General features: G+C 41.6%; 51 protein-coding genes, 17 tRNA genes, 2 rRNA genes and 1 pseudogene (1 of these 71 running past the window's edge). 12 read left to right on the top strand and 59 right to left on the bottom strand.

Annotated features, from left to right (window positions below; translation table 11 throughout):
- The 15 genes from C6344_RS00370 to C6344_RS00295 form a co-directional block, all read right to left on the bottom strand.
- Window positions 1-79 carry the start of a GNAT family N-acetyltransferase gene (locus C6344_RS00370; RefSeq protein ID WP_060595855.1) on the bottom strand. The gene continues 806 nt to the left of window position 1, outside the view, so only the first 79 of its 885 coding nucleotides appear in the window; its start codon is at window positions 77-79; its stop codon lies beyond the left edge, outside the window.
- A 251-nt stretch (window positions 80-330) separates the two neighbouring features.
- Complete coding sequence (locus C6344_RS00360; RefSeq protein WP_106031618.1) at window positions 331-981, bottom strand: response regulator; 651 nt, start codon at window positions 979-981, stop codon at window positions 331-333.
- Entirely contained in the window at window positions 978-2123 is a 1146-nt protein-coding gene (locus C6344_RS00355; protein ID WP_106071598.1) for a GAF domain-containing sensor histidine kinase, read from the bottom strand. Before C6344_RS00355 ends, C6344_RS00360 begins: the two co-directional genes overlap by 4 nt.
- 151 nt (window positions 2124-2274) lie before the next feature.
- Complete coding sequence (locus tag C6344_RS00350) at window positions 2275-4020, bottom strand: phospho-sugar mutase (protein WP_060595852.1); 1746 nt, start codon at window positions 4018-4020, stop codon at window positions 2275-2277.
- Window positions 4021-4162: 142 nt separating this feature from the next.
- Complete coding sequence (glpD, locus tag C6344_RS00345) at window positions 4163-5824, bottom strand: glycerol-3-phosphate dehydrogenase (protein ID WP_060595851.1); 1662 nt, start codon at window positions 5822-5824, stop codon at window positions 4163-4165.
- A gap of 139 nt (window positions 5825-5963) precedes the next feature.
- Window positions 5964-7460, bottom strand: coding sequence for a glycerol kinase GlpK (gene glpK / locus C6344_RS00340; RefSeq protein WP_106036599.1), 1497 nt, complete (start codon window positions 7458-7460; stop codon window positions 5964-5966).
- A 15-nt stretch (window positions 7461-7475) separates the two neighbouring features.
- Window positions 7476-8291: an MIP/aquaporin family protein gene (locus C6344_RS00335; protein WP_060595849.1), complete on the bottom strand. Its 816-nt coding sequence runs from the start codon at window positions 8289-8291 to the stop codon at window positions 7476-7478.
- Window positions 8292-8505: 214 nt separating this feature from the next.
- Window positions 8506-9063: a glycerol-3-phosphate responsive antiterminator gene (locus C6344_RS00330; protein WP_034663739.1), complete on the bottom strand. Its 558-nt coding sequence runs from the start codon at window positions 9061-9063 to the stop codon at window positions 8506-8508.
- 183 nt (window positions 9064-9246) lie between these two features.
- Window positions 9247-10587: an aspartate aminotransferase family protein gene (locus C6344_RS00325; protein WP_066031110.1), complete on the bottom strand. Its 1341-nt coding sequence runs from the start codon at window positions 10585-10587 to the stop codon at window positions 9247-9249.
- Window positions 10588-10821: 234 nt separating this feature from the next.
- Window positions 10822-12414: a PucR family transcriptional regulator gene (locus tag C6344_RS00320; protein ID WP_106072639.1), complete on the bottom strand. Its 1593-nt coding sequence runs from the start codon at window positions 12412-12414 to the stop codon at window positions 10822-10824.
- 32 nt (window positions 12415-12446) lie between these two features.
- Complete coding sequence (locus C6344_RS00315) at window positions 12447-13364, bottom strand: AEC family transporter (protein WP_034663910.1); 918 nt, start codon at window positions 13362-13364, stop codon at window positions 12447-12449.
- A gap of 88 nt (window positions 13365-13452) precedes the next feature.
- Window positions 13453-13869 carry a VOC family protein gene (locus tag C6344_RS00310; protein WP_066031112.1) on the bottom strand — a complete coding sequence of 139 codons (417 nt, stop codon included), beginning with the start codon at window positions 13867-13869 and terminating at the stop codon, window positions 13453-13455.
- A 196-nt stretch (window positions 13870-14065) separates the two neighbouring features.
- Window positions 14066-15604: a bifunctional GNAT family N-acetyltransferase/carbon-nitrogen hydrolase family protein gene (locus C6344_RS00305; RefSeq protein ID WP_012009394.1), complete on the bottom strand. Its 1539-nt coding sequence runs from the start codon at window positions 15602-15604 to the stop codon at window positions 14066-14068.
- Between the two features lie 15 nt (window positions 15605-15619).
- Entirely contained in the window at window positions 15620-16285 is a 666-nt protein-coding gene (locus C6344_RS00300; protein ID WP_106072638.1) for an HAD family hydrolase, read from the bottom strand.
- Window positions 16286-16594: 309 nt separating this feature from the next.
- Window positions 16595-16945 (bottom strand): DUF5365 family protein, encoded by a 351-nt coding sequence (locus C6344_RS00295; protein ID WP_106071602.1) that lies wholly within the window; start codon window positions 16943-16945, stop codon window positions 16595-16597.
- 109 nt (window positions 16946-17054) lie between these two features.
- Here C6344_RS00295 and C6344_RS00290 point away from each other — a divergent pair, with 109 nt between their 5' ends.
- Entirely contained in the window at window positions 17055-17963 is a 909-nt protein-coding gene (locus C6344_RS00290) for an RluA family pseudouridine synthase (protein WP_106072517.1), read from the top strand.
- A 206-nt stretch (window positions 17964-18169) separates the two neighbouring features.
- Here C6344_RS00290 and C6344_RS00285 read toward each other — a convergent pair whose 3' ends face one another.
- The 3 genes from C6344_RS00285 to C6344_RS00275 form a co-directional block, all read right to left on the bottom strand.
- Window positions 18170-18736, bottom strand: coding sequence for a class D sortase (locus tag C6344_RS00285; protein ID WP_106036595.1), 567 nt, complete (start codon window positions 18734-18736; stop codon window positions 18170-18172).
- A gap of 46 nt (window positions 18737-18782) precedes the next feature.
- Window positions 18783-21686 (bottom strand): 5'-nucleotidase C-terminal domain-containing protein, encoded by a 2904-nt coding sequence (locus C6344_RS00280; protein WP_106072637.1) that lies wholly within the window; start codon window positions 21684-21686, stop codon window positions 18783-18785.
- Window positions 21687-21771: 85 nt separating this feature from the next.
- On the bottom strand, window positions 21772-25152 hold the full coding sequence (locus C6344_RS00275; protein ID WP_106072636.1) for a CheR family methyltransferase: 3381 nt from the start codon (window positions 25150-25152) through the stop codon (window positions 21772-21774).
- Window positions 25153-25295: 143 nt separating this feature from the next.
- On the opposite strand from C6344_RS00275, the gene C6344_RS00270 reads away from it, so the two are divergent.
- Window positions 25296-25940 (top strand): spore coat protein, encoded by a 645-nt coding sequence (locus C6344_RS00270; protein WP_012009386.1) that lies wholly within the window; start codon window positions 25296-25298, stop codon window positions 25938-25940.
- A 25-nt stretch (window positions 25941-25965) separates the two neighbouring features.
- On the opposite strand, the gene C6344_RS00265 is transcribed toward C6344_RS00270, so the two are convergent.
- Together C6344_RS00265 and C6344_RS00260 are read right to left on the bottom strand one after the other, a co-directional pair.
- A complete protein-coding gene (locus C6344_RS00265) occupies window positions 25966-26841 on the bottom strand; it encodes a hypothetical protein (protein ID WP_106072902.1) in 876 nt (291 codons plus the stop codon).
- A gap of 156 nt (window positions 26842-26997) precedes the next feature.
- Window positions 26998-27504, bottom strand: coding sequence for a YhcN/YlaJ family sporulation lipoprotein (locus C6344_RS00260; RefSeq protein WP_034663773.1), 507 nt, complete (start codon window positions 27502-27504; stop codon window positions 26998-27000).
- A 152-nt stretch (window positions 27505-27656) separates the two neighbouring features.
- Between C6344_RS00260 and C6344_RS00255 the strand changes: the two genes are divergently transcribed.
- Window positions 27657-28055, top strand: a complete 399-nt coding sequence (locus C6344_RS00255) for a hypothetical protein (RefSeq protein ID WP_034663775.1) — start codon at window positions 27657-27659, stop codon at window positions 28053-28055.
- A gap of 34 nt (window positions 28056-28089) precedes the next feature.
- On the opposite strand, the gene C6344_RS00250 is transcribed toward C6344_RS00255, so the two are convergent.
- On the bottom strand, window positions 28090-28470 hold the full coding sequence (locus C6344_RS00250; protein WP_060595841.1) for a hypothetical protein: 381 nt from the start codon (window positions 28468-28470) through the stop codon (window positions 28090-28092).
- Between the two features lie 98 nt (window positions 28471-28568).
- On the opposite strand from C6344_RS00250, the gene C6344_RS00245 reads away from it, so the two are divergent.
- Together C6344_RS00245 and cspB are read left to right on the top strand one after the other, a co-directional pair.
- Complete coding sequence (locus tag C6344_RS00245) at window positions 28569-29660, top strand: diguanylate cyclase (protein ID WP_034663781.1); 1092 nt, start codon at window positions 28569-28571, stop codon at window positions 29658-29660.
- A gap of 211 nt (window positions 29661-29871) precedes the next feature.
- Complete coding sequence (cspB, locus tag C6344_RS00235; RefSeq protein ID WP_003212277.1) at window positions 29872-30072, top strand: cold shock-like protein CspB; 201 nt, start codon at window positions 29872-29874, stop codon at window positions 30070-30072.
- A gap of 311 nt (window positions 30073-30383) precedes the next feature.
- On the opposite strand, the gene C6344_RS00225 is transcribed toward cspB, so the two are convergent.
- The 10 genes and pseudogenes from C6344_RS00225 to queG all read right to left on the bottom strand — a co-directional run bounded on the left by C6344_RS00225 (window position 30384) and on the right by queG (window position 41034).
- Window positions 30384-30743, bottom strand: a complete 360-nt coding sequence (locus tag C6344_RS00225; protein ID WP_060595840.1) for a hypothetical protein — start codon at window positions 30741-30743, stop codon at window positions 30384-30386.
- Window positions 30744-30756: 13 nt separating this feature from the next.
- Entirely contained in the window at window positions 30757-31281 is a 525-nt protein-coding gene (locus tag C6344_RS00220) for a flavodoxin family protein (RefSeq protein WP_034663787.1), read from the bottom strand.
- Window positions 31282-31298: 17 nt separating this feature from the next.
- Window positions 31299-32918, bottom strand: coding sequence for a DHA2 family efflux MFS transporter permease subunit (locus tag C6344_RS00215; RefSeq protein ID WP_034663790.1), 1620 nt, complete (start codon window positions 32916-32918; stop codon window positions 31299-31301).
- 39 nt (window positions 32919-32957) lie between these two features.
- Window positions 32958-33590, bottom strand: a complete 633-nt coding sequence (locus C6344_RS00210; RefSeq protein ID WP_034663794.1) for a biotin/lipoyl-containing protein — start codon at window positions 33588-33590, stop codon at window positions 32958-32960.
- Between the two features lie 363 nt (window positions 33591-33953).
- Window positions 33954-35117 carry a sporulation protein YhbH gene (gene yhbH / locus C6344_RS00205; RefSeq protein WP_060595839.1) on the bottom strand — a complete coding sequence of 388 codons (1164 nt, stop codon included), beginning with the start codon at window positions 35115-35117 and terminating at the stop codon, window positions 33954-33956.
- Between the two features lie 139 nt (window positions 35118-35256).
- Window positions 35257-37152, bottom strand: a complete 1896-nt coding sequence (locus C6344_RS00200; protein WP_034663803.1) for a PrkA family serine protein kinase — start codon at window positions 37150-37152, stop codon at window positions 35257-35259.
- A 377-nt stretch (window positions 37153-37529) separates the two neighbouring features.
- A pseudogene (locus C6344_RS00195) lies at window positions 37530-38239 on the bottom strand (YrpD family protein).
- Between the two features lie 165 nt (window positions 38240-38404).
- A complete protein-coding gene (gene trmL / locus C6344_RS00190) occupies window positions 38405-38878 on the bottom strand; it encodes a tRNA (uridine(34)/cytosine(34)/5-carboxymethylaminomethyluridine(34)-2'-O)-methyltransferase TrmL (protein WP_034282301.1) in 474 nt (157 codons plus the stop codon).
- A gap of 43 nt (window positions 38879-38921) precedes the next feature.
- On the bottom strand, window positions 38922-39824 hold the full coding sequence (locus tag C6344_RS00185) for an amidase domain-containing protein (protein WP_106031608.1): 903 nt from the start codon (window positions 39822-39824) through the stop codon (window positions 38922-38924).
- A 61-nt stretch (window positions 39825-39885) separates the two neighbouring features.
- Complete coding sequence (gene queG / locus C6344_RS00180; protein ID WP_060596035.1) at window positions 39886-41034, bottom strand: tRNA epoxyqueuosine(34) reductase QueG; 1149 nt, start codon at window positions 41032-41034, stop codon at window positions 39886-39888.
- Window positions 41035-41117: 83 nt separating this feature from the next.
- Here queG and C6344_RS00175 point away from each other — a divergent pair, with 83 nt between their 5' ends.
- Window positions 41118-41714, top strand: a complete 597-nt coding sequence (locus tag C6344_RS00175) for a hypothetical protein (protein WP_223254306.1) — start codon at window positions 41118-41120, stop codon at window positions 41712-41714.
- Window positions 41715-41811: 97 nt separating this feature from the next.
- Here C6344_RS00175 and C6344_RS00170 read toward each other — a convergent pair.
- The 7 genes from C6344_RS00170 to C6344_RS00140 all read right to left on the bottom strand — a co-directional run bounded on the left by C6344_RS00170 (window position 41812) and on the right by C6344_RS00140 (window position 46431).
- Window positions 41812-41885, bottom strand: a tRNA-Gly gene (locus tag C6344_RS00170).
- 127 nt (window positions 41886-42012) lie between these two features.
- Window positions 42013-42669, bottom strand: coding sequence for a putative periplasmic lipoprotein (locus tag C6344_RS00165; protein ID WP_106039583.1), 657 nt, complete (start codon window positions 42667-42669; stop codon window positions 42013-42015).
- Window positions 42670-42745: 76 nt separating this feature from the next.
- Window positions 42746-43027, bottom strand: coding sequence for a hypothetical protein (locus C6344_RS00160; RefSeq protein ID WP_060595836.1), 282 nt, complete (start codon window positions 43025-43027; stop codon window positions 42746-42748).
- A complete protein-coding gene (locus C6344_RS00155) occupies window positions 43024-43929 on the bottom strand; it encodes a PqqD family protein (RefSeq protein WP_060595835.1) in 906 nt (301 codons plus the stop codon). Before C6344_RS00155 ends, C6344_RS00160 begins: the two co-directional genes overlap by 4 nt.
- The gene (locus C6344_RS00150) at window positions 43913-45379 is read right to left on the bottom strand and encodes a hypothetical protein (RefSeq protein ID WP_060595834.1); all 1467 of its coding nucleotides are present in this window, start codon (window positions 45377-45379) and stop codon (window positions 43913-43915) included. Before C6344_RS00150 ends, C6344_RS00155 begins: the two co-directional genes overlap by 17 nt.
- Window positions 45357-46103: an ABC transporter ATP-binding protein gene (locus tag C6344_RS00145; RefSeq protein ID WP_034663820.1), complete on the bottom strand. Its 747-nt coding sequence runs from the start codon at window positions 46101-46103 to the stop codon at window positions 45357-45359. Before C6344_RS00145 ends, C6344_RS00150 begins: the two co-directional genes overlap by 23 nt.
- Window positions 46104-46218: 115 nt before the next feature.
- Window positions 46219-46431: a hypothetical protein gene (locus tag C6344_RS00140; RefSeq protein WP_003211695.1), complete on the bottom strand. Its 213-nt coding sequence runs from the start codon at window positions 46429-46431 to the stop codon at window positions 46219-46221.
- Between the two features lie 858 nt (window positions 46432-47289).
- Here C6344_RS00140 and C6344_RS00135 point away from each other — a divergent pair.
- Window positions 47290-48585, top strand: a complete 1296-nt coding sequence (locus C6344_RS00135) for a homocysteine synthase (protein ID WP_060595833.1) — start codon at window positions 47290-47292, stop codon at window positions 48583-48585.
- A gap of 41 nt (window positions 48586-48626) precedes the next feature.
- Here C6344_RS00135 and lepB read toward each other — a convergent pair whose 3' ends face one another.
- Both lepB and ltaS read right to left on the bottom strand, forming a co-directional pair.
- A complete protein-coding gene (lepB, locus tag C6344_RS00130) occupies window positions 48627-49193 on the bottom strand; it encodes a signal peptidase I (protein ID WP_106071605.1) in 567 nt (188 codons plus the stop codon).
- Window positions 49194-49348: 155 nt separating this feature from the next.
- Window positions 49349-51289, bottom strand: a complete 1941-nt coding sequence (gene ltaS, locus C6344_RS00125) for a lipoteichoic acid synthase (protein WP_106031606.1) — start codon at window positions 51287-51289, stop codon at window positions 49349-49351.
- Window positions 51290-51824: 535 nt separating this feature from the next.
- Between ltaS and C6344_RS00120 the strand changes: the two genes are divergently transcribed.
- The 5 genes from C6344_RS00120 to C6344_RS00100 all read left to right on the top strand — a co-directional run bounded on the left by C6344_RS00120 (window position 51825) and on the right by C6344_RS00100 (window position 54604).
- Window positions 51825-52628 (top strand): DUF2262 domain-containing protein, encoded by an 804-nt coding sequence (locus C6344_RS00120; protein WP_060595830.1) that lies wholly within the window; start codon window positions 51825-51827, stop codon window positions 52626-52628.
- Window positions 52629-52645: 17 nt separating this feature from the next.
- A complete protein-coding gene (locus tag C6344_RS00115) occupies window positions 52646-53335 on the top strand; it encodes a DUF1963 domain-containing protein (RefSeq protein WP_060595829.1) in 690 nt (229 codons plus the stop codon).
- Between the two features lie 65 nt (window positions 53336-53400).
- Complete coding sequence (locus tag C6344_RS00110) at window positions 53401-53670, top strand: hypothetical protein (protein ID WP_034663836.1); 270 nt, start codon at window positions 53401-53403, stop codon at window positions 53668-53670.
- Window positions 53671-53798: 128 nt separating this feature from the next.
- The gene (locus C6344_RS00105; RefSeq protein ID WP_034663839.1) at window positions 53799-53990 is read left to right on the top strand and encodes a hypothetical protein; all 192 of its coding nucleotides are present in this window, start codon (window positions 53799-53801) and stop codon (window positions 53988-53990) included.
- Window positions 53991-54058: 68 nt separating this feature from the next.
- Window positions 54059-54604: a histidine phosphatase family protein gene (locus C6344_RS00100; protein WP_034663840.1), complete on the top strand. Its 546-nt coding sequence runs from the start codon at window positions 54059-54061 to the stop codon at window positions 54602-54604.
- Between the two features lie 34 nt (window positions 54605-54638).
- Here C6344_RS00100 and C6344_RS00095 read toward each other — a convergent pair whose 3' ends face one another.
- The 19 genes from C6344_RS00095 to C6344_RS00005 form a co-directional block, all read right to left on the bottom strand.
- A complete protein-coding gene (locus C6344_RS00095; protein WP_066031125.1) occupies window positions 54639-55343 on the bottom strand; it encodes a hypothetical protein in 705 nt (234 codons plus the stop codon).
- Between the two features lie 513 nt (window positions 55344-55856).
- Window positions 55857-55938, bottom strand: a tRNA-Leu gene (locus tag C6344_RS00090).
- A gap of 37 nt (window positions 55939-55975) precedes the next feature.
- Window positions 55976-56064: transfer RNA gene (locus tag C6344_RS00085), tRNA-Leu, on the bottom strand.
- Between the two features lie 14 nt (window positions 56065-56078).
- Window positions 56079-56149, bottom strand: a tRNA-Cys gene (locus tag C6344_RS00080).
- Window positions 56150-56154: 5 nt separating this feature from the next.
- Window positions 56155-56229 (bottom strand) — tRNA-Gly (locus C6344_RS00075).
- A gap of 7 nt (window positions 56230-56236) precedes the next feature.
- Window positions 56237-56308 (bottom strand) — tRNA-Gln (locus C6344_RS00070).
- Window positions 56309-56317: 9 nt separating this feature from the next.
- A tRNA-His gene (locus C6344_RS00065) sits at window positions 56318-56393 on the bottom strand.
- Between the two features lie 30 nt (window positions 56394-56423).
- Window positions 56424-56497: transfer RNA gene (locus C6344_RS00060), tRNA-Trp, on the bottom strand.
- Between the two features lie 13 nt (window positions 56498-56510).
- Window positions 56511-56595 (bottom strand) — tRNA-Tyr (locus C6344_RS00055).
- A gap of 15 nt (window positions 56596-56610) precedes the next feature.
- Window positions 56611-56683, bottom strand: a tRNA-Thr gene (locus C6344_RS00050).
- A gap of 6 nt (window positions 56684-56689) precedes the next feature.
- Window positions 56690-56765: transfer RNA gene (locus C6344_RS00045), tRNA-Phe, on the bottom strand.
- An 18-nt stretch (window positions 56766-56783) separates the two neighbouring features.
- A tRNA-Asp gene (locus C6344_RS00040) sits at window positions 56784-56860 on the bottom strand.
- A gap of 4 nt (window positions 56861-56864) precedes the next feature.
- Window positions 56865-56941, bottom strand: a tRNA-Met gene (locus C6344_RS00035).
- 15 nt (window positions 56942-56956) lie between these two features.
- Window positions 56957-57032 (bottom strand) — tRNA-Val (locus C6344_RS00030).
- Window positions 57033-57063: 31 nt separating this feature from the next.
- A tRNA-Glu gene (locus tag C6344_RS00025) sits at window positions 57064-57138 on the bottom strand.
- A 17-nt stretch (window positions 57139-57155) separates the two neighbouring features.
- Window positions 57156-57246 (bottom strand) — tRNA-Ser (locus tag C6344_RS00020).
- 4 nt (window positions 57247-57250) lie between these two features.
- Window positions 57251-57325 (bottom strand) — tRNA-Asn (locus tag C6344_RS00015).
- Between the two features lie 9 nt (window positions 57326-57334).
- A 5S ribosomal RNA gene (rrf, locus tag C6344_RS00010) occupies window positions 57335-57450 on the bottom strand.
- A gap of 109 nt (window positions 57451-57559) precedes the next feature.
- A 23S ribosomal RNA gene (locus C6344_RS00005) occupies window positions 57560-57671 on the bottom strand; the annotation flags it as partial.

The raw sequence follows: 57671 nt of genomic DNA, 5'->3' as shown, positions 1-57671 counted from the left end.
TATTGATCGCTAACGCATTAAAGCTTTCTTTCAATTTGTCATCATGGCGATAACCATTCACTAATTCATATGTCTCCACTTTGTTCCCTCCTTTTTTAAATTCACCTTTAGTCAGCCGGTTCATCACCTCCCTCAAAATAAAAAAAGACTTGATGAGCATATACTCATCAAGCCTTTTATCGTTTCATTATTAGAAATTAGACTGGACATGCTTCTCTTTTTACGCAAAAGGGCACGTCAAATAAACCAACATCTGTGCTCTTTTTTATTCAATTCATTGAATTGAATGTGCGCTTAAAAGTTTTAGCATAACGACTAAATTCCCTTCTGTCATAGCAGCTCTTTCGGCTGATTTTTTTGATAATCCACTGCATACAGAGCCGCTTGTGTACGATCTGCCAGCTCTAGTTTTGATAATACATGAGATACGTGTGTTTTGACAGTCTTTTCAGAAATAAACAGTGATGAGGCAATTTCTTTATTGCTTTTCCCCTTTGCAATTTCGAATAAGACATCTCGCTCTCTATTGGTCAGCTCTTTCATTAACTTCCATTTTTGCTCTTTTGGCTCAGTCAAATGCTGCACAAGAAAGTTGGTGATATGAGCATCTAATTGATAGGTGCCCTTTTGTACGTCAATCATTGTCGTAAGGAGCTTTTCTGGCGCTACATCCTTGAGCTGATAGGCTTTTGCCCCTGCTTGAATAGCGGGAATAACATAATCTTTATCCGCATAGCTTGTCAGAATCACAATGCGGGTATCGGGCATTTCCAGCATCATTTGTTTCGTGGCTTCAATACCATTCATCACAGGCATCGATAGATCCATTAGAACGATGTCAGGCCGCGTTTGTCTGACAACTTCTAATGCTTCTTCTCCATTAGAAGCCTCACCAACGATTTCGACGTCAGGCTGTGTCTGCAAGAAAAACACAAGCCCTTTTCTCACAATATGATGATCATCTGCAATCACGACTCTCATGACGACCCCTTCCTTTCTTGAGAAAATGGCACCTTCACTTGAATGGTGGTTCCTTCACCGAGCTCAGACTCTATACAAAATGTTCCACCAGCTCTTTTGATACGGTCAGACATGCCTTTCAGACCAAGTGAAGGGAGGCTCATTTGCTCGTCATACTGAAACCCTTTTCCGCGGTCGATAATTTTCATCTCAAACGTGTCTTTTGATTGTTCAAGCTGGACCTTGACTTCCTCTACTCCCGCATGTTTTTGACAATTATTCAGCGCTTCTTGGCATACCCGAAACAACGTTTCATGCTGCGAATGATCCATCTCCATACAGCCTGATAACGATAATGTACAGCGTAATCCTAAAAGCTTTGCATACTCTTGAATTCCTGTAGTGAATCCTTTTTCAAGTCCTCTTGGCCTTAGCTGCCAAATGAGTGACCGCATTTCAACCAGTGCATCTTGTGACAAATGCTGAATAAAATCAATCATTTCCCCTAGATTCTGATCATTAGTCATTTGACGGGCAGCTTTAGCAGTCAGACTGACTGAAAATAGCATCTGGTTGACGGAATCATGTAAGTCCTGTGCAAGCCGGTTTCTTTCTTCCAAAAGAGCATGTTGATGTTCGTTTTGCACAAGCTTCATCCGTTGAATGGCGGTACCAATTTGAAGCGCAATGCTTTCAAGCAAGTTCAATTCTTCTTGCGTAAATGTGACTTTTCCTTTTGCCGCCACATTCAATAATCCGAACGTACGCTTACATGCTTTGAGGGGAACCGTCGCATGATGCGTAATTCCTTCAGTATCCCCAAGCTGCTTTTTCATCGCCGTTTCGATGCGTTTACAATTCATAATGTTTGTGGCAGATTGAAGTGAACCTTTTGTATATCGATTGATGCAATAGCAATCGTTTTGGCACATGAGCTGTTTTTGATGCTTTGCCAGCGCTTCGGGTAAGGAGACCTCTGCCATCAATTCGTACGAACCGTCTTTTTCTATAAAATAAATCCATGCTGAATGAAAGCCTGTGACATCCATCAGCATATGGAGCACTTCATGAAGCGTATCTTTCATTTCCGTGCCTTCATTTAGCTTTTCAGCAATTTCTTTTAACGTTTTTAATGTTTCAACCTTCTCTTGATATTCTCCCATACTGTTTACCCCCGGCATTTGCTGCCTTCTCTTTTCATTACGCTCATTATATCATGAGCATTCTGCCGGTTCTTTCGCTAAAAGGATGATTTTTTCTCATCCTTTTGACTGAGAAAAAGCCATCATGCATTCACACGATGGCCTTGTTTGTTTATTTAGCTGTTTCTTCCACAATCTCATAAACGACTTTCATCACTTCTTCTGACAGATGCTTCAGCTTTTCTTCGCTATCTGTTAAAGATGTACCTTTGACTGCAATATAAAATTTCACTTTAGGCTCAGTGCCGGAAGGTCTTAAGCAGAACCACGAGCCATCCTCAAGGAAATATTTCAGCACGTTTGAAGCTGGCAGGTGAATGGTTTCTTCTTTCTTTTCGGCAACGAGGTGTCTTTGACTTGATTGGTAATCCTCGATGACAGTGATGCGCTGACCCGCGATAGCAGCTGGTGGATTTGTTCTAAAGGTATGAAGGATCGCTGAAATTTGCTCTGCTCCTTCTTTTCCTTTTAAGGTTAACGACTTTAACCCTTCCCGGTAAAATCCAAACTCCTTGAACATATCGACAAGCGCGTCGTACAAGGACTTGCCTTGTTTTTTATAGAAAGCAGCGACTTCGACAGCTAACAGCGCCGCTTGCACCGCATCTTTATCTCGGGCAAAGTCACCGATCAAATAGCCATAGCTTTCTTCGTACCCGAATTGAAACGTGTATTCTCCGCTCTCTTCGAATTGCTTGATTTTTTCTCCAATAAATTTAAAACCAGTAAGCGTGTCAATCGTATGGGCACCAAATGCTGAAGCAACAGCACGCCCAAGCTCACTTGTGACAATCGTTTTCATCACAACGGGACGAGGCGGCAGCTGACCAAGCTTTTGTTTTTCAGACAATAAATAATGGAGCAGCAGGGCTCCTGTTTGGTTGCCTGTTAAGACGGTAAACTCTCCATCATGATCTCTGACCGCAATGCCTAACCTATCCGCATCTGGGTCTGTTGCAATGAGGATATCAGCATTCTGCTTTTCGCCAAGCTTGATGGCATACTCAAATGCTGCATGCTCCTCTGGATTTGGCGATGTCACTGTTGAAAATTGCGGATCTGGTTTTTCCTGTTCAGGCACAACGGTCACATGCTGATAGCCTAAAGCCTGAAGCCCTTTTCGGACAGGCTGGTTGGCCGTACCATGAAGCGGGGTAAAAACGACTTTGACATCGACCTCACCTGCCAGCTCAGGGTGGACACTGATGGTTTTTAATTTTTCAATATACGCATGATCGATTTCTTCTCCGATCATCTTGATCAGCCCTTGTTGTTTTAACGTTTCTTCTGAATCAACTGAAATCGACAGTTCATTTTCTATTGCATCTACTTCTTGAATGACTTGATCTGCTTGAAGTGGAGGCAGCTGTCCGCCGTCTTCTCCATATACTTTATAGCCATTATATTCTGGTGGATTATGACTTGCTGTTACGACAATCCCAGCAAATGCATTCAGCTCTCGAACAGCAAAGGAGAGCTCTGGTGTTGGACGCAGTTCGTCAAATACGTATGTTTGAATGCCCTGTGAAGCAAGAGTTTTGGCTGCTTCCATCGCAAATTCAGGCGATTTATGGCGTGAATCATATGCAATGGCGACGCCTCTTCTTTTTGCATCCTCTCCATGTTTCGCAATATACGCAGCAAGGCCTGCAGATGCTTTACGAACCGTGTACACATTCATTCGGTTCGTGCCGGCACCAATCTCTCCGCGCATTCCTCCAGTGCCGAACTCAAGGTTTTTGTAGAAACAGTCTTCAAGTGCTAATTGATCATCTTGATGTGCCTCCAGCCTTTCCCTTAGCTCAGTATCCAGGTGCTTCTCATTGATCCATCGCTCATAATTCGTCTTCCAACTCATGGTCGTCCTCCCAGCTCTTATCATCAATAAAATACATCTACTGTTATTTTATATGGAATCATCCTTTATGTCATGCTATATCATTGAGAGATGAAGAAAATGCTGAACAAATAAAAAAGCCGATACATGATCGGCTTTTCTTTTATTCAGCATCAAGTGGTACAACTGCTTCATGGAATAGTTGATCTAATTCTGTTTGATGTTTCTGTTTTGCTGCTTCATCCCAGCCAAAACGCTCTGCCATATAGTCAACGACAGGCTGTGCATATTTTTTCGCCCAGTTGATATTAAATAATAGGCTTCCTGTTCTTCTTAAGAAGAAATCAACAGGGGTAACAGCTAATTCTTCTTCGATTGCATAGACAAGCTCTGCCAGTACATACGCTGGAATGTTTCGTTTGTCTGCTTCACCTTGAAGCTGCTCTACACGCTTGAAGAGACTGCTGACGTTTGAGCCATATTTTTCAGCGAGTTTTTGAGCAATCGGTTCTGTTAAACCAACAGATACTCCTTCTGCTGTTTTCGCTTGGACAAAGGATGCCATATTTTTAGACCCGCCTACATGACCGCCTGAAATTGGCATATGCTTTGTTTTACATGGCCCGAAGTCTTTGCCCGTTTCTTCTTTCAGTCCATCACGTACGAGATTCACAATGTGCTCAGCCATTTTGCGGTAGCCTGTTAATTTACCGCCAGCAATGGTAATTAAGCCTGAAGATGATGTCCATACTTCATCCTTACGAGAAATTTCTGAAGGGTCTTTGCCCTCTTCATGAATGAGTGGACGAAGACCAGCCCAGTTAGATTCAACATCTTTTTCTGTAATATTGAGATCAGGGAACATGTATTGAATCGCTTTGATGACATAATCACGATCTGCTTTTGTCATACGCGGATGTTCCAGCTGCTTTTTGTACACTGTATCTGTTGTTCCTACGTACGTTTTGCCTTCTCTTGGAATCGCAAAAACCATACGTTTATCAGGTGTGTCAAAGTAGATCGCTTGTTTTAATGGGAAGACTGATTGGTCGAATACTAAGTGAATACCTTTTGTATGCTGTAAGTGTTTCCCTTCTTTTGAGTGATCTTTGTCTCTTAGCTGATCGACCCATGGACCTGTCGCATTGACGATTTTCTTCGCATACACATCGTAGGTTTTCTGCGTCATGACATCTTCAATGACAACACCGACAACTTTGCCTTTATCATAAATAAATTCTTTTACTTTCGCATAGTTGACTGCTTCTGCCCCGAATTTCACAGCCTCTTTCATGACTTCGATTGTCAGGCGTGCATCATCTGTACGGTATTCAACATAGTAGCCGCCGCCTTTTAAGCCGTCCTTTTTCACAAGCGGTTCTTTTGCAAGTGTTTCCTTCGCACTTAGCATGCTTCTGCGTTCGCTATGCTTTACACCAGCTAAAAAGTCATACACTCTAAGCCCAATGGATGTTGAAAACTTACCGAATGTCCCGCCTTTATGCATCGGAAGAAGCATCCATTCTGGTGTTGTCACATGAGGACCGTTTTCGTATACAATGGCACGCTCTTTACCGACCTCTGCGACCATCTTCACTTCGAATTGTTTTAAATAACGAAGTCCACCGTGCACTAGTTTCGTTGAGCGGCTAGACGTACCTGCTGCGAAATCCTGCATTTCTGCAAGACCAACGCGCATCCCGCGTGAAGCCGCATCAAGTGCTGTACCAGCGCCTGTAATACCCCCGCCAATGATAAACACATCATATGGTTTTTTTGTCATTTCCTGCAGCATTTGTTCCCTTTCTAAGCTAGAAAAAGTCATCTCTTGTTCCTCCCATGTTGTACGGTAAAGAAAAAGAGACCGCAAACACCCAAAGCGTATTTCTACACTTCGGTGCCTGCGGTCTCTCCAGTTCTCCAACCGTTCTATTAACTTACTTGAAGTATACCATACTTTTGGTTTATTTGAAAGCTTGAGCTGCTTTTACAGCCTTTTTCCACCCGCTGTATAACGAGTCACGGCTGTCCTCTTCCATCTTAGGGTCAAAGCGCTTGTCAAGGTTCCATTGTTTTGCAATGTCTGAACGGTCGTTCCAGAAGCCAACTGCTATTCCCGCAAGATAGGCCGCACCGAGTGCCGTCGTTTCATTAATTTCTGGACGCTCTACAGGCACATCCAACAGATCACTTTGGAAGCCCATTAAGAAATCATTCTTCACAGCTCCGCCATCAACGCGCAATGTTTTTAATGAAATGTTTGAATCCTTTTCCATCGCATCTAACACATCTTTCGTTTGATAAGCAAGTGATTCTAACGTTGCTCGGACAAAGTGCTCTTTAGAAGTACCGCGTGTTAACCCGAAAACAGCGCCTCTGACATCACTATCCCAGTATGGTGTGCCTAGACCAACGAATGCCGGAACGACATATACGCCCTCTGTTGACTCAACGCGCTCTGCATATGTTTCGCTGTCTTTCGAGTCTTTAAACATTCTCAGTCCGTCACGCAGCCACTGAATCGCTGAGCCAGCAACGAAAATACTTCCTTCTAAAGCATATTCAACTTTGCCGTCAATGCCCCATGCAATCGTCGTTAATAAACCATGATCCGACTTAATGGCTTTTTCCCCTGTATTCATCAACATGAAACATCCTGTACCATATGTGTTCTTCGCCATTCCTTCTTCAAAGCAAGCCTGACCGAATAAAGCAGCCTGCTGATCTCCCGCCGCTCCTGCAATCGGAATATTTCTGCCGAAGAAGTGATAGTCTGTTGTTTCACCATAAATGTGTGAAGATGGTTTCACCTCCGGAAGCATAGATGCAGGTACGCCAAGGATATCAAGTAATTCTTCATCCCATTTCAGATCGTAAATGTTGAACATTAACGTTCTTGACGCATTGGAATAATCTGTGACGTGTGATTTACCGCCTGTCATCTTCCAAATAAGCCAAGTATCGATTGTGCCAAACAGTAAGTCGCCATTTTCTGCTTTCTCACGGGCACCTTCTACATTGTCTAAAATCCATTTGACCTTTGTACCTGAGAAATAAGCATCGATGAGAAGACCTGTTTTATTTCTAAACGTTTCATTGTGTCCTTGCGCTTTTAAATCTTCACAAATGCCAGACGTTTGTCTTGACTGCCAAACAATTGCATTGTAAATAGGTGCGCCTGTATGTTTATCCCAAACAACAGCTGTCTCACGCTGGTTCGTAATTCCGATACCAGCGATTTGGTCTGCTTCAATTCCTGATTCAATTAAAGCTGTTGAAATGACCGATAGAACAGAGCTCCAAATTTCATTTGCATTGTGTTCTACCCAGCCTGGGTTCGGAAAATATTGATTAAATTCCTTCTGAGCTGTATGTGCAATTTTGCCTTCTTGATCAAATAAGATTGCTCTTGAGCTTGTGGTCCCTTGATCTAATGCAAGAATATATTTTTCTTTTGTCATGATGTTTTCCTCCCCTTACATACTTTCATTTACAGCATTTGTTTGGTTTTTCGTAGAGACATAGAGTCCTAACAATACCACAACTAAAATAACGCTTACAATCCAAAAGGCTGGAGTGACGTTCGCTTTAAAGGCTGCATTGTAGAAAACACCGCCAAATGCGCCGCCTAAAATTGGACCAATAACTGGCACCCAAGCATATTTCCAATTCGATGGGCCTTTCCCTGGAATCGGCAGGATCGCATGTGCAATTCTCGGACCTAAATCACGTGCAGGGTTAATTGCATAACCAGTTGTTCCACCTAAAGAAAGACCAATTGCAACAATTAAGAAACCAACAATCAGCGGATTGACTCCGTCTGCAAATTTATTTGCACCAATCGCTAAGATTCCTAGAACCAATACAAATGTACCGATGACTTCACTAAGTACGTTTGCAAAAGTATGCGGAATCGCAGGACCAGTTGAGAATACACCTAGCTTTGCACCTGGATCATCAGTTGCTTTCCAGTGCGGTAAGTAATGTAAAAAGACGATAATAGCCCCTATTAATGCGCCAAGCATTTGACCAATAATATACATTGGAACATCAGCCCAAGGAAAACTTCCTTCTAGCGCAAGCCCAATTGTTAGTGCGGGATTTAAATGCGCTCCACTGATTCCACCCGTTGCATAAGCTGCAATGGCCACTGCAAATCCCCATCCGAAAGCGATTACAATCCATCCGGATTGATATGCGAGCGATTTCTTTAAATTAACTGCCGCACACACACCGCCTCCAAAAATGATGAGCAGCATTGTACCTACGACTTCTCCCCAAAATGGTGTCATGAAAAATTCCTCCTCTGGTTCAGTTGCCATCCCCTATGAATGTGTAGAAAAGATAAAGAAAAAGATCCACAACAAACATACTTTACATCAGGGTCATTTGTCACCTAGTAAAGCGCTGTTGTGGATCTCCGTTTCTCCATCACATGATATTAACTTAGTGCAATAGTATCAGAGGATGAAAACGTTGTCAATAAATATTCACATTTTATCTTTTTCACTTTTGGAACGCTTTCCAAAGGGTGGTATTCGAGGTCGTCACAGCTGTAGCCCCTGCTTCAAGCGCTCTTTCTACATCTTCTTTTGTACGGATAAATCCGCCTGCAAATATTGGGATCCCAGCTCGCTCGCGCACTTCTGTAATTAAATCTGGTACGACTCCCGGCAACACTTCAATAAAATCTGGACGATGTTTCCCGACGAACTCCATGCTTTTTTCCATGGCACTCGTATCAAGTAAAAACATTCGCTGAATGGCATATACCTTTTTTTGCTTAGCTTTTACTATGACAGAAGACCTAGTAGAAATAATTCCTGCAGGCTTCATTTCCTGACAAATAAATTCCGTTCCATACTCATCATGTTTAATCCCGTGAATGAGATCGACATGGACAAACATTTTTTTGTGATGAGCATTTGCCTCATTCATGATGCCCTTTAGCCGGCCTAAGTGAACATCAAGTAAGACACCATATGTAAATGGACTTTTTAAAAATTCCTCAAATTGCTTCATATTGCGAACAGCAGGTAGAATAGGTTGATCATGAAAACTCATATGCCGTCTCCTTCAAAAGTGTATTGGATCAGTCTTCTCCTAACAGTAATAGAAACTCTTCTATTTTTCAATACACCTAGTGCGTCCAATACCGATTTCACCTCACATCATCTTCATAGACCTAGCTCAAAATGCTGGAAAGCATGCTTTTATTCCATAGAAAAAAGCAGAGAAGTCTCTCTGCTATAGCTGTGCCATGCTTTCTTTTAAGGTATTGATGATAAATGAGGCGTCATCATCTGTGATATTAAGCGGCGGTGCAAGCTGGGCAACGTTATTATAGCCGGCAACTGTATCACCATTTTTCCCGATGATCAGCCCGCGTTTTTTACATTCTGCGATCAATTGACCGACAACATGTAGCTCAGCTGGTTTTTTGGACTGCTGATCCTGAACAAGCTCAATGCCAAACAGCAAGCCTTTTCCTCTGACATCTCCGACAAATGGGTGCTCTTTTAACTCTTGCAAACGTTCAAGCATATCTCGCCCCAGCGCATCTGACCGTTCCACTAATTGCTCGTTTTCCATAATCTCTAGGTTGGCAAGTGCCACCGCACAGGAAGCAGGGTGACCGCCAAATGTATTCACATGGCGCAGCCGGTCATACGTATCTTCCCCTGCATAAGCTTCATAGATTTCTCGTTTCACGCACGTTGCAGAAAGCGGTAAATAGCCGCTTGTAATCCCTTTTGCCATGGTGATAATATCCGGTTTTACTTCCTCATGCATAAAACCAAACCGCTTCCCTGTCCGGCCAAAGCCGCAGATGACTTCATCTACGATAAGAAGCGCCCCATGAGCTTCACAGATGTCTTTGACCTTCTTCAAATACCCTTTTGGCGGCATTAAGATACCTCCGCCCGTAATGATCGGCTCCATAATGACCCCAGCAATGGTCTCGCTTAGTTCCCACGTCATAGCCTGATCAATCGCCGCAGCACTCGCCAAATTCTCTTGGTCCTCAGGATGACGATACACATCAGGAGGTGCAACGTGGATAAAGCCCTGACCTAATGGTTCATATTTATATTTACGCTGCGCTTGACCGGTTGCGGCAAGAGCAGCTGCTGTATTGCCGTGATACGACCGGTACCGGGAGATGAACTTTGTCCTTGTACTCTCTCCTTTTTGCGCATGATATTGTTTGACAATTTTAAATGCGGCTTCATTGGCTTCAGAACCGCTGTTAGAAAAGAAGATGACATAGTCCCCGCCAAGCCACTCATTTAGCTTTTCAGCCAGCTGAATCGCCGGCACGTGGCTTTGTGTAAGCGGATAGTAAGGCATTGTCTTTAATTGCTTATACGCCGCTTCTGCAAGCTCTTTGCGGCCATATCCGGCATTTACACACCAAAGACCTGACATCCCGTCTAAATAGCGATTTCCATGAATATCTGTCACCCATGCGCCTTCTGCCTCGTGAATAACCATACTTTCATTTTCCTTGTTTGTCCCTTTCATATGATGCCAGATCAACTGATCATCTTTCGCCTGGAGATTTTGCGCCTGCTCATGTATTTTCATCTTCCCGCCCCCATGTATCCGTTTTCATCATTAAAGAAGCTTAGACCAGTTCAAGCAGCACATTGCCTCTCCATTCATTATATGGATGAAACGTGAGGCATATGAAACTGGAACTTGACAGTTTCTTTCATTATAAAAAAGGGGGCAGGCCGATTACATTAGACAGATCGTCAACTGATTGAACACCATCATAAGACACTTTTCTTGATGCCTTGGCAAATTGAACACACTCCGCTAACGTCGATTTCCTTGCAGGAATTCATAAACAAGAATTGCAAATTCAAGTGCCTGGCGTTTCGGCGCTTGCATCATATCCTCACCAAGTAAGGCATGCAGTTTATCCAGTCTATGATAAAGGGTTTGCCTAACAATATAGAGCTGGCTTGCGGTTTCTTTTTTAGAACCGTTTGTCTGTAAAAAGATATTCAGCGTTTGATAGAGTCTCCCGCTATTTTGATTATCGTATAAAATCACGGGCTCTAAATACTCTTTCACCATGCATTCAAGCAGACCGCTTTCCTTCATCATAGGCATGAGACGAAGCATATGTAGATCTTGGTAAAATGGACTTTCCACCCGCTGAGGCATCACTTTTTTTAAATGCAGCACTTCTTTGGCTGCTTGAAAGCTTTTTCTCATGTGCTGAAACTGTTCACAATATTGACCGATACCAAAATTGATCTCGGCCCCTCGGGGCTGCTCCCGGTCATACAATTGTTTGATGTCGTTTGCAGCCTTTTCTGCACGCTCTTTCCAGTCCTCTTTCTTTCTCGTGTTTAATAAAATAAACAAGGTTTGTCCTTGATGCTCATATGCAATCAGATAGAAACCCGCACGCTGAAAAATGGAGCGGCAAGATACAAGAAAGTAAAGATTCCCTGCGATTTCTTCGATTTGATGATGCTTTTGAAAGAGCAAAACTACGCAGCCAGTTGGCTTTTTCAACCCTTCTGTTTCTTCAAGGTGCTCTATGATCTCTCGTTCTGTATGCTCTTCTTGGAACCATTTTTGCAGCCATTCATTCTCTTTTGTTTTCTTCAGCTCTTCTGTATAAAGCTCTCTTAATGTTTGCTGGGCAAGAGCATTCGCTCCTTTATCCATCACGAGCAGTTCAAATTCAGAGAGCGTGTCCGCTTGATGAATGAGCACAAGATCTGCAAATGTTTGTTTGAGTGCAAGCACTTGTTTTTGCGTCACTTCGTATCCTTTTGGCACGGAAGCAAACTGCAAATAATTCATAACCAGTTCTTCGGTTGGTTTGGAAGAATCACATAAAATAATCGGCTCGCCCTGAACAGGGAGGAGTAAAAGAATCCCCCTTACGTGCTGATACACTTGATCCAAAATATCCATCTGCGGATGCGGGGTCAGTAAAAGCTCATTCAGCTTTGATGATAGTGCTTCTAAATCTGCCATCATTTGATACTGACGCTCGATCATCATCGTATGAAGATGCTGCGTGATGTTGACGAACTTCACTTCTTTTGTAAACAGAATAAGCGGAAAATCTCTTTCTTCTGCATAGATCAGCAATTCTTCCGGCACATCGAATCTTAACGGCACAAATTCAATACACAAGCCGGCTGCCCCTGAATCAATCAGCTGCCGTAAAAACGCTTGAAACACATCCAGTTGATCATGGAAGCCTGCGGCTGTCGTTAATATAAGCTCGCCTCCATTTAACAAATCCTCTACATCAGGCACTTCTAACACATGGATCCATTTGACCTGCCGAAACAATCCTTTTTCCCCTGCTAACACTTTTGCATGCGCAAAATGCTTCGTTTTCAACACGTCACTCACTTGGAAATGAACATCTACATTCATTCATCTGTCCCCCTTTGTTTGCCGCCTATCCCCTATCCCAGAGGGTGCATGGATAAAATCCATAATAAAACTGGTAATGTCACGATACTTAAGATTGTACTGAGAAATGTCGTGCTTGAGACAAACTCAGGCTTCGTTCGAAATTGTACAGCCATCAGCGTGGTATTTGCTGCTGTCGGCATGGCTGCCACTAAGATCATAATTTGTTTCACCATATCATCTACCGGTAAAATAACCGTAAAGCCAAATGCGATGAGTGGGGAGATAAACAGCTTCAGCAATACAGCATAAGAAATATTTCGATAATCCACTTGCTTAAAAGAGATCACGGCAAGCTGCATACCTAAAATAAGCATAATCGTCGGTATGGCAGCATTCCCTACAAGCTGAATACCCGTCATCAGCTCTTTAGGTAATGAAAGGTCAATCAGCTGAAATAATAGACCGATGAGCGCCCCGTAAGCAACCGGCATACGAAGCACTTTTTTCAGCACGACCTTTCCATCTCCCGCATCCTCTCCGCCCTTTGCTGCATAATACATACCGATTGTACTCATGACAAGCTGCTGCAGCACCATCAATACGATCGCAATATCCAAACCTGCTGCTCCGAAGACAAGCAGCACAACGGGCGTGCCGTAGTTTCCATTGTTCATAAAGGCTGACGACAGAATCATGGCACAATACGTTTCATTCGAATAACCATAAATACGAGATAATATAAAGACACATAAAATAAGTGCAAGACAAAGCCCGACAACAAAAATGGATAAATACACATAGTCCATCGACACTTTGTTTTGATAAAAGGTTTCAAACGCAAGAAATGGTGACATTAAATATAAAGACATTGATGAGAGCGTATGTATGTCAAAACCAATCGCCTTCTGCCCGATATACCCAATCAGAAATATGCCGAACACTGGCAGTAAGACAAGTAAAAACTCCATGCTGCACCTACTTTTCTCTAGTTGAATTCCAGATTCCATCTGCTTCCTCATTATCATACCACTGATAAACAATAAAAAAGAAGCACCCTTATGAAAGGCCGCTTCTTTCCTCATCCATATAAAACACTTCCCACAAATGACCATCAAGATCCTGAAAGCTCCATCCATACATGAACTCATGATCCTGCTTCTCCTTAAACGGTGAACCGCCTGCTGCCATTGCCTGCTCGACAAGCTCATCGACCTCTTCTCGTGAATTGACACGAATAGAGATAATCACCTCTGATGCCTCTTTTGCGTCCACTAATTGTTTCTCTGAGATGGATTGAAAATGCCTAAGAGATAACAGCATGACGGTGATCGTGTCATCAATGACCAAACAGGCCGCCTGATCATTCGTGAACTGCTGCTCAAAGTCAAAACCCAGCTGCTCAAAAAAAGCGATAGATTCCTTCACGTGCTTTACCGGCAAATTGATATACAGATGTTTAGATTGTCGCCCCATATTCCTCTCCTTTTTGAACACATGATCTCCTTTCAGTATATTCTGCTTTTGCTCCAGCATCCCTTTGTCAGTCGAAAAATCTTATCCAATCAGATGTCCCTTTTTTAGCAGTGAAAGCGATCGCTCATTGCGCCACATTGTCTCTTTAAAAAATGTCATCAAAAAGAAGCGCCTCAACAATAGGCGCTTCCTTTCATTATTTTTTATATTCAATATGGTACACGTCTCTTCTTCGGTCTTTCAGCTGACGTACGGTCCCGTCTTGCCTTTGTCTTCTTAAAATTTCTAAATCGACATCACCAACGACAACCATCTCAATGTTTGGATTACACTCTCCTACAATCCCATCTCTTGCAAATTCAAAGTCTGATGGGGCAAATATAGCCGATTGTGCATATTGAACATCCATATTTTCGGTTTGCGGAAGGTTGCCAACTGTTCCCGAGATGACGGTATAAATCTGGTTTTCGACCGCTCTCGCCTGTGCACAGTAACGTACTCTTAAATAGCCTTGGCGGTCTTCTGTACAGAACGGAGTGAAAATAATTTTCGCTCCTTTGTCAGCCGCGATCCGTGCAAGCTCAGGAAATTCAATATCGTAGCAAATTTGGATCGCAATTTTGCCGCAGTCTGTATCAAATACCCGGACCTGGTCACCAGCTGAAATCCCCCACCATTTTCTTTCATTCGGCGTGATGTGAAGTTTATATTGCTTTTCAATCGTTCCATCACGTCTAAATAAATAGGCGATATTGTAGATTTTCCCTTCCTCTTCTACAAAGTGGGACCCGCCGATGATATTAATGTTATATTTCACAGAAAGGTCTGTGAACAAATTAATGTAGTCCTCGGTATATTCCGTAATCCGCTGTACGGCAAGACTTGGTGAACGCTCTTCTAAATAAGACATGAGCTGCGTCGTAAAAATTTCTGGGAATACGGCAAAGTCAGCTGATGCATCTGATGCGACATCCACATAATACTCCACCTGATTCATAAATTCCTCAAAGGAATGAATTTGTTTCATCGCATATTGAATCACACAAATTCGAACGGGGAACGCCGATTTATAATATCTTTTCGATTGCGGGCGATAGTCGACATTGTTCCATTCCATTAACGTCGCATATGTGCTGGATGCTTTATCATCCGGCAGGTAATTCGGATTGATCCGCATGAGACTAAATTCATTTAACAGCTGAAAAGATAAAACGGGATCATAAATTTGGTGAAGCATCACCTGCTCCACATACTGGCGAGGCGTCATTTCCTCTTGGTATTTATGATAATTCGGAATGCGTCCGCCAATGATGATGCTTTTTAAATTTAATCTTCTCGCTAAGTCTTTTCTTGCTTCATACAAACGATGCCCAATTTTCATGCGGCGGTACTCAGGACTCACCATGACTTCGATTCCGTACATATTCATCCCATCAGGATTATGGTTTGTGATGTACCCATCATCTGTAATGTCCTGCCACGTGTGGCGATCATCGTATTCATCAAAGTTAATTAATAAACTTGAACAAGAGCCAATGATTTCTCCCTCGAATTCAGCACAAAACTGTCCTTCTGGGAAATGCTCAAGGTGGCTTTCAAGATGCTCTCGTTTCCAAGGGTCCATGCCTGGAAAGCATACCTCTTGCAAGGCAATGATTCGGTCAATATCCTCTTCCCGGATATTGCGGATCACCATTCTTTTTTCAAACCGCGTTAAGTCTAGTTTTTCTGCCATGATGTTTTTGCCCCCTTACTGTTCCTCTTTTTCAAGCTGATGGAATAGCTGGAGCAATTCGATTTCAGCCATGGATTCTAATCTGACATCATATTCTTCAAATTGCAGCGTGCTCGTCACTTTGTTTGGGACGATGACACATTTCATACCTGCCCGTTTGGCAGCTACTGATCCATTCACAGAATCCTCAAATGCCACGCAATCTTTTGGCTCTACCCCTAAGCAGCGTGCGGTTTGCAAATAGAGCTCTGGATTTGGTTTGACTTCTTCCACATCATCTGACGTGCGGATACATTCAAAGTAGTCGAAAAGACCAATCTGCTTTAGGTGATCTGACACCCATTTATAGTCTGAGCTGGAAGCAAGTCCAATCTTGATCCCGAGCTCCTTTGCTGCTTCTAAATAAGCTTCTACGCCAGGTCTTGCTGATTCGTCCTTCATTCTTTTTTGAAAACGAGAACGCCGATCTGCTGTGAGTGTCTCATGATCCAGCGTCTTCCCTAGCTGCTTTTCCAAATATTCAAATGGCTTAAAGCCTGCCTGCGTCCCAATGACATTGCCCCATACGGAAAGAGGCAGCTCTGACTCATGCTCCGCAAACATTTCTTGTAAAACCTCATATTCATGTGTTTCTGTATCTAAAATTAATCCGTCAAAATCAAATATAATCGCCTTTACCAACGAGGCCACTCCTTTTTTTACGAAAGTCTTAAACATTTACTCAATGCTATCATATCGTGAATAAAATTGACTTTCAAAGATGAATGTCTGCTAAAATGATTATGTATAAAAGGAGCCTGCACCGTTTTGTCAGGCTCCTACCCGTGTTCTGTTCATTCTGTAAGAGATCCAAGCGCTCCGATTCGTGGAGAAATAGGCAATGTTGAAAAAGAGCGGGTTTGGTATTACAGATCTTAAAGGTTTCTCCGTTCCCTTAAAAATAGTATGTGCGAGGGCCTTGTAAGTTAACAAGGAAGTTCACACCATCTTTTACGCATTTTGAAGGTGACGGCTGACAAAATCATCTAGATCAAACGGAAAAGAAAAGCCGCAGGCATTGACCTGCTCACGGTTCCGCTCGAATAGCTCACGATCACGTTTGGTGATATGACGTTTCGGTTTTACAATTATGGTATGTAATAGCTGAAGTCCCGATAAAATACGAAAAGCATCATCCATCGTCCCGTTATATACTCCATCAATAAAGGTAAGGGAGCGGTCTTTTTGACGCATATCCAGCTGCTGTCCATTGACAGCATGCGAAAGAAGATCTTCAACATCCTTTGATATTTCTTCAATTGCCTGCTCTTGCAGGTCTGTAGCAGCTTTCATTAATCTCACGTGACATCTACCTCTCTGTCGTTATTTCTCCATTCAGAATAGCACAGAAAAAAAGGCGTTCGCCAAGGTAAGTGTTTCCTATATATACCCATAGAGAGGAACGGATATCATGATCATAAAAGGACATACGCTCTCACTCAAAGTAGACGAGCAGTATCATAACACTTCACTCAGTCATTTTTTAAAAACAGCCGTATCTGCATCAAAACCGATTATCCATTTTTGGATGGAGCATCAAAAAGTTCGTTTAAATCAAAAGCCTGCCCATCACGCGGCTAAAGTCAGTAAAGGCGATCAGATCATCATTGATTTATTTGAAACAGAAGAAAGTGATGTGGCACCAGAATACGGTGAATTAGAGGTGCTCTTCGAGGACGAGCATTTATTAATTGTGCAAAAACCTGCCGGACGGCCAACTCATCCGAATGAACAAGGACAAACGGGCACACTGGCTAACCTTGTGGCCTTCCATTTTCAAGCAAATGGAGAAGAAAAGAGGGTGAGACATATCCACAGGCTGGATCAAGACACAAGCGGCACCGTCATTTTTGCAAAGCATAGATTAGCCCATGCGGCTCTTGATCAAATGCTTTCTAAAAAAACAATCAGCCGAACATACATCGCCATCGCAGAGGGGCTTTTCAAAAAAAAGAAAGGCACCATTGATGCAGCGATCGGCCGTGACAAACACCATGCAGTCAGACGAAGAATCTCCCCTACTGGACAAAAAGCTGTGACTCATTTTCAGGTCATGGACATGAATAAACGTCTGCAAATGACAGCCGTTAAACTGCAATTAGAGACGGGTAGAACGCATCAAATTCGTGTCCACCTTAGCAGTCTCGGGCATCCACTAGCTGGGGACACTTTATATGAGGGAGTTCGTGATTACATCAACAGGTGTGCTCTTCACGCCAAGCAAGTTGACATGAAACACCCCTTTACAGGTGAGCATCTGATCATCGAAGCACCTCTACCACCTGATATGGACCAGCTCATGAATAAAATCATCCATTAAAATAAAGAGCCTGCATTTGATTAGCAGGATCTCAGATTGTTGACAAAGGGCTAAAATAATCTTATTTTAGCCCTTTCTTCTTTTCAGCGTGATAGAAAACCTTTGCAGTTCTAGGAAGGACGAGCACCGGAACGTAGATCTGACAACGAATGCAAGGGTTTGTCTACACGCTGGGAGCCTGCATATAATCAGCAGGCTCTTTTTCTTTAGACAGACGCTCTTTTTGCATAAATAATGTACCGCTCTGGTGCATTGCCGACAAAATGAAAAGGATAGCATGTGGTTAACACCAGCTCTTCCTTTTCATTCTGCAACGTAATAATGGATGTATCATGCTGATCGACAATTTTCGTATGCGTGATTTCATACACAAACTCACCATACGGCACAGTGATTTTCAGCTGATCTCCAATATCCAGTTCACCTGTCCGGCGAAACACCGTGTCACGGTGGCCAGAAAGGACGATTTGTCCATTCTGATCAGGATAATAACTGCCTTTGTAGTGTCCTACTCCCTTTGCAAGGTCATCAGCATCCGTCCCTTCGACAATGGGAAGGTCTGCTTTTAATTTTGGAATCGTCAGGATGCCAGAAGCTTTCCCCACTTCTGGAGCAAACTGCTTTTTGGACATCCCTTGATCGTCCGCCACAGCCTTCTTCGCTTCGTCTAATGATTGGGCTGTTTGAAGATGAGTAGAGGCGATTTGCCAAATCCCCCAGCCGAGCAGAACAATCCCGGCTGTCATCACAGTCAGTGCAAGCCACTTTTTCATGCTTAAACTCCTTTGCCTGTTACATTTCTCTTAGATGATACGCTCTTTAGCTTGCTGCTTTTTCTTCTTGTTTTGCTATTTGAATTCGCCCCTCTTTTTGATACACAATGGAAGCTCCCTCAAAACTTTTGACAAAAGCGACAGTGGCTTCTAAGTCTTCTGGGCCTGTTTCAGGGTTTTTCCCAAGTCTGCCTATTGGTGCATATTTACTGCCAGTTGCAGTTGCCATGAAGTTATTCACAGTGAGTGTATACGTTTGATCGAAAGCTACGGCTGAACCATCTGGCAGCTTCAAGTCGACTACTTTATATGTTACCGGATCATAGGAATATGAAAAGCCTGAAATGCTATAATCTGGTCCAAATTGTGGAGAAATTTGAGCTTCTATGATCTCAACTAAGTCTTTTCCCTTGATCTCCAGTTTGACTAAAACGTTGCCGAATGGCTGAATATTAAAGAGATCTCCCCACGTTATCGGCCCTTTTTCAAGGTTTTGCCTAATGCCCCCTCCATTCATCATGGCAAAGTCACTTTTCATTGAATATCTCATACCATCTGCAATCAAATTACCGAGCGGCGTGTCTCCATCATTTGAATAGCCGCCTTCCATTTTGACCCCAGCTTCTCCAACAACCTCACTAATAATCGGCTCCACTTCTTTCCCGTAATGAGCCAAGATGTCTGCTGCTTCCTTGTCCTTTTCTATACCAGCTTGATCTACATACTGAATATTTGCACTCTTTTTGAGGATATCCTTCGTTTTGCGGTCAAGTGTCACATTGACTTCGCCAATCGCCTTCCCATATTCAAAGGCTTGCACAATTAATTTCCCATTGACCTCTCCATTGACCACTTCGTGATTATGCCCTGCAAAGATGACGTCAATTTCATCATCACCTTCTTTGGCAAGCTTTGCACTCTCTCCAGTGATCGTATCGCCATTTTGAGAGGCTGTCATATGAGCTAAAACTGCAATGGCTTTAACCCCTTTTTGTTTTAGTTCCTTCGTGGCTTCATTCACGGCTTTGACTTCATCTGTAAACTGAATGTCTTTAATCCCTTCTGGCATGACCATTCCTGCGGCTGACTTGGTCACAACACCGATAAATGCGACTGGGATTCCTTCGACATCGATGATTTCATAAGCCGGTAAAAGTGGCTTACCTGTATCCTTGTATTCACAGTTCGCACAAACGAGCGGGAAGTTCTGTCCGTCATACCCCTTTGTGCCTTTAGGATGTTCTCCGCCATTTAAGATACGCAATAGCTCGTCTACCCCTTCATCAAATTCATGGTTGCCGACCGTGCCCACATCAAAGCCAATGTTCTCCATGAGTTCAACGGTTGGTTCATCTTGCAGTAGAGAAGATATTGGAGAGCTCCCGCCAATCATATCTCCAGCATGGACCGTGATCGTATTTTTGTGCGCTGCTTGTTTTTGTTTCATATAGGCGGCGACATAATCCATCCGGCCGTACATGCCTTTATTGCCATCACCTTTGAGATCCAGCTCGTATTCTTGATCAATTTTACCGTGTAAATCATTCATACTTAAAATCGTTAATGGTACTTCGCTTGCATCCTTTGCCGGCTGATAGCCAGCCTGCTCTGCTTCTTCTTTGGAAGCAAAAAAGATCCGTTTTTCCACATCGATTTCTTTCCATTTGTCAGGGGAGACGTAGGTTTTCACAGATGAGTCGCCGACATAGCGTGCCAGTCCTTTTTTCTGCTCACGTGCTCTAAATTCAAATGGCTGTTCCAGCAGAGGGTCCGCTTCGTTCCATATGCCCTGTCCTTTTTCTTTTGCTTCTTTTACTGCTTTTTGAAACGTATGATAGTCCTTTTCATCTCCAACTGGCCAGATGAAGTAAGTAGGGGCATATCCTTTTTTTACAAGCTCTAGATTTGTATTTAGCCCTTTTTTGGTCTTCACTTGAGCTAAAAGACGTCCATAGCTGTCCTTCGCTTCAGGACCAATCTTTAATGTGACTTGGTCACCGCTTGAAAGAAGTGTTTTTAAATAGTCAGTCGCCTGCTGTCCAAAACGCAATTGGTTTTGGTCTAATTCATTTTTTGGCTTATGATACGTTTCCGGCGTGTCCATATTCACAAAACGCACCTTTGTTGTACCAAGAACAGGCTTCTTTAGATGAATCGTATCTCCATCCACCACACGGTCAACTGTTGCTTTGTATTCCTTCTTCATCTTTGGCGGCTTTGGCTGGCGTTTCAGCAGTTTGATACCATCCTTATGTCTTGGAAGCACCTGCAGCGTATCATACCTGCTTAACACCCCTGTAAACTCGTACCATTTCCCTGTCTTTACTTTATCAATAGCATTTGTATCGACCATCACTCTCAGGATGGTGCTGTGGTATTTTTTATCAATGATCACCACATTGTATCCACCGCCAGCCGGCTGCGCTGGTTTTGCCTCAACATAGCCTTTAATCTTCACTAGTCTTCCTTCATGTTTACCGGCTTGATCCGTTTCTAGTTGTTTAACGGACACTCGCTTCGCCTTTGGCAAAGTTTGATTCACAGCATCTATCTTCAGGCGGCCTTGATCTGGCACAATTTCAATCATTCCTTTATAAGACGTGATCTTACCAGTCACTGTCACCTTCATGCCTGCTTTTAGTTCCGGGAAGTGATTGGGCTGCGCTGAATAAATATTGATTCCAGCTGATTTGTCTTGAATGTATGTGGACAATTTCCCATTGCCTACAGCGGATTGATCTGCTGTCACAATTCCGCTCACCGTCACGGTCTCTCCTATTAGCTGACGGGCTTTTTTGATCTGCACGATCTTTTTTTGCTTCCACACCATTTCCTTCTTTTCAGATGCACTGACCTCGCCTCCTGTGATCATGCCAGGCAGTAAGGATTGCAAACTAAAGATCATCAAAACCAAACAACAAATCATTCGAATAGATAGCATTCGTTTCATTAGACCTCTCCCCTTTGCGCTTCATCTCTCATAGTGTACAAAGTAAATATTGATGTTGAATGGATTTCATGTAAAACTTGTCTTTTTAACTCATCGGAAAGGTAATAATCACACGTGTTCCCTCAAAGCTTTTACTTTCAAAACGAATGGTGCCGCCATGGCTTTCAATGATTTTAATGGTCATCATTAAACCAAGGCCTGTCCCCTTTTCTTTTGTAGTATAAAAAGGTTCACCGAGCTTCCCTATTTCGTCCTCTGGTATTCCCTTTCCTTGGTCTTCAAATATCAACATCATTTGATGATCTTTCATGAGAGAGGTCACCTTGATGACACCTGTCACACCATCCATCGCTTCAATTCCGTTTTTAAGGATATTCAGGAAGACTTGTTTTAATTCATTCGGAATGCCTTGAATGTTAGGGAGCGACGGAGACAGATTTTTCTGAATGGACACGCCTTTTAAGACCGCCTGGGATTCAACAACCATGATCACTTCTTCGAGCAGAAGATTGACATGTACCGGTTCAAATTTCACCGATTTGCTTCTAGAAAGAACGAGGAATTCATTAATAATTGACTCGAGCCGATTAAACTCTGACATCATCACATCTGCATAATCTTTCTGATACTTCTTACTTTGAATCATCAGCTGTAAAAATCCTTTTAACGATGTAAGCGGGTTCCGTATCTCATGAGCGATACCTGCTGCAAGCTGCCCTACTGCCGACAGCATCTCTGATTTCATCAGCATCTTCTCTGACTGCTTTTGATTGGTGATATCCTCTGAAATCCGCATCACGGTTGACTGCCTTTTGTCAGGATCATCGATTCGATGTAAAGAGACTCTCTCCCATCGTTCGCGCCCAGATAAATCTTGAAAGTACAGCTCACCTGTCCAGCTGCCCTCTTTTAAACAAACCTTCCATTGCTTCTCTAAATCATCACATTGACATAGCGAATGGTAGACAGAAAAAATATCTTTGCCGATCAGGTCATATTCATGCTGCTGGACAAACTGACAGAAACGCTGATTCACGCATTGGATGACCCCTTCCTCAGTTGCAACAACAATATGAATGTGGCTGTTATCAAGCGCCGTCACCGCTAGATGAAGCGACTGTTTGATTTTCGTTACTTCGGTCATATTAATCCAAGTCATCACCGCTCCTTCATGCTCTTGATCAAAGATAGGTGTGATGTGAACGGTGAATTGCTCTCCTTCGTTCGTTTCAATTTCACGTTCGATCGCGCGCCTATCCGAAATGACGGATTGGATATCATGATAGAGCGTTTCCTGCGTAAGCTTTTTAGCCATCGACTGAAAGGATTGCTGATGCCTGATTTTCGCTGAAGTAAATAAAGATGCAGCTGTAGGAGTGTAATAGCGAATATTCATGTCCCTGTCCACAAACAACGTCGCAAGCTCCGGCTTGACAGAGGGTCTGTACAGTTCTTTTCTTGTCACCCTTAAGTTGTTTATGATATTAATAAAATGCTCGTGTTTTTTCTCAAACTCCTCTAATTGCGTGTGTTTCGCTTTTAATTGAGCCCTTGCCTCCTGCTCCTTTTGTTTGACTTCATTGAGTTCATTTTCTAAATCGACAATACGCTGTTGATAGACTGAATTCTGATCTGACATTCCTTTGCCCCTGCCGTTATTTTGATTTTTTCCTCTCTCATTCATTCGAATGAGAATGACGTAAACTCCCTTAAAACGGCGGTCAAAACTTTTCACGGTAAAATCTGCATACTGCTTGCTGCCTTTTTCCGAAATGAGAACATGTTGAAACACAACCTCTGTCTCGTCTGTCCACACCTTTTGAAAGGTTTGACTCAACATCTCTTTCATATAATCAGGTGTTACATATTCACATGCTTGATCTGACACTTCTGTATGGTCTAAAAAAGAATACGCACCATTTGATAATGCCAGGATTTCGTCACTATCGTTGATAATCATACATGCATCATAATCCTCGCTTACTTCTTGCATATATTGTGCGGCTCGCGCTTTCAACTCGATATCACGAGCATTTAGTGCCCAAGGGACATGTGGTTTAGAAACGTTTGAATGGGTGTAAATGTTCCATTTTTCATTGAACAAATGAAACAAACGAGGGATATTGGGTACAGTTTCATTTGGCCCTAATATCAACATCCCTTGATCTTTTAAAGCATATTGGAATCGGGACAATATTCGTTTTTGCACTTCAGGCTGGAAGTACATCAGAACATTTCGGCAACTGATAAAATCGAGGTGGATAAAAGGTGAATCGATCAATAAATTGTGAGGTGCAAAGACAATATGTTTTCTAAGTGACTGCTTCACAATAAAAGCGTCACCTGTCCTTTCGAAATATCGCGCCCGCCATTTTTCCGGCATCCTTGCCATAGACTCTACTAAGTAAAGACCTTTACTAGCTGTTTGAATGGCTTTCCGGTTGATATCTGTTGCAAATACTTGAAGTTCGATGGTCACTTGTCTTCGCTTCATTTCTTCTAAAAATAAGATCGTAAAAGAATAGGCCTCCTCTCCTGTCGAACATCCCGCAATCCAAATACGGCATCGAGATTTCCCGTTTTTCACCGCATTTTCAATGATCGACGGAATGATCTGATGTTCACATACACGAAAAGCCTCCATATCCCTAAAAAAAGACGTCATACCGCTTAAAAGCTGCGCGTGCAGGCGATCAAGCTCATCTGGTTCTCTTTCTAATAAGCAGTCGTACTCTGATAATAATGAAATCCGTTTTTTTGCAATCCTCATTCGTTTTTGAATGACAGATAGCAGCCTTTTCTTTTGATAGGTTGAAAAGGCAATGCCTTTATACATTTCAAGACGTTCAATAATTCTCAGTAAAACAGGATCTGCCTCATCGACATGCGGGACGTTGATGATATTGGCGATATATGCCGCAAGGGTTGAAGGATCTTTGAATGTTTGTTGATACAAGGTGTCAAAACCGCTTTCTACCTCACTGCACGATAAAGCTGTACCGCCTTGCTCAACCAACTGAAGCAAGCCACTTCCCACACAATGACCTTTTTGAAAGAAAATCGCAAAAGCCTCTTCCTTTTGAACGCTGGCAAGAGACTGAAAAAGCAAGTCCACAGAGCAAGCCATGCACGCCGGCAGCTGCTCTGATAGGTGCAGCCGCTGATCTTCTGTTAACGTCACAACCGCATGCTGTGGACAAAAATAAATCGTCTTCTTCATGACTTTCTCACCATGTTTAATCGTTTTTGCCCGGTAGCCAATCGGTAAAACAAGTGCTTCCAAATCAGTTATACAATCGTCCGTCACATGATTTTGCACAACAATAAAAGAGGCATTTAATTCATGTGGAAATGATTGAAAAAAAGCCTCAAGATGATGCTGTTCAAACGGCGAAACACCGATGCCAATCACTGGTGCCTGCACATGTTCGTCTTCTATCAAACGATTAATGATTTTGTCCTGCATCTGGTACCCCCATGTTCATTCGTCTGATACTTTTTTTCGACAAAAAGGAAGAAAACCCTCTAATTGTAAATAATGTTTTTGCATGAAAGAAGGAAAACATCCTCACATTAAAACAGATTGTATAAACAGAAGGAGGAATCTCAATGCAAAACGATCAGCAACCAATGTTTCAAGGAAGCGCTCCCCAGCCCGAGCTCAATCATGGCGGACATGAGTTATTCGATTTACATGAAATTTTAGCCGGCACGATTAATATTTTGGATCAGTATATGATCCTGCGGCAGTTTATTCAGGATCCTGCATTATCCGACATCTTGGATCGACAATACCAATTCGTTTTATCTCAGTACAATGTCACTGTAGATTGTTTTTCTACTGGACAAAAGCCTAGTGAAGAAACCGCTACTTATATGATGAAAGAGCACACACAAGTGACGTACGGGATCAAGCCTTCTCAGCCGAAGAAGCCGAATCAGTCATTACAGGATGTAAAAGACTTGGGCATCACAGGGCATATGCTCAGCCTGGTCAAATCACATGCTGGATTACTTTCCATGTCTGCATTAGAAGTAACAAATCCAGTTGTCAGACGTGTGCTTGCTGCGCAAATCCCGAACTTTATTGAAATGGCGTATGAAATTTTCTTGTATCAAAACAAGCATGGCTACTATCAAGTTCCCCAGCTTTCCAGACAAGACATGACAGCCATGACATCAGCTTTCGCACCGCTTCAAGGGCAGGTTCAAATGCCGCCAAGCAAAGCCAATCAGCAAAAACCCCTTCATTAAAAAAACGGCTGACCCTTTTCTCTGGTCAGCCGTTTTTTCTTTGATACATCTTGTTAAACTGATCTTCAAAATCTGCTAGCCGCTGCCCTGTCGCCTGTTCAAAGCCTTTAGCAAATTGACCTGTTTTCGCCGTTTCCTGCATGATCTCATGTATGATATCTCGTCCGTAAAGCTGCACCAGCTCATAGATCATATAATAGCTTTGCAAATAAACATCTGTCTCATACGTCATCCGGGCGTCCTGCCAATCTTGATCGGAATGAAGAGATTGAAAGGGAATGACGTCGAACCGTTCAGACGTGGCATTTAACACGTCATAGGCCGTCCATTCTGCTGTTCCTTCATGGAACCAAAGCGGAAAGATCACTGGAGACACTTCATAAGAATGAACTTTTTCATAGAAAACAAAGTGAGCATATTCATGAATAAATAACGTGTTGAAAAAGTATAAAGGCAGTGTCTCTTTCTTCAATAATGCTTCCCGTTTATCTGGATATAACCCAATCATTTGATCATGATCGGAGTAAAAACCCGTAATATGCTTGATTCCGGCAAATTGCTCGACTGTCTCTTTATCATCAAAATAAATAATGTCTAAAGGTTTGTCAGTTTCAAACTGAAACACTGACGCTGTCCTCTTCTTTGCCTGATCCACAGCCTCGATTGTCAGGTCAACAAAAGCGTCCTCTTCCTCTGCATAGTATATTCTAATATGTTCATAAACTTGCTTATTGAGTCCCTCCGTTAATATGGTTTTAGGAGAAGACTGCTGCTCTAAATATTGTCCTGTCAGCTGAAACGCAACATAAATCAAGTACGCGGTGAAAGCATAAAAAATGAGACCTGCTGCAATCATTCCGCCTACAAGCTTTTTATGAATCAATGACGGCTTGGCTTTCATTTGCTCCCCACCTGAATTCATCCTGCAGCCTCTTTCTCTTTCTATGAAGAAACAAAGATCAACAAGAGGTGATATATTTTTTACTTTATGCAGTCAGGTGCGCAAGGTGCGGTTCCAAACAAAAAAGCCGCATATGACATACGGCTTTTGTCGTAGCTATTTTGATTCAGGGAAGACACGCCGAACCGTTTCAGTAAATTCATCGAAAAATCCTGAAATTGGCTCTCCGCTTCTAATACGTTTTCCGTATCCTTCCATACGATCGATAAAGTCTGGATTCGCAGATACATACACGTTGTCGATTTGTTGATCCGTTGATTTGACTTTGTCTGAAATTTTCTTTTTCAGATCGTCCGTCACATTACCGCTTTTATCGCCTTCAAGCATAACGGCAACAAATGCATTTTTTCCTGTGACAAGCACGTTCGCTGTTTTCACTTCAGACATGTTGGCTACAAGCTCTGACGCTTTATCTGCCACTTTGACCTTCTGAGGTGTTTGAACATTTGGTTCGTCCTGTCTCATATTGTCATTCTTATATGTGACATTTTCATACTGTCGTTTCATTGTTCCTCTTCGCTCATCGCCCTGGTTGTTCATGCCACATCCAGTGGTGATCAATGTTGGAACGAGTAGTAAAGATAGCATCCATTTCTTATTCATCAATTATTCCCTCCTTTTGCTCATAGGTTTTTCATCCAGCCGGCTTTTTATGCACACATTTCTATTTCATAAAATGAATTCATAATTCAGCCTGCTTTGGTCATCCTAAACATGATGAAGAAGTATCATCATGATCAAATGGAGGGATTCGTTTGTTTAAGAAAAGAAAAGGCATGAGCACTGGCGCAATGATTGCAGTATCAACAGCCATCATTGCATTATTTTCTCCGGTTTTACGAAGAAGGCTGAAAAGCATGACGCAAATGAATATGTCTTCAATGATGAAAGGAAAAAGCCATCAGCACCATGACTCATCTCGTCACGAGTCACACGCACAGAATGAATCAAAGGGAACTGCGGAAATCGGACAAATGATGAAGCAGGCATTCACTGCTGTACAGCCAAATCATACGAATCAGCACCAATCGACATCAAGAAACCATCAGCCAAGAGAGTCTTATGCACAGTCTCTCCATATTGATGAAAGTGTCATGAATGTGATGGATGATGAATCAATCCAGCAAGTAATCAATGACATCGAGCACAAATAAGAAAACAGGAGCCTTCATAAATAGAGGCTCCTGTTTATTCTCCTGAAAAATGTTCTTTCACCATCACAGAGAAGAAAGGTAAAAAGGTGATTTCAACTGTTGTGATAAAATCGTCATAAGCTTCTACTATGATTAAGAGCTCTTTCTCGTTTGGCCTGTCCTTTTTTATCTCTACATGCTGCACGGTTTTAAAATCATATATGCCTAAAACAGATGCCTCTTTTTTTCGAACAGCCTTTAACGTAAATTCTTGACTTCCAAGGTACATCGTGACAACGAAGCGCTCGTCTTGATTTTCAAATCGAAATGTCAGGTTTTGATATTCAATAGGCATACCTCTCTCGAACCTTTCATCAGGCTCCGTTTCAAAAAAAGAAAGCCAGTCCGTTTCATCTGGGAAGCGTTTTCCTCGCATGTGTTTCGATCCCCTCATAAGTGAAATTTTTATTAATTATCCTTTTTCCCCTTTTCTTTTGCAACAAATTTTAGTAATTTTAAAAAGGTGATTTTATTTTGCTAAGAGACCTCTTTATTAATTTAACAATTCTTGTCACTTTCCATTATTTATTTATGCTTGTGTTTAAAGAGAATTTTCTGAAGAAAGAAGATACCCTGCTCAGACAGCTATGCAAAGGCATTCTTTCTGGATTACTCGGTGTCCTTTTAATGTTCTTCTCTATCAAAGCAGGTCCAGCCATCATCGATTTAAGACATATCCCCCTTATTTTAACGGCCTTTTATGGAGGCATCGTCCAAACCATCATTGCAGCCTGTGTTGTGATCATTGGCCGATTATTAATTGATGCCAACGTCGGTTCTTTCATCAATATTTTTTCCATGATGATCATTGCAACAGCCTCTTTTTTAATTGCTGAGCGCCATATGAATCAAGTTGCGAAAATGCTTTTGTCCATTACGATCAGCAATGTGATTGCAACTTTTTTGTTTATTACGATTGCACATGAGACCTCTATTGAAGTCCATTCTGCCTATTGGATGTTCTCATATGTTGCAGGACTGTTTAACTTTTACGTCATTGAGCATCAAACAAAAGCATATCAGCTGTTAAATTTGTATAAATTCCAAGCTCATTATGACTTTTTAACAGGTGTTTTAAATAAACGGAAGTTCGATGAGGTCTTAAGTGATGCTTTTTCTATGAAATTTAAGCAGCCTATCCATCAAATGTCCCTTATTTACTTAGACATCGATTACTTCAAATCCATCAATGACCAATATGGACATCATGAGGGAGATATGGTTTTAAAAGAAATCGGAAAAAGGTTGATGAAAAACACAAGAAGCTCTGATTATATTGGCCGGATCGGCGGTGAGGAATTTGCTGTCCTTCTACCAAATTGTACAGTTGAAAAAACATGGCAGATTGCAGAACGCTTACGGAGAAAAATAGCAGATCAGCCGATATATTTACAAAATGGCATGTCCATTCATATCACAGTATCACTTGGGTGTGCTTATTACCCCGGAACAAGTGCAGACATCAAACAATTACCGATTATGGCTGATCAGGAGCTCTATAAAGCGAAGCAGTCTGGCCGAAATCAAGTGAGCTTCTCAGAGAGAAAAAGAGGCCAATTAATATAGGCTTTTTCCTCAATTTGTTAGCGCTAATTATTTTTAAAAAAGTTTTCGTATAACAGTTGTTTTTTCCCGCAAACACTGGTAAAGTAAAGGTAATTATTTTTGTTCGTATCATCTTTAAGAAGAAAGTTTTGAAAGAGTTTTCGTCTTTGAAGTTTGTGTAAGAGCAAGAATAGTGAATTTAAGCGTTAAGATCGCTTTAGGAGGAAATTTCATGTTAGAAGGTAAAGTAAAATGGTTCAACTCTGAAAAAGGTTTCGGATTCATCGAAGTAGAAGGTCAAGACGATGTATTCGTTCACTTCTCTGCTATCCAAGGCGAAGGCTTCAAAACTTTAGAAGAAGGTCAAGCAGTTTCTTTCGAAATCGTTGAAGGTAACCGTGGACCACAAGCTGCTAACGTTAACAAAGCGTAATTTAAGAGCATCTGCTCTTTAGCACTTTATAGAGTGAAGGAAAACCGTCCGGCTTCTGCCGGCGGTTTTTTTGTGCCATAAAAAAAGAGAACCTGACGAGAGGTTCTCTTCAAATTGTTGACAAAGGGCTAAAATGGTTTTTATTTTAGCCCTTTGTCTTCTTTTCAGCGTGATAGAAAACCTTTGCAGTCTAGGAAGGACAGCTACTTTTGCGGAGCGAATTTGACATTCGTGAGCACCAGCGCGCAGGACTGACAACGAATGCGAGGGTTTGTCTACACGCTGAGAGAACCTGCGAGAGGTTCTCTTTTTTATTTGTCCTTCTGCTTTAGCTTCTGTAAAGCAGAACGATACATATCATCATTCATTTTTGTCTCTGGTTCTTCTTCTTTGACAGGTGGTTCTGGCTGCTTAAACTTTTGAAGCGCCTGTCTATAAAAATCATCGCCAGACACTCGTTCATCCGTTTGAGAAGGCTTTGACGCTTCCTCTTCTTCTTCAGGCTCTACAGGTCTCGCCGCAACTTCTGACTCGCTGTGCGGCACGTCAGGCTGATTGGGCACATCTTCTTTGATCTCTTTCTTCTCGACCGAAGCGTGTCTGACATTGAACGCTACTAATCCGATAATGACTAGAACAGCAGCTACTAACGCTACAATAATCGTCGCCAAAAGAACCCTCTCCTTATCGCTTAAATGACGCAGTGACTGATGCTACACGTCTTCCTAATGCTTTGCCGAGTTCAATGCCTTCTGTAGAAATCACTTCATCAGAATCAATCGGACATGTCACACCTGCTCCATAGTAAGAGCCGTATAAAGCATTCTCTGGCACATTTCCAGGAAGGCCAACGACAAGCATCCCTTGATGGAACATTGGTGTAATCAAATTATGCATCGTCATTTCTAAACCGCCGTGCGTTGTAGCAGTTGTACAGAAAACGGCACCGACTTTATCGATCAGTTTTCCCTCTGCCCATAGGTAGCCAAGACGGTCAATCCATGTCTTTAACCCAGAACTAATGGTACCAAAGTGACCAGGGCAGCCCCAAATGATCGCATCCATTTGATCCAGCTTGCGAATATCCGCATCTTTCACGTGATCGACGAATACTTCAGCTTGCTCTGTTTCACCTGCGCCTGCTGCAATTGCTTCTGCCAGTGCTTTTGTATGGTCACCTTCACTATCGTATACGACATAAATTTTCATGTACGGTCCCTCCACACTTATCTTGCATCTTGGTTTGCTTCCTTAGGTGCTGGAAGCAGTGTCATTTCTTGTTTTTTATGCTGCTGATCTTTTCGCTTTTTATCCTTACGTACATCACGCAGGAACAAGCTGAGAATGACACCAGCGGCACAGAATAACGTTACCCACATGTAAGCATCATTGATGCCCATTACGTTTGAATCGACCTGTGCTTTCGTAAAGAGCTGGGTGGATACATATTTTTGAGCAGCTTCAGCTGTCATGCCCATATGATGCATCACATTCGACACAGCCGCCTGGAATGAATTCATAAAGAACGGGTCCGCTGTATTTGTTTGATCCGCCATATTGGAATAATGGAATGTTGTCCGATTCGTATAAATCGTTGTGATCAAACTCGTACCGATCGAACCGCTAATTTGTCTTAATGTATTAGACATCGCTGTACCATGGCTGTTTAAGTGCTGTGGTAATTGGTTCATCCCAGCTGTCATCACCGGCATCATAAGGAGTGACATACCGAATGCACGAACTGCATACATGAGCACAATGTGACTATACGATGTATCAATGGTCAGCCTTGTAAACTCGAATGTGGTGACAACGGTAATGAGCATCCCCACAATCGCAAGCGGACGAGGTCCAAATTTATCAAACAAAATCCCTGAAATCGGGGACATAATCAGCATCGCAAGTGCCCCTGGAAGCATTAATAGCCCGGATTGCAATGCCGTAAACCCAACGAGGTTCTGCAGATAAATCGGAAGTAAGAACATCCCAGTGTATAAGGCAACTGTAATAATAATATTAATGACACTTGATAATGAGAAGATGCTGTATTTAAACACGCGGAAATCAAGCATCGGATTATCAGCTTTCAGCTGTTGGAAAATAAAGAGAATGATCGCAATCGCACCAACAATAATCGTCGATAAGACGATCGGATCTGTCCAGCCATCACTTCCCGCTTCACTCACTCCGTATAGAAGCGAAGCAAAACCAACGATGGAAAGAATCGCACCAAGGCTGTCCAGCTTGATTTTTTTAGGCTCTACAATATTTCTAAACATAAAGAAAGCCGCGATAATGACAATCGCTCCGATTGGTACAAGTCCATAAAACATAATACGCCAAGAATAATGTTCAATAATATAACCAGATAATGTTGGTCCTACCGCAGGAGCAAACATCATCGCAAGACCGAAAATCCCCATTCCTTTCCCTCTGTTTTCCGGAGGGAAAATAAAAAGGATTGTTGTCATCACGAGCGGCTGCAGGATACCGCCGCCGATTGCCTGAATCAAACGACCGATGAGCATCGTTGAAAAGTTCGGCGCAATCCCGCAAATAAAGGTCCCTAGTGTAAACGAGATCATGGCGACTAGAAATAAGCTGCGCTGTCCAAAGCGTGTGATTAAAAACGCAGATAACGGAATCAGCACACCGTTGACAAGCATATAACCTGTTGTAAGCCACTGAATCGTCGTTGCACTCACATTAAATTCAGTCATTAAATGGGGCATGGCTACGTTCAGAAGCGTTTGGTTCAAAATCGCTACGAACAAGCCGGCCATTAAAATGATCAGTAAAGACAAGGAGCCTGCTCCCTGTTTTGTTGCTGCAGGTTGATTTGCCATCTCAGACAACCTCCTTTCATTTTTTGATATCAAACATCATTAAGATGAAATTTTGACAGAAGCATTCATACCAGGAAGTACTTTGTCTGATGGATTTTTAATTGAAATTTTCACTGCTACTTTTTGTGTGACTTTTGTATAGTTACCACTTGAATTTGTTGCTGGCAGCATATTGAATGTTGAGTTTGTCGCATAACCAATTTGTTCAACTGTTCCTTCAAATGTTGTATCAGGATCACCATCTACCACGATGTCGACTTTGTCGCCTTTTTCAATACTTTTAATATCTGTTTCTTTGATATTCGCTGTGATGTAAAGCTTGCTTAAATCAATGGTTTCACCAAGAACTGTACCAGGCTGCACTTGTTGATTGTTTTGTACTTCTTTTTTGACTAATGTGCCATCAGCCACTGATTTAATGTTTGTTTTTGTTTCTCCTTCAACTTTTGCAACTGTGCTGTCTTTTTGCACTTCGTCACCTTCATTGATATCCCAGCCTTTGATTTGTCCAGCTGCTGGTGCTGTGATTTGATACATGTCACCTGTCACTTTCGCCTCGTCAGTTTTGACAAAATTTGTGCTTTCGTAGTAGTAATAAGCACCTCCGGCAATAATGGCAAGAATCACAATAAGGCCAATAATGTTCGTTAGCAATAAACGCCCTCTGTTCATGTTTTGTTTCTCCTTTCATGTATAAAAATATAGTGTCATCTGCTTTAGCAAACTTAGAATGCCCATCATCTGACAGAATATGAAACAAGCTCATAAAGCTGTTATTTCTCCTTCATCTACTCCGCCTGAAAAATGGTGTGCAGCCCATTTATACTTATTGTTCACTCATGAGCAAAGAGTAGAAAAAGAAGAAAAGACGATCTGCATCTTTTTTGAAAAACTTATATTTAACAAGATTAAATATTAATAAATGAAAATTGAAATGTCAAAGAGAAAGTTTTACTTTTTTTCTGGTGATCCCTTCCTTCTCCATACAAAAAACCCTTCAGCCCTTATGCTGAAAGGTTTTTTCAAATGTGCTATTTACGAAAGAACTTCTTCCTGCTGAAAAAATTTTTTTAGTGCGAGAAAAACATCTGATTTTTGCTTCAAAATATAATGCTTAAATTTCTCATCCTGTATATGCTTATATGCTGACATTAATGTAGAATGCCGGTTGTATTGATTCACTTCACCATAACAGAATAAATTGGCTTTTTTCATAATTTCAGAAACAAGCTTCACGCACCGTGCATTGTCTGAGGTCAAATTGTCTCCATCAGAAAAATGAAAAGGATAAATATTATATTGCGACGGCGGGTATCGTTCGTCTATGAGCTCTAGTGCCTTTCGATAGACAGAAGAGCAAATGGTCCCTCCGCTCTCGCCCCGCGAGAAGAAATGCTCTTCATCTACAACCTTCGCCTCCGTATGGTGGGCAATAAATTCAATATCGACCGTCTCATACTTTGTCCGTAAGAAACGTGTCATCCAAAAGAAAAAACTTCTCGCCATATATTTTTCCCAAAGCCCCATACTTCCGCTCGTATCCATCATCGCCAAAACGACGGCTTTCGACTCTGGTTTGGTCACTTCATTCCACGTCTTATATTTGATATCCTCTGGGTAGATTGGATAAAAGGAAGGACTGCCTGTCATCGCATTTCGTTTAAATGCCGACAGCATCGTTCGTTTTTTATGGATATTGCCTGTTAACCCGGTTTTGCGAATATCGTTAAACTCAATTTGCTCGACAATGATGTCGTCAAGCTCCTTTTGTTTAAGGTTTGGCAGCTTTAGCTCCCGAAACAGCGCTTCCTCAAGATCGATTAATGAGACCTCTGCTTCGTAATAATCCTCACCAGCCTGATCTCCAGCGCCCTGCCCCTTTCCTTGCCCTTGCTTACTGTCTGATCCATCGCGCGCGACAATATCTCCAACCTCGCTGTCTCCATCGCCTTGACCCACATGCTTATTTTTGTCGTAATTATACCGAATTTTATATTCATCTAACGAACGAATCGGAATTTTGACAACATCTTTTCCATTAGACATGATGATGCTTTCTTCTGTGACAAGATCCGGCAAATTATTTTTAATCGCTTCTTTGACTTTTTTCTGATGACGCTGCTGGTCGTCATAGCCTTTTCGATGGAGGGACCAGTCTTCCTGAGATACAATAAACTGACTTTTTTCTTGCCGGGACATCCATCCCCCTCCTCACCTGTTTGCACAATTCTTCTAACTACCGATTCCTTTATCCTATGCTGCTCGTCACCCAAGTTGACGATCATTTCTAAAAAAGACATTACCGGTGCAGGTGCGCCAATAATGCCTCCTTCATTTATTAACGATTGAGAAGACTGCCTACATATTTTAAAAGTTCATTTGCACTTGTTGAATTATAGCCATGTTCATCAATCAATCTAGCCACTACTTCATTGACCTTCTTCAGCTGCTGTTCATCCGGTGTCTTCGTTGACGTCGTAATTTTCACCACATCTTTTAGATCAGCAAACAGCTTCTTCTGAATCGCCTCTCGCAATCTCTCATGAGAATTATAATCAAAGCGTTTGCCCTTTCTCGCATAAGCCGAAATACGAATCAGAATTTCTTCTCTGAATGCCTTTTTGGCATTTTCAGAAATACCGATCTGCTCCTCAATTGAACGCATAAGCTTTTCATCAGGATTCATTTCTTCACCAGTTAACGGATCACGCAGCTTGTTTTTATTACAGTACGCCTCGACATTATCTAAGTAATTATCCATCAGTGTTTTCGCAGACTCCTCATAGGAATACACAAATGCCTTTTGAACTTCCTTCTTCGCAATATCGTCGTACTCTTTCCGCGCAACAGAAATAAAATTCAAATAGCGCTCCCGGTCCTCGCTGGAGATAGACGGATGCTGATCGAGTCCTTCTTTTAACGAACGAAGGACATCCAGCGCATTGATCGATTCCATATTCTTTCGAATAATAGTGGAGGAAATTCGGTTAATCACATACCGCGGATCAATTCCGCTCATCCCTTCATCATGAAATTCCTTTTTCATCTCATCAATATCAGCAGATTGGAAGCCTTCGACACTCTCTCCATCATACAGACGCATTTTTTTCACCAAATCAATATCAGAACGCTTCGGCTCTTTGAGTCTTGTCAAAATGGAGAACATCGCTGCCACCTTCAGCGTATGCGGGGCAATATGCACATCAGAAACATCACTTTCTGAAATCATTTTATGATAAATGCGTTCCTCCTCTGTCACCTTCAAGTTATAAGGAATCGGCATCACAATAATTCTTGAGTGCAAGGCCTCGTTCTTTTTATTTGAAATAAACGACCGGTACTCGGTTTCATTCGTATGAGCGACAATCAATTCATCTGCACTAATCAAGGCAAAACGGCCTGCTTTAAAATTTCCTTCCTGCGTTAATGACAGAAGGTGCCATAGAAATTTCTCATCACACTTTAACATCTCCTGAAACTCCATCATCCCTCGGTTTGCTTTATTGAGTTCTCCATCAAAGCGGTAGGCCCTTGGATCTGACTCTGATCCAAATTCAGCAATGGTTGAAAAATCGATGCTTCCTGTTAAATCAGCAATGTCCTGAGATTTCGGATCAGACGGACTAAAGGTACCAATACCAGTTCGTTTATCCTCTGAGAAAAAGATCCGTTCAACCCTTACATCCTCAATTCGTCCGCCATATTCCTCTTCTAGCCTCATCATATTCAGAGGGGACAAATTCCCCTGCACACGAATGCCATATTCTCTATAGAAATCCTCCCGCAGATTTTGCGGAATAAGATGAAGCGGGTCTTCATGCATCGGGCAGCCTTTGATCGCATAGACTGCGCCATGATCTGTCAGTGAATATTCTTCTAGTCCTCTTTTCAGCCTAGTAACAAGCGTAGATTTCCCGCCGCTTACTGGTCCCATCAATAACAAAATACGCTTCCTCACATCGAGCCGCTTGGCAGCAGGGTGAAAATATTCCTCTACTAATCTTTCCAATGATTCCTCTAACCCAAAAAGTTCCTGATCAAAAAATTTGTACGTTCTGACCCCATTCTCCTCTTCAATCCCGCTGTCTTTAATCATATGATAAACGCGAGAATGAGCAGATTGAGCGACAAGTGGATTTTCCTTTATAATGTCTAAATAATCGCTGAATGTGCCTTCCCATTTGAGACGCTGCTCTTCTTCTCTGTGCTGTTCGATTTTCTTTAAAATATCCATATGAACCTCCTCTTTCAAGATTGAAGCAAGTAATCAGATACTGTTTTACAATCTATGCGGAGGCGTCCTATTACATGCTTTCGTTCTTCAAAATGACGAATTGGCAAACTGAATTGACAACCATCCGCAAGACCCTTCATAATAAAGGAAAAACAGGAGAAAAATGATCTTCTTCTCTTGCTTTTCAAGGCGAACTTCACACCATATGAAACAGGCAGCGATAGAAACAAAGGGATAAGGGGGAAGCTTATATGAGAACGGTCATTATGATGGGCGTCATCATTACGTTTTTAGTATCCATTTTCACAGCTGGCTACGAAGGCAAGCCTGGTAAATGAAAAAAAGGATGTTCCATTAGCGGAACATCCTTTTTTCATTTAATTCGTTGTTTTTAGCACCTGCATATTCACTGTATTCCCTGATACATGAATGGACGTAAAGTCTTGCGTATCAATCACAGGTGTGACGGCACGACTGTCTAATGTGATGTCAGTAAAACGAGTAGAGAAGTTTGCCCGAATATCTTTCCGGTAGATATCGTCAGTCACTGCTACTGTCGACAGTAATTTCCACTTAGTCACAGAGCCAATGTTTGAGTTTTGAATTTCTGTGATGATACGCCCGGTATAACCAACATTATTTGTCCTCCAGAACGTCGCTCTTGTATGTCCATTCAAGTTTTTATAAATGGTCATTTGCACAGTACTTCCAGGCTTAAATCCATTTGTATACGTAAAATCATTTTTCCCTTCGATATATGTCTCTTGATTATTTGTTCCTACTTTCATCGTAGGTTTCCACACATTATAGGTTGGACTGTATTGAAGACCGATGTCTGCTTCTTTTGAACCTGTGAATCCAAAATAAATATAAGCTGTCCCATTTGACACACTCATTGCGGGAGGGGGAGTTGAATCTTTGTGACCAATATTGATCCATTGCTATTGATATAAGTACGCCCGCCGATACCTTTCGATAATTGCGCTGCTTCTATTTCCTGCGTCTGAGAGAGACCTGGGATACTGACTGGAATCGTCCCCATTAAAATAGCAGAGCTAATGGCACTAGTGATCAGTAGCTTTTTCATCTCATTTAATGGATTCATTATTTTTTGAAAACGCGATTACAATCTATCATACTACCTATTTTTTACATGTCAAAAAAAGTATAAAAAAAGTCGTATTTTCCTTCTTTATATTTCTTATCTCATATAAAAAAAGCCAAGATAGGTATCCCGGCTTTCATTATGACCTTAAATCAGATCTCGGTATTGCTGCTGGCGAAGTGCCTCATACACAAGAATTGCTGCCGTATTCGATAGATTCAGAGAACGAACATGCTCTGTCATCGGTAAACGAAGGCAGCGGTCCATATTCTGTTCGATCAAATCTTTCGGCAATCCACTTGTCTCTCTGCCAAAAACGAAGAAGTAGTCTTCATCTAACTGAGAGTAATCAAATGTCGTATGCGGCTTTTGGCCAAATTTTGTGATATAGAAGAATTGTCCCTTCGGATGAGCCTCAAACAATTCATCAAGCGAGTCATGATAGACCACATTGGCATATTTCCAATAATCGAGTCCTGCACGCTTCAGCATTTTGTCATCTGTCGAAAAACCAAGCGGACGAATCAGATGAAGAGTTGTATTTGTTGCTGCACATGTACGCGCAATATTTCCAGTATTAGCTGGAATCTCTGGTTGATATAAAACGACATGAAGTCCCAAAAAAGTTCACCTCTAATTTTCTTTTCCGCTCAACATTATACCATTAACTATCCTTCGCGGCATCGTCCAAAATGTGAAAAAACGTATAACGAATAGCAGGTGTATAGGCGGTCGAATCCTCATACGACCAATAACGCATACGGCTGTCATATGTCTGTGCATTCACAAGAGGCATTCCGCCTTTATCATGATCGACGACAATGGTTGTATGATTATACCTGCCATCTCCCTCAAAATCGTAGCAAATGACATCACCAATTTGAAGCTCCTGCGCTTCTTTGAGTTTCTTTGCTCTTAAACCCGCTTTCGAATTCGCTAAATAATTTTTCATCGAATGAGCCACCGTCCAGCTATAGCTCCACGTATGAGGACGCACCCACCAGCCAGATCCGCGGTTCGGATACCCTCTCGTTGGTGCATTCCCTGCTTTCAAGCATTGTGAAATAAAATTTGTGCAGTTATCTTCAAAATTTTTATAGGCAGGATTTCGTTTATTCCAGTACGTCTCCGCATATTGCACAGCTGCCCGCCGGTCATAGTGAAAGGCTCTCCCAAACTGTTCTTCGGTGTGAAAGCGCTCATCCACCTGCTCTTCCATTTGCCGTTTTTCTAGCATCATCCGATCTTTGACAAGCATGTCGTTGTAAAGGAACGCTTCTCTTTTTTCTACCTGCTCCTCTAAATAAAAAGAGTCGTCTGCATCCTTGCATACATAAGTGAGATGAGCGAGATACTGCACATGCTGAGCCCCGTCATCCTGAATCGATGAATCAAGAAGTTTTGCTTTGGCTTTCGCCTTGACAATCTCCACCTGTCTTCTAGCAAAAAGCTCTTTTTTCCGTTCGACTGCTTCCACATCAGACATGAGCTGCGGCTGTTTAATTGCACTCCCATTTAATAAATAACCAAGCCTGTCTTCTAATGTTTGCTCTAATAATTGTTTCACACAGACACCACCAAACTTTTTTTAAAATCTCTGTTTGGTTCATTCTATGTTCATAGGGATGTTATTTAGTATTTAAAGGTGTCTGTAAAAACTCAATCCCTTTGACAATTTCTTGTTTCGCTTCCTCATCACTTTCCCGCTCAAGGGCTTTTTCCAACTCTGGGAGCAGCTGCTCGTCGCCAATTTTCCCTATTGCCCAAGCAGCCGTGCCTCGAATAACAGGCCGTGGATCCTTGTGCATCAAATCAATCAACACGGGTAAGGCAGATGTATCTTTAAAGTGAGCAAGTGCCAAAATCGCATTTCGCTGTATGGGCTTTTTCCCCCGCCATGAACCTGAAACATGACCGTATTTTTCCTTAAACTCACGATTACTGATCGTAAGAAGCGGCTTTAAGAGCGGCTTCGCAATTTCAGGGTCCGGCTCCATTTCAGGATGCAAATGAAAGTCTTTTCCTTTATTGATCGGGCAGACGATTTGGCACGTATCACACCCATACAATCGATTTCCTATTTTCGAACGAAATTCGTCAGGTAAAAATCCTTTTGTCTGCGTTAAAAATGAAATACATCGTTGAGAATTCAGCTGTCCTGGATTCACAAGTGCACCAGTTGGGCACGAATCTACACATTTATTGCACGTTCCGCACTGGTCTTCAATTTTTTCATCCGGTTCAAATGGGACATTTGTGATCATTTCAGCCAAATACACATAAGATCCAAACTCCGGCGTGATAATCATACAGTTCTTTGCACTAAAACCTATGCCAGCGCGTTCCGCTACTGCACGATCAGACAGTTCCCCTGTATCCACCATTGATTTTGTCCGTATATCGATATGTTTGCTTCGCAAGAATTCCTCGAGCATATCGAGCTTTTTTTTCAGCACAACATGATAGTCCGTTCCCCAAGAAGCCCGGCAAAAGATCCCTCTTCTTGCATCCTTTGTACTTCGAGGAGCATCTTTCATTTTGGAAGGATACGCGAGCGCTATCGCAACAATTGATTTGGCCTTCGGAAGCAGCAAAGAAGGGTTTGTTCGTTTTTCGATGTCAGGCTCTTCAAAGCCTGACAAATACCCTAACGATTCATGTAAGATGAGGCGGTCCTTTAATGAATCAAATGTATCAGCACTTGCAAATCGGATTTTATCGACACCAATTTCTTTCGCATATTGAATCAATTCTTCTTTTAATTCTCCAACATGAATCACCTTGCAAACCTCCTTTCTTTGTTTCTTCTGTTGTTTTCAGTATAATACGAGTGTATCATGACCGATTGGAGTGAGTCACTGTGAAGATACATATGGAAATTTCTCATCCTGACAACCCGTCTATCCATGTTGGACAGATTGAATATTCGCATATTGAAGTTGGTACATCCCCTCAAATGTTAAAAGGCCGACTACGCCTGTTTCAAGAATCTTTATTCTTTGAATACGAAGATAAAGTCTTAGAAGAAGTACCAGCAATCAAAGAATGGACGGATCTTTTAAAAGACGTTCCTTTCCTGCCAATTCTTGCTGATATCCAAAAGGAACAATTTATTGACTCGACCAATTCCGTACAGGATTTGTCGATATTTTTCTCTTTAAAATATTTCTTGCCCATCCTGACATTCGATGCTGATCGCATAGAAGAGCCGCTTTCACTAGCAAAACATGAGACTGGCCACATTGAATGGCAGGACGACTCGGGACTTAAGGGATTATTTTCTCATGCAAGTAAAGCACAAATTTCTCAAGACACAAAAAACATTCTGCAAATCATCCTCTTTCCGCCATCTATTTCCCGGGAAAAGAGTGAAGCTCTAATCCAATCCTTGACGAAGATGTTTGTACAAATACATGGTGGAGAAAGTAAATATGAACTTATTGAAAAAGCACTGTAGCTTGACAGTGCTTTTCACATTATACTGACATAATAAAAAACGCAACACTTCGTTTATCTATGAAACGAAATACTGCGTTATAAACAAAATTATGTATTGGAGCGGGTGATGAGAATCGAACTCACGACATCAGCTTGGAAGGCTGAGGTTTTACCACTAAACTACACCCGCATCAATTTTTCAAAAGCAACGTCATCGCGTTGACTTTTATTATGTTACAACTTTCTTAACAATTCGTCAAGAGAATATGTAGATTTTTCGTCAAAAAACTTCATATTCTCCGTATATATTACGATAGTTATTTATCTAGCTGAATATAAAATAAGTATGCATGTGACTTATTCTTCAGTGCTTGCTTTGGATTCTTCTCAATCTCTTCAAGCATAGGTGAATTCCCGTCTTTCCCCATTGCTGCTGTATATGCAATCAATGCCTTCCCTCCAGAAGAGACTTTGACAGTTTCAGATTGTGCAGAAAAAACATAGTCACTTACTTTGAACGGGAAGCTTGATGTCGCTTTCGTCATTCCCTCATTCTTTTTGTCTGACCAAATACTAAATTGTGATTCATATGTATCTTTCTCATGCTTTAATTGCAAGAGCACATTCATCGTTTGGTCGGTTCCATTCTGATGTAAAGTAAAGGTGGCAGATGATGCTTCCTGATTAGCTAATCGACCATTTTTGTAATGACTCCCGATAAACGTAATACTCTTATCCTTCTTCGTTAATCCTTTTAGTGTCAAAGCCACCATTTCATTAGGGGCTGATGCTTCTAGTAAGTTTTTTTCTTTTTTTGTCAGTTTCATTTGTTCGATGGTTACTTGCTTCTTAGTAGCAGACTCCGTGTTTATTGTAGATACCGTCTTCTCGGTTGTCGTGGTTTCTTCGGCCTTCTCGCCGCATCCTGCTAATAGAAAAACAGTGAATATAAGAACACTCCATTTTTTTAACATTGAGATCCCCTTTGATGTTTTTTCTATTATACTAAAATTTGGTTGATTATACAAAAAAAAGATTAGGAGGATTCTCCTAATCTTTTGCTTTTTTCTGCTTCATTGCTGATAAGAAAGCCACAATGAGAAAACTCGCGGCAAAAATCACAATCATATAAATAAAAAAGTTTGGCTTGATCTGAAAAGTAAATGCGGATGAACCTTCCATCTCAAAAGCGAGACTGTTAAATAATAAGGCATCATTCGTTTTTGATTGAAATAAATGATAGAACAATACACCAATTGTCAGCATCGGAAAGCCTAAAAATCCTAGAAAGCCACCAACAATAGCGCCTTGTTTCATCGCCTGTACGTTCATGATCGTTGTCCTCCCATTCCCCCAAGCAATAGCTGCTTCATAATGGATTTACCATCCCCCATAAATGGAAGAAGATAGAGTAATTGAATAAAATACGTGATTGAAAAAATAAAGAAACCTGTCGAAATTGGATTTTCTTTCAGAAATAATACGGTCACAATGATCCCTGCTGCCCCGATCACACCCGGGACAAGCGGCCCAAGCAGAGTAATCCATACTTGCTTTTTCTGAAACGGATCTAATACAGGTCTCACAAATTTCACAGACATCATATCACTCGCAAAAAAGCCTTGAGGACCATCCCGTCCCGCAAATTTCCGATGCGCATAGCCGTGTGCTGCCTCATGTAAGGCGGTCCCGGTAATTAATCCAAAATAAATAATAGTAAAATAAATCGCAATGGCTGCAATCGACTGGTCAGGAATGAATAAAAAAGCGATCCCTGCCATGACCATAAAAAGCATCCAGAAAAAGATGATTTTACGCGTCACCATGAGCAAAGCCGTCCCCAAAATGTGCAGGAACGAGTGACCAGTGCAATCAAATCGTTCCTTCATTTTCACTTGATACTGTTTGAAAAATTGACAACAGGCTGTCACAATCCGATATGGTGATTGATAATGAATAGACAGCAAGTGATGCTGATTTAACCCCATTATCAGTTGATAAAAGTCACGAGAAATCACAGATTCATCGACCTGAAACAAATCGGCGAGCTCTGCGGTAATACTTGCTTCTGTCCTTTTGCCATCTACTTTCGTTAACATATGATAGGCACTTTCATTAATCGGGAGTGTGCTTCCATACTGCGTATCAGTGAGATGCCTCTTTTGTAAGGTCACATACGGCGCGAGTGCCGGTACCCGCTCAATCTTTAGCTTATTGTTAAGAAGTTGAATCATGTGAATACCTCCATGAAAAACCTTTGTATATGGCAAAGATGAGCAGACCTTCAAATGCAGCTACAAGCAGCCACTGAAGTGTTTGACTCGACTCCCCTATGACATAGTTTCCAATAAAAACAATCGGAATCATGAGTAAAATAAGTGCTCCAAATGAAAAAATACCTGTGTAGGGATTGTTTCGGTCAAGCGGAAGTAAAATACCTACCACATAAAAAAGCGCAGTGGCATTGCATAAAACAGCAGCCCCAATCAATACGTTCCAAATCTGATCAGGAAGCGTCAGCGTTGTCAGCATGAATAACGCAATTTGCAGTATACCAACAAGCAAAAGCCCGATAAACTTATACAGAGCCACTTCCCACGATCTTAGGCCAAATGTTTTGTACATCCCCAGCATTCGTTTATCATTGCCAAATGAATTGAAGGCGGTTAATCCAGCAAGAGCGCAGAGAACAAAAAACGCTTCTTCTTCAAAGCGGAATCCAAACTGATAACGGACGAATAAGATCACAATGAGGAGAATGAGAAAGTTTAAAATGTTTTCTTCATTTCGCACCTGTGATTTCATTTCCTTTACAATAAGTGACCATTTTTTTGAAGAAGAGAACGGCAGTTTGTTTAAAAAGGTTAACGCTTTTTTCTCTGCCATAATTGGCATCATCGCAAGAGAAAGAAATGCGCCGCCCGCCGATAAAAGGATGAACAGGATCAAGATTGCATAATTTACCCCTTCAGGAGACATTCCTTGAGCCGCTAAGAAAAACGGTGCTGTAAAATACATCAAATGATAATCAAACTGTATATATGATTGCTGAATTTGACTGATATCAAAATGCGTCATTCCATACGCCACAACCAGTGCTAATAAAACAAAGATCGCTGCAAATTTTTGCAACGGTAATTTTAATTTCAGAACGACCAAATAGGTAATATTATAAATGAGTTGCAGAAGCATTAAGACAAAAAGCGATTGCAAAATCACCATTAAAAAGAACGTAAAGATAAAGAAAATACCTATTCCCTGGGCAATAAAGTTAGGTAAAAGCAGGATACCGATAAAAAATAACACAAGTCCTGCCACCACTGTCACCATCGGAATAAAGTATCCAAGGCTTTTCTGAAAGGTAGAAAGCGGGAACCAGCTGAGCTGCATAGAAAAACGGTCTTGCTCAGGCGTTCTGACCTTGATCAAAATGAATAACAAGCTTGTAAATATGGATGCATTGATCGCCATTGACACAACGAGTAATCCAAGTGAACGTTCATCTCCATTTAAGAAAGCCTTCATAAAGACACCCGTAAAACTGTATCCGATGATGGCGCCCATTGTGACGGCAAACAAAAAGAATAAGATCACAATGATCCGCTTCGTCTGAGTATCAAAGAGCTTATACATCTCCTGCTGCCACATTTTAAGCATCATTCTAGAAATGATTAATGATTTCATCAAAATGTGCACCCCTATCACTTAACATTGAAGCTTTCAGAAACACCTGTTCCAATGTGCTTGATTGATACTTCTCCTTTAAGGCTGAGACCGTTCCTTCATCCATTTTATTTCCCTTAGAAATAATGGCGATTTTGTGGCACAGCTCTTCCGCTGAAAGCATATCATGCGTTGAAAGCAAGATCGCACCATGGTGCTCGGCATAACGCTTCATCAGTTTCTTTGTGTTTATAACCGCTTCAATATCAAGTCCTCTAAAGGGCTCATCCATGATCACCAATTGACTATCAAGCATAAAGGCGGCAATCAGCTGTGTCTTTTTTTTCATACCATGTGAATAGGTTTCGATCGGTCTTGATAAAGCCGAGTCCATATCAAACAGTTCAATTAGTTGATTTCTTCTATGAATTGTTTTACATTCATACATAGAAGAAACAAAATCTAAATATTCAGCACCAGTCAAAGCTTCAGGGAGTAGCAGATCATCTGGAACATAGGCTACTTGTTTTTTAAAGGATGGTTCGTCATTTGTGACGTCCTGCAAGAGAATCGTTCCTTCTGTATGCTTAATGATGCCGAGTATACAGTTAATCATCGTTGTTTTACCGGAACCATTCGGTCCAGCAACAGCAACGATTTGATGAGGGTCGATCTGTAGATGAAAATCATTGACAGCAGTCACGTTATTTTTATACGTCTTAGTTAAATTCTCGATCGTAAACATATAACCTCCAAGTGTCTGCATATTCTTTAAAAACAGATCAGGCTAAACCGCCCGCCACAGACGGTTTAGCCCTGGTGTCATTTCATAGAAGTAAAAAGATGAATCCTAAGTATAGCTACTTACATTCAATTTGGACTTTTAAGCCACTTTCCCACTGAACGGCTCCTGTAAAGCTACCCTTGCCGTTTGCTAAACACCAAACTGCTGCTCCTAGAACAACTGTTGCTCCCAATCCAAGAAGGACAGCAACAAATACTAAGAACCAAGCTTGGTCCATAATAGCAGGTTCCATAGTGGAATAGTCAACTTGCGGCGCTGCATAAGTCATACTTTTCACCTCCCAGCTTATGATGATCGTATCATAGGCGTCACTCTCCAAACATCAACAGAAGATCCCATTTTTGACCGAACATACTTTTGGGTAAAATGTGACTTTTTATTCAATTATTCACTTTTAAGTGTATAACCCCTCTCTTATTAACTAGGTTTTTTCACTCCATAAGAACCACCAAACCCATATAATGGCAATTAAACCATCTTTTTTCTTCTTTTTTTGAAATAGGCCATTTTTATCATCTCCTTTATATATTCTTTCTTTTTTGTGAGATAGAAAGAATTCCCCCGATATATCAGATATAAAAGTCCTGATTATATGTCGTTATAACTCCATTTATGAAATATTTACTGATAATTCCGACAAAAAAGTGAGCATATTTTCCTTCTTCTCTTGTCACTTAAAATATGTATATACAAGAGAGATCATTGGGAAAAAAGCCCTTGCCTTCTTGAGTAACATCCAACATATGACACGCTCCTTTCTATGAAAAAGCAACCTACAGCATAGGCTTTCCCCATGATTCCACCAGCTGGCATTCTTTGTGCTTCAAATTAGATTAATCGCTTATAGAATTCATCTAAAACGATGGCGAGCATGATCTTTTCAAACAACACTTGAATGATTTGCTGTTTTCTAAAAAAACTGATCCGCACTCTCTAAGGAAACAATCTCTCTTTTCACCAACATATACACCCTTCCAATTGAAATAAAAAAGTTCATCAACTTTATTGATTATTTTTTCAGATTTATCTAAAAAATGATTGACCAGGCATGAAACAAGATTTATAGTCTTATTAAATATTTCTTATCAAAGTAGTTGGTTTTATCTAACAAAAGGAGGATACACACATGTCAGAAGAACGTCCATTCCGTTTAGAAACAAAAGCCATTCACGCAGGTCAGGAGCTTGATTCAGCAACCTATTCAAGAGCCGTGCCTATTTACCAAACAAGCTCTTTCGGTTTTAGAGATAGTGAGCATGCGGCGAATTTATTTGGACTGCAGGAACCCGGAAATATTTATTCTCGCATTATGAACCCTACAAATGACGTCTTTGAAAAACGGATCGCTGAGCTTGAGGGCGGCATTGGTGCACTTGCTGTCTCTTCTGGACAAGCAGCGACAACTTATTCTATTTTAAACATTGCAGGAGCTGGTGACGAAATTGTATCCTCCAGCAGCCTTTATGGAGGCACGTACAATTTATTTGCCCATACACTCAAAAAGCTCGGCATTACAGTGAAATTTGTTGATTCATCCAACTTGGAAGAACTCGAAGCAGCGATTACAGACAAAACGAAGGCAGTGTATGCAGAAAGCATTGGGAATCCTAAAGGCGACATTCTACATATTGAAGCCGTCTCAGCCATTGCACACAAGCACCATATTCCGCTTATTGTGGACAATACGCTCGCAAGCCCCTATTTATTAAGACCGATCGAGTTTGGTGCAGACATTGTCGTCCATTCCGCTACGAAATTCATTGGCGGTCATGGTACATCAATCGGCGGTGTCATTGTCGATAGCGGCCAGTTTCCTTGGGCTGACAGTGATAAGTTCAAAGGGCTGACTGAACCAGATCCAAGTTACCACGGCCTGACGTATACCGAAGCAATTGGAGAAGCCGCTTATATCACAAAAGCACGTGTGCAGCTCTTACGGGATTTAGGAGCAGCCTTGTCACCTTTCAACTCATTTTTACTTCTGCAAGGCCTAGAAACTTTGCATTTGCGTCTCGAGCGTCATAGTGAAAATGCGTTAAAAACAGCGCAATTTTTACAAGATCACCCTCTTGTAGATTGGGTAAGCTACCCAGGTCTTGAAAGCCATGAATCTTATGAGCTTGCTCAAACCTATTTGCCAAAAGGACAAGGCGCCATTCTCACATTCGGTATTAAAGGTGGGCGAGCTGCTGGTAAAAAGCTCATTGATTCCGTTAAGCTTTTCTCACACCTCGCAAATGTCGGCGATTCTAAATCACTGATCATTCATCCTGCCAGCACAACACATCAACAATTAAGTGAAGCAGAACAAAAAGCGACAGGCGTCACACCAGAACTCATTCGTTTATCTGTTGGAACAGAAGCGATTGAAGACATCCTTGCAGATCTTGAACAGGCGATCACAAAAAGCCATGCTGAATGAAATAGAAAAAGCACACCTCTGTGTGCTTTTTTTATGAGTCATTAATCATTGAGAAGTCGAATGTCTTGGAAAGGGTAAAACACAAATGAAGTGGTTCCTTGAATATCACTCTTTGTAAAAAGACCTAAGCCATTGCGGCTGTCCATTGAGTTTTGACGATTGTCACCCATGACAAAATACTTTCCTTTTGGAACGGTAAGAGGGCCAAAATCAGGTGTCAGCAAGGTCCCATCTGCGGCTGCTTTCTTTTTGTTTGACGCTAAGTAAGGCTCCGACACTTTTTGACCATTGACATATAGCTGGTCATTTTTCATTTCAATTTTATCACCAGGTAAACCAATTAAGCGTTTTACATAATGAGTGCTGCGGTCTTCCCCATCAAGAACAATGATCTGTCCCCGTTTGTAATCGCCGAAGTAATCAACCGTTTTATTCACAAAAACCCGCTCTGTATTATGCAATGTTGGATCCATAGAGGTCCCTTTTACAATATACGGTGCGAATAAAAAGTTACGAATGATAAAAACAGCGATGAATGCGATTAAGATCGCTTTGAGCCAGCCCCATACTTCTGATTTCTTTTTTTGTGTTTTTGTATTTGTTGTCATAAGCTCCTCCTGAAATCCCCTAGGACGAAATGAGTTCCGCCAGCTACACGCCAGCATCACGCTTGTATCACCCTAAATATAAACATATTTTGCCAACAAATCAAGCGATGAGAGAGAAAAAGGCAAGCACCCTTCTGTGCTTGCCCAAAACTCAGTTACTTAGCAGAAGAATCCTCTTCTTTTTCTTTTGATTTACCATAGAAATAATCAGATGGATTCACTGGTTTAAAGTCAGACAGCTTATGGAATCGAAGAAGATCCCTATAAAGCACTTTATCTGAAAGGCTTAACTGATTATCGACACGGGCTTTAATCGCCTCTGTCTTTTTATTTTGTTTCACAACTTTACCTGTTTTTGTATCGTAGACAGTGTTATCTACGAGTGTATATTTTGGTGTCACATAGTTTCCGTTACGGAATGCAACAGTTTGATCATGCTTCTTAGAGAATAGATCTGTTCCAAAATTCACATACTCATTTGAATCAATACCTTGTAAGTGAAGAAGCGTAGGCATCACGTCTACTTCACCACCATACGTATGGTTCACGCCGCCCTGTTTGCCAGGAATACGAATCATGAGTGGTACACGCTGGTTTTGTGCATTTTGATAAGGTGTAATTTCTTTCCCTTGAATTTCGCTCATTGCACGGTTATGGTTTTCAGAAATACCGTTGTGATCACCATATAATAAAATGACAGAGTCTTTATACATACCTGATTTTTTCAAGTCTTTAAAGAATTGCTCTAATGACTCATCTAGATATCTTGCTGTTTGGAAGTAGTTATCTACTGTTTTGTCACCAGTTGTTGCCTTAGCAATTGTCGCATCTTTTTCATCTAAATTAAATGGATAGTGATTAGTCAATGTCATTAAATGTGCATAAAATGGCTTTTTCATTGATTGTAGCATCGGGATTGATTCTTTGAAGAATGGTTTATCCTTCAGACCCATATTCACAAGATTTTCTTCATCCATGTTGTAATATGAAGCATCGAAGAATTGATCATATCCCATATGCTTATAAATCGTGTCACGGTTCCAGAAAGATTTATAGTCCCCGTGAAGCACTGCGCTCGTATAGCCTGCTTTTTGATCTAGGATGGCAGGGAGTGATTGGTAAGTATTTTCACCTTTTGTCACAAACGCTGCTCCCTCTGGCAAGCCGAACATACTATTATCCATCATTAGCTCAGCATCAGCTGTCTTTCCTTGACCTGTCTGATGGAAGAAGTTGTCGAAATACGTAAAATCCTCTTTACCATGAGCTAGTTTGTTTAAAAACGGCGTCACTTCTTCTCCATTTAGTTTGTAGTCAATTAAGAAAGACTGGAAGCTTTCTAAATGGATTTTAATGATGTTTTTCCCTTTTGCTTTACCAAAATACTCTGCGTTTGGCTTCGCATAGTGAGAAGCCGTATAGTTTACAACATCCGTTAAATCTTCACTGCTCGCATTTGCTACCTGTGTTGCATTTTGTGCTGATTGTACTCCGTCATAAATCGTATAATTATAAACACCTAAGTATTTGACAACATACTTGTGATCAAATGTTCTTGTTAATAATTCTGGACGGTCCTTTTCAGCTAAATGAAGATTTACAAAAAACAGTCCTACACCTGCAGCCACAATCAGCAGTGCAAATGTCTTTTTCATTTGGAATTTCTTCACTTCTGGTCTCCAAATCACAATCGCAATCAAGATAATGATATCAAGGAAATACAAAAGGTCATGCGGCTTAATACTAGATAATACACCGCCAGTCATGCCTCCTCCAAGATTGCCTGCTTGCTTCATTGTGGAGAAAGTCAAAAAGTCATCAAAGAAACGGTAGTACGCTACATTCGCATATAAAAGTGCGGTCATAATAAAGTCAATAACAATTAAAACAATGGCAGATTTACGACCCTTCAAAAAGAGAGCCAGTCCCAAAAACACAATGGCTGAACTAAATGGATTTAATAAGAGAAGCCCCTCTTGAAAAGAACCTTTCACTCCTAAATTAAAGTCCATTTTGTAGGCAGCGTACGATTTCGCCCAAAATAAAAGGACAGCCAATACAAAAAAGCTATATTTGTTCGCAAATATTTTTTTCATAAAACCTCTTCTTTCTTAGTTATCGTTCTGATATAAATGAAATCATAAAAAATTTACATTGATTTTGCAAATGTAAATCTTCTTCACCAAGCATTCCGATGCTCTGTTTCCGCCGGACATATGTGCTCCTTTAATATAACGTATGAGAAGCTTCAAAGGTTTCAAAAAAAATACGAGTAAATAAAAGGAAAAATATCCATTTACACTTCATTTACACACACTTCATGTTTTAGTGGATGAAGAAGGGTTTGTAAGTCACTCAGTACTACTTTACTTTTTTCATCTATTCGTGTCAAAGTAATTATAAAGAAAAGGAAGAATCACCTAGGCCTTTCGACTCTTTCACCTAAATTTATACAAAATTCGATACATAATCCATTTGTTTTTTATTGTGACTCACCCTCCAGCAATCCATGTATTTTCTCTCCCTCTGTCAATCTAAAAAAGTTTTAAGCAAAAAAAAGCTTGATTTCTCCTTCTGATGTGCGGTGTGATAAAGATATAGATTTTCAAAAAGCAGGCTGGAGGACATCACATGAAGAATAACAAACAAATAAGCGCATTTAAAGAAAGATTTTCAGCAGAAATAGATCACATCATTGCTGTCACAGGACCTTCAGGAGTAGGCGCAGGAAAAACCGGACAGGAATCTCTTTGGACCGCTTCTATTCCACTGATTGCATGGAAGGAAAAAGACCTCATCACAACCGAAAACATAAGGCTCTGCTGGTTAACAGATGAAGAGGGCTTGCGGGAAAAGCAGGCACAATTACATAAAGAATCAATCGTGACACTTCAGGTCCGAAAAGGTGAAGGTGAGTTCATGCTTGTATCACTCATCGATACAGATACACAGGATCAAGAGCTTCAAGAGATACGAGAAGAAGCTCAAAAACCTGTCTTTTACCATGATGACATGCTGGGCACCTTTGAATTAGTGAAAGGACTAGACTTATTTGAAACAACGATCCAATGGAGCAATCAAGAGTGCCTGCTCTACTTCAACCTCGAAGAAGATGAAAAAGTAAACGACTCTCTTCGAACCGCTAGACAACTCATGGAAGAGCAGACCACATGGAACTCTTCCATTAAATCATTTGCAGCAAATCAACTGATTGAACTAGCTAAAGACTGGCAGGCACAAGATGACTCCGCTGAAAAACAAGAAGAGCTCACACTGGATCAATTTATGAGCCGCATCTCACTCGAAAGCCTTCATGCTTACCCAGATGGAGAGTTTGAAGTGTACTGTCATGACGGTGATTTATTTTGGGGACATGTCATCATTGTCTCAGGCAATATCAATGGCACGTTTCAAGATGCCCACATTGCAGGCTAAAGATTGAGGGATAAGTAATGGAGATAAAGGCTTTTCACGAATTAGAACAACTGGGAAAAACACCCATCGTGGCTAAGATTGGCGGTTTTCGTCCTGATCCAGCAGCACACAGCTGGTTTGCCAGTCATTTCTTCATCCACCCCGATCAAGGCTGGCCAGCAGATCAAGATGGTGTCATGATTCCGATCTTACAAATTTATTTACCTGAAGTGCCAGGAGGAATGAACGGATTCAATGAATGTAAGATGATTCAAATCTTTCTTAATCAGAAAGCACTTCCGATTGATATCACCAAAAACGGCGAAGGCTGGAAGCTTATTGAATACGCAACTATGGAAGGATTCGAAGTAGTTGAGACTCCAGAAGAAGTGAGAGGACTCAAACCCTTTCAAATTCAATGGAATGAAAGTGAGCAAAAGGACTTCCCTTGCTGGGAAAAAGCGTGGTCATATGTTGATTTATCAGAAGTAAATGAAAGTGAGGAAGCGACAGAACACTTCTTTAAGCAATACACAAATTATTCATTCACAAAAATCGATGGATATGGCGCATATATTCAATCCCCACCCCGTCATCAACCAGGAGAATTCATGCTGCAAATCGCCCCAGAAGAAAAACCTCGGTTTATGATTGGTGATAACGGCACGATGTATTTCTATTACGACAAAGACAAAAAAGAATGGTTGATGCACTGGGATTGTTTTTAAAGGTTTATTGAATGAAACCTTTCCTTCTTCTAAGCGTAGGAAATAATATGGGGGGAGGAACCAAAATGGGATTCATTTTCGATATCTTTTCACTTGCTGTGTATATCCCTTTTCTACAGGTAGATGAAGAGGATATCTCTAGAAATGCAGCGCATCTCAAAAAATTCAGCTGGTTTCACACGTTATTAAATGATCCAACTTTCAGGAATCTCATCATTTATCATCCAGATGTCAGACAAGTCATTGGCAGATGTAACACGGATAAACTCCATCACAAGCGATATAACTTAAAATGCGAACGTAAAGTGCTGAAAGCATTACGTCGTGCTATGTAAATGTACAAAAAGAGCTGCACTTTCCTGTGGCTCTTTTCATCGTTCTCTAAGAAAACATTTGACGCCTGGACAACTCTCCCCGTATATTATGTATAAATCCATCTTTTTCATAGAAAAGGGGGCTTTACATGCGCTTGTTTAAGTACTGGAGAAAAAAGCAGCCTAAACAGCAGGTCACTTCAGAAAAGCAAGAAGACAGCATCCCAATCAACTTCTCCACACTTCCCTTTGGCACAGACACCGTAGACGATTTTTTGTTCAACTTAGACCTAACCTCGAAGCTAACAGATCCCTATAAAGAAACAGATCCGAACAAATGAACCTAGACCTTCATGAATCCTCATCCAATCCTGGATGATTTTTTTATACTCGATGAGAGGTGTGCCCCATGAAAACATATTATATCGTCAGACATTGCCAAGCAAATGGACAATCCGAGGATGCGTCTTTAACGCCTCAAGGCATCGCACAATCTCACGAACTAGCACAGTTCTTTTCCGGTATCCACCTCAATCAGATCATCTCAAGTCCTTATAAACGAGCGATCCAAACCACTGAGCCCCTTGCTCATGTGAAACAGCTCGAGGTACAAATTGATCAGCGTCTTTCTGAACGTGTGTTAAGCAGCAAACCAATGGACGATTGGTATGAGAAACTAAAGCTCAGTTTTTCGGACTTACATATGACCTGTGAAGGCGGAGAATCGAGCCAAGAAGCGATGAACCGTATTGTAGAGGCACTCTATGAACAAATAAAATTAGGAAAAGATCATACCTTATTCGCCACACATGGCAATATTATGAGCCTGCTTCTAAAACACGCCGATCCCACGATTGGAATCAAGGAGTGGGAGCAGCTAAGCAATCCAGATGTCTATGTTCTGCAATATTTTAGACCAGATCATGTAGAAATAGAGCGAATATGGCATAAGTAAAAAAACGGCAGAATGAATTCTGCCGTTTCCTCATCTATTGATGATAATAAAATGCCTCTACCCACTCATAGGGCTTCCTACGCTCCGCACACCATTTCATAAAGCCTCTTGTCTCCGTCTGCTGAAATTCCTTCCAATCCGATAAAAGCTGGTTATAGTAGACCGAATGTTTTTCAACATTGGTACGAATCCTCTTATCTTCAATCAGTGTCATGACATCTTCAATGCCCTGAATTCGCTCTTGATCTTTCTCATAGGTGCTTAAATAAAGATCTTCATGTATATGATGAAACGAATACCATAAGGCCGATAGATAGGTTTCACAAATTTGAACTATCACACGCTGCTCCTTGCTGCCTCCAAGCTCTAGTGCCTTCAATAAGTAAGGCAGCCCTTCTCCCTGATGCACGAACAAGCCTTGCCAGCGATATGGTCTTACATCCATTGGATCAACATTCTCCCACTCTTGCAGAACGGGCTGAATCACCTCATTTACCAATGGAAACACAAGCAAATGATGACCATCCTCAAACCGTTCAATCCACTCAAACAGCCAAGCAACAAATACACGCTTTGCTTCAACCTCGTTCTCCTTCATCTCCGCAATAAAGGACTGAAGAACTTTAAGCGCATCTTTACGCAGACCCTGCTCTTTTCTCTCACAGTACTGTCTAAAAAGCGGATAATCTCGTGATCCCTCGTCTTCAATGATGGTCTGTAATATCGTCTTCGTTTGCAAGATAACAACTCCGCCCCTCTAAATTCATTCTATTTATCTCCTATAGCCAATTGTAACGTCCACATGAAACAGTACAAAGATGAGAAGCTCTTATTTATCGAAACAAAACTAGATTCCTTAACGTTGATTCACCCAATCTATATAACGCTTTTGAATCACTTTTTTGATTTTATCGTAGTTCTCCCAACGATCTTCAACATAATACACACTTTCAGCTGCTGAGAATGTCTCCCCGTAGTCATCTAAACACAAGCCATGTTCAAAATCGAGATAATCCTAGGCGAATTCATTTCCTTCAGCATTTAGCATATTCTATTGGTCCTTCTTATTTCAAGGGAGGCAGCTACACGATCTGCTTGATAAGAGTGGTATAACGCCTAACTGCTGTTGCAAAATTTTCTAATAAGTTTATATTTTCATCTAAATAACTCGTTTTAACCACAAAAAAACGTTTCACCATTGTGGTGAAACGTTAGGTTGACGGTAAAAACCGATCATGAAACTTTTAATAGATACCGGTGGCCGGGGTCGAACCGGCACTCCGTGAGGAACACGATTTTGAGTCGTGCGCGTCTGCCAATTCCGCCACACCGGCATGATCATTAAAGAGCGCAACTTATGATAAAAAATAATGGTGCCGAGGGCCGGACTTGAACCGGCACGGTAGTCACCTACCGCAGGATTTTAAGTCCTGTGTGTCTGCCAATTCCACCACCCCGGCAGTCTTTTCAAAAAAGGCGACACCCGGATTTGAACCGGGGATAAAGGTTTTGCAGACCTCTGCCTTACCACTTGGCTATGCCGCCATTATTGGAGCGGAAGACGGGATTCGAACCCGCGACCCCCACCTTGGCAAGGTGGTGTTCTACCACTGAACTACTTCCGCAAATCAACTGGGCTAGCTGGATTCGAACCAACGCATGACGGAGTCAAAGTCCGTTGCCTTACCGCTTGGCTATAGCCCAATAATAAAATGGGGCGATTGATGGGAATCGAACCCACGAGTGCCAGAGCCACAATCTGGTGCGTTAACCACTTCGCCACAACCGCCATAGATGTTATGAATCATATTAAGAAAATTGGCAGGGGCAGTAGGAATCGAACCCACACCGGAGGTTTTGGAGACCTCTGTTCTACCTTTAAACTATGCCCCTATGAAAACAAAAATGGTGGAGGGGGGCGGATTCGAACCGCCGAACCCGGAGGGAGCGGATTTACAGTCCGCCGCGTTTAGCCACTTCGCTACCCCTCCACATTTGAAAAACAGTGCCGGCAAGAGGACTTGAACCCCCAACCTACTGATTACAAGTCAGTTGCTCTACCAATTGAGCTACACCGGCAAATAGTGGTGGCTCGGGACGGAATCGAACCGCCGACACACGGATTTTCAGTCCGTTGCTCTACCAACTGAGCTACCGAGCCAAGTATTCTTTTTAAAAATGGCGGTCCGGACGGGACTCGAACCCGCGACCTCCTGCGTGACAGGCAGGCATTCTAACCAACTGAACTACCGGACCATTTTGGTTGCGGGGGCAGGATTTGAACCTGCGACCTTCGGGTTATGAGCCCGACGAGCTACCGAACTGCTCCACCCCGCGACGATATAAAAGATATGGTGGAGGATGACGGGCTCGAACCGCCGACCCTCTGCTTGTAAGGCAGATGCTCTCCCAGCTGAGCTAATCCTCCGAATAAAAATACTGGTGTATATTCTATAAAATGGTGACCCGTACGGGATTCGAACCCGTGTTACCGCCGTGAAAGGGCGGTGTCTTAACCGCTTGACCAACGGGCCCTTTATTATGTAAATTGTGGCGGAGAGCAAGGGATTCGAACCCTTGAGACGGGGTTACCGCCTACACGATTTCCAATCGTGCTCCTTCGGCCACTCGGACAGCTCTCCAAATTGGCTCCGCAGGTAGGATTCGAACCTACGACCGATCGGTTAACAGCCGATAGCTCTACCACTGAGCTACTGCGGAATGAAGAAAGCCTGGCGATGTCCTACTCTCACAGGGGGAGACCCCCAACTACCATCGGCGCTGAAGAGCTTAACTTCCGTGTTCGGCATGGGAACGGGTGTGACCTCTTCGCCATCATCACCAGACAATTTAGTGACAAAAGATATTATACTATGTATTGAAAATAAATCAAGAGATATTTTAAAAATGTTCTCTCAAAACTAGATAACAATGTTCAATCTTCACATTAGAATATAGGTTAAGTCCTCGATCTATTAGTATCTGTCAGCTCCACGTGTCACCACGCTTCCACCTCAGACCTATCAACCTGATCATCTTTCAGGGATCTTACTTCCTTGCGGAATGG

Origin of the sequence: Bacillus sp. GBSW19, from assembly GCF_002998655.1 — a bacterium.
GTDB lineage: Bacteria > Bacillota > Bacilli > Bacillales > Bacillaceae > Bacillus.
This window is presented reverse-complemented; position numbering and strand designations above follow the sequence as displayed.

Excerpts from the sequence above, each read along its gene's own strand:
- C6344_RS00140 (WP_003211695.1), bottom strand. The coding sequence starts at position 46,431 with ATGACTTATGCAGCGCCGCAAGTTGACTATTCCACTATGGAACCTGCT.
- C6344_RS00165 (WP_106039583.1), bottom strand. The coding sequence starts at position 42,669 with ATGTTAAAAAAATGGAGTGTTCTTATATTCACTGTTTTTCTATTAGCA.
- C6344_RS00250 (WP_060595841.1), bottom strand. The coding sequence starts at position 28,470 with ATGCGAGGAAAACGCTTCCCAGATGAAACGGACTGGCTTTCTTTTTTT.
- C6344_RS00210 (WP_034663794.1), bottom strand. The coding sequence starts at position 33,590 with ATGAACAGAGGGCGTTTATTGCTAACGAACATTATTGGCCTTATTGTG.
- C6344_RS00280 (WP_106072637.1), bottom strand. The coding sequence starts at position 21,686 with ATGAAACGAATGCTATCTATTCGAATGATTTGTTGTTTGGTTTTGATG.
- C6344_RS00215 (WP_034663790.1), bottom strand. The coding sequence starts at position 32,918 with ATGGCAAATCAACCTGCAGCAACAAAACAGGGAGCAGGCTCCTTGTCT.
- C6344_RS00220 (WP_034663787.1), bottom strand. The coding sequence starts at position 31,281 with ATGAAAATTTATGTCGTATACGATAGTGAAGGTGACCATACAAAAGCA.
- ltaS (WP_106031606.1), bottom strand. The coding sequence starts at position 51,289 with ATGAAAAAAATATTTGCGAACAAATATAGCTTTTTTGTATTGGCTGTC.
- C6344_RS00275 (WP_106072636.1), bottom strand. The coding sequence starts at position 25,152 with ATGCAGGACAAAATCATTAATCGTTTGATAGAAGACGAACATGTGCAG.
- C6344_RS00120 (WP_060595830.1), top strand. The coding sequence starts at position 51,825 with ATGAAGAATAACAAACAAATAAGCGCATTTAAAGAAAGATTTTCAGCA.
- C6344_RS00355 (WP_106071598.1), bottom strand. The coding sequence starts at position 2,123 with ATGGGAGAATATCAAGAGAAGGTTGAAACATTAAAAACGTTAAAAGAA.
- C6344_RS00100 (WP_034663840.1), top strand. The coding sequence starts at position 54,059 with ATGAAAACATATTATATCGTCAGACATTGCCAAGCAAATGGACAATCC.
- C6344_RS00360 (WP_106031618.1), bottom strand. The coding sequence starts at position 981 with ATGAGAGTCGTGATTGCAGATGATCATCATATTGTGAGAAAAGGGCTT.
- yhbH (WP_060595839.1), bottom strand. The coding sequence starts at position 35,117 with ATGTCCCGGCAAGAAAAAAGTCAGTTTATTGTATCTCAGGAAGACTGG.
- C6344_RS00350 (WP_060595852.1), bottom strand. The coding sequence starts at position 4,020 with ATGAGTTGGAAGACGAATTATGAGCGATGGATCAATGAGAAGCACCTG.
- C6344_RS00155 (WP_060595835.1), bottom strand. The coding sequence starts at position 43,929 with ATGATTCAACTTCTTAACAATAAGCTAAAGATTGAGCGGGTACCGGCA.
- C6344_RS00160 (WP_060595836.1), bottom strand. The coding sequence starts at position 43,027 with ATGAACGTACAGGCGATGAAACAAGGCGCTATTGTTGGTGGCTTTCTA.
- cspB (WP_003212277.1), top strand. The coding sequence starts at position 29,872 with ATGTTAGAAGGTAAAGTAAAATGGTTCAACTCTGAAAAAGGTTTCGGA.
- C6344_RS00290 (WP_106072517.1), top strand. The coding sequence starts at position 17,055 with ATGATCATAAAAGGACATACGCTCTCACTCAAAGTAGACGAGCAGTAT.
- C6344_RS00330 (WP_034663739.1), bottom strand. The coding sequence starts at position 9,063 with ATGAGTTTTCATGATCAACCTATTCTACCTGCTGTTCGCAATATGAAG.
- C6344_RS00115 (WP_060595829.1), top strand. The coding sequence starts at position 52,646 with ATGGAGATAAAGGCTTTTCACGAATTAGAACAACTGGGAAAAACACCC.
- C6344_RS00315 (WP_034663910.1), bottom strand. The coding sequence starts at position 13,364 with ATGGAGTTTTTACTTGTCTTACTGCCAGTGTTCGGCATATTTCTGATT.
- C6344_RS00200 (WP_034663803.1), bottom strand. The coding sequence starts at position 37,152 with ATGGATATTTTAAAGAAAATCGAACAGCACAGAGAAGAAGAGCAGCGT.
- C6344_RS00135 (WP_060595833.1), top strand. The coding sequence starts at position 47,290 with ATGTCAGAAGAACGTCCATTCCGTTTAGAAACAAAAGCCATTCACGCA.
- lepB (WP_106071605.1), bottom strand. The coding sequence starts at position 49,193 with ATGACAACAAATACAAAAACACAAAAAAAGAAATCAGAAGTATGGGGC.
- C6344_RS00105 (WP_034663839.1), top strand. The coding sequence starts at position 53,799 with ATGCGCTTGTTTAAGTACTGGAGAAAAAAGCAGCCTAAACAGCAGGTC.
- C6344_RS00305 (WP_012009394.1), bottom strand. The coding sequence starts at position 15,604 with ATGGCAGAAAAACTAGACTTAACGCGGTTTGAAAAAAGAATGGTGATC.
- C6344_RS00110 (WP_034663836.1), top strand. The coding sequence starts at position 53,401 with ATGGGATTCATTTTCGATATCTTTTCACTTGCTGTGTATATCCCTTTT.
- glpK (WP_106036599.1), bottom strand. The coding sequence starts at position 7,460 with ATGACAAAAGAAAAATATATTCTTGCATTAGATCAAGGGACCACAAGC.
- C6344_RS00335 (WP_060595849.1), bottom strand. The coding sequence starts at position 8,291 with ATGACACCATTTTGGGGAGAAGTCGTAGGTACAATGCTGCTCATCATT.
- C6344_RS00265 (WP_106072902.1), bottom strand. The coding sequence starts at position 26,841 with ATGAAAGCCAAGCCGTCATTGATTCATAAAAAGCTTGTAGGCGGAATG.
- C6344_RS00320 (WP_106072639.1), bottom strand. The coding sequence starts at position 12,414 with ATGAATGTAGATGTTCATTTCCAAGTGAGTGACGTGTTGAAAACGAAG.
- C6344_RS00270 (WP_012009386.1), top strand. The coding sequence starts at position 25,296 with ATGCAAAACGATCAGCAACCAATGTTTCAAGGAAGCGCTCCCCAGCCC.
- glpD (WP_060595851.1), bottom strand. The coding sequence starts at position 5,824 with ATGACTTTTTCTAGCTTAGAAAGGGAACAAATGCTGCAGGAAATGACA.
- C6344_RS00145 (WP_034663820.1), bottom strand. The coding sequence starts at position 46,103 with ATGTTTACGATCGAGAATTTAACTAAGACGTATAAAAATAACGTGACT.
- C6344_RS00150 (WP_060595834.1), bottom strand. The coding sequence starts at position 45,379 with ATGAAATCATTAATCATTTCTAGAATGATGCTTAAAATGTGGCAGCAG.
- C6344_RS00285 (WP_106036595.1), bottom strand. The coding sequence starts at position 18,736 with ATGAAAAAGTGGCTTGCACTGACTGTGATGACAGCCGGGATTGTTCTG.
- C6344_RS00260 (WP_034663773.1), bottom strand. The coding sequence starts at position 27,504 with ATGAATAAGAAATGGATGCTATCTTTACTACTCGTTCCAACATTGATC.
- C6344_RS00310 (WP_066031112.1), bottom strand. The coding sequence starts at position 13,869 with ATGGGGCGACAATCTAAACATCTGTATATCAATTTGCCGGTAAAGCAC.
- C6344_RS00325 (WP_066031110.1), bottom strand. The coding sequence starts at position 10,587 with ATGAAAATACATGAGCAGGCGCAAAATCTCCAGGCGAAAGATGATCAG.